A 57,671-nucleotide genomic window follows, 5' to 3' on the forward strand; every position below is an offset into this window, starting at 1 on the left:
TATGGTAGGGTGTTCCAGAAGGACAGTCGGATCAATTGAAACGGACGGCAGTTTTTGATCGATCTTTGTCAGCACTTGCGCCAGAAAGATAGAATCCATTCCGTATTCCTGAAAAGGCACATCGATATCCATATGCGTTTCATTGATACTCAGCTCTTTTGCCAAAAGCGACCTCAGCCAAGATTGAATATCAATCCGGTTATGTTCCCGTTTTTTTGTTTCAGGAGGTTTGGAAGCTGTTCTCATTCCTTTATGGGCGGCTGGCTTGGCATTTTCCAGCGCTTTGGCGTCCCAATCATGTTTCACTTGTGCCGGCAGCACGACAGCTCCGGGTCTTTTTCTTAAAATGTAATCAAGCATCTTGAGACCTTCCGCGTCAGAATGCCTCAGCAATCCCGTTTGCTGATATATCCCGCTTTTTGTATCCCTGCTCATGCCCGTCTCATCCCATGCCGGCCATTGTATGCTAATGATGCCGCTCTCATTGTTTTCTGCAAAATAGTCCATATAAGAATTAGCCATCGCATAATCGCTCTGACCCGCCGCAAGAATCGGGACGGCTGCCGAGACAGATGAAAACAGGACGAAAAATGCCGGCGCACCATCCTTTACACTCTCATACAGACTGTGAAGGCCGTCTGCTTTCGGGGCGAGCACCCGCGCAATACTGTCTTTGGATTTGCGGAGAAAAGCAGGGTTTTCACGGTCCGCAATTCCCGCGCAATGCAGAATGCCTCCGATAGGCCCGAGCGTTGAGGTTACCTCTTTTATAAGCCGTCCGACGGCCTGCTTATCCGTCAGATCAACTGCTGAGACGCACACTTTTACGCCTTGTGATTCCAGCTGCCGGATAAGCTGTATTTTTTCCGAAACGACAGGGTCTGTTTGCTCAAGATCCCACTCGGTTTTCGGCGGCAGCTCCTTTCTGCCTGTCAGAAGCAGTTTCTTCACACCGTATGCGGAAACGAAATGCTTGGCGCATAAAGCGCCGAGTCCGCGCGTTCCTCCGGTTATCACCAGGACGGCGTCTTTTGGAAACACAGTCCGGTCTGTTTGCACGGCTTCTGGTTCAATCTGATCAGTCTGCCGAAGAACATAGCTGAAGCGCTTGCCGTCCCTATAGCAAACAGCAGACTCCGTTAAGTCTGATTCAATTTCTTGTTTAATAAAAGCGGCTGTCTGCTCCAGCGGCCCTTCAGGATCAATATCGGCGTGACAGGTGAGAATATGGCTGTATTCATGCCGCAGCATGCGATAAAGCCCCGCTTTTTCAATACCATGCATAACGGCAGCCTTATTTTTGAAGGCTTCAAGCCCTTTTGTAAGATAAAGCATTTTCATGTTTTCTTGTCCGCGGCCGTATTCAATCAGCTGCTGCAGCGATGCCACCCAGCTGATGTCCTGCCGCTTTTGTCGGGAGCCGCAGCCGGTGAAGTCAATAAACCCGGAATAGATGGCCGCGTTCGGACCCTGTAAGAAAGAGATGAGCTGATTTTCCTGCACAATGTCAGCATCATTCAGCTGTTTTTTCACCTCGGCGGCAAGGTCTTTTGTATCTTCAGAGACGATGAGCGCTATTTTGTTGTTGAACGGCTCGGATGAAGACACTGCCTCGCACGGTTCCCATGTTTTTTGCAATAATACTGTTTTTTGATTCGAAAGCGGCAACTGCTCCCGTTTCGGCACCCAATAGCGGTCGGCTCTGAACGGATAGGAGGGCAGGCTGATGCGGCGCGGCTTCCTGTCCGTATACAGCTGCTCCCAATCCGTGTCAAATCCGTTTGCCCAGAGCCGCAGCACTTTCCTGTATTTCTTTTTCTCAAGCCAGGCGCTGACGAGGTCAGCAGCGTCTTTATCGTCTGAGAACATGGAGATCGTGTTATTCTCGCGTTTTTTACGGCCGCTGATGATATCTTCGCTGTTTTTTCCCATCAGAAACGCGTTCAGTTTTTCAGTCAGTTCCTCTGCGGAGCCTGCAATGATTCCCAGCCTCGCTTCCATCGCATCCCGTCCGGTCTGCAGTGTGTATGCGGCATCTGCAAGATCGATATGGCGGGATGATCCGTTTTTGATAAAGTCGCGAAGGAGACGCGCTCTTTCTTTCAGCCGCTCTTCATTTTTAGCCGACAAAACAAAAAGAGATGACGCTTTCTCACGGGCTTCCTGCTGTTCCGTCTCACTTCTGCCCATGTATTCTTCAATAACGATATGCGCATTGACACCTCCGAAACCGAATGAGCTTACACCCGCCCGGCGGGGCAGGACCCGGCCGTTTTCATCACGCAGCGCTTCCCACTCCTTTGTTTCTGTCACAATGTAAAACGGGCTGTCCTTCAATTTGATATGGGGATTGATGTTCTCGCAATGCAGACTTTTGGCGAGCGTCCGATGTTTCAGCTGCATCAATACTTTGATAACGCCCGCAATACCTGCTGCGAGCTCCAAATGTCCGATATTTGTCTTCACTGAGCCTATCCCGCAATATCCGCCCGGCGCCCCGTCTGTTTGGAAAGCTTTTTTCAATGCATTGATCTCAATCGGATCTCCGAGTGCCGTTCCGGTTCCGTGCGCTTCTATATAAGTGATCGTTGAAGGGTGAATACCGGCTTTTTGATAAGCGCTTTTCAGCACATCCGTCTGAGCCTGCGGATTCGGCGCGGTAAGTGACGCTGAGCGTCCGCCGTGATTTTCCGCTGTACCGCGGATGAGGCCGTAGATGTGATCCCTGTCATGCTCTGCCTCTGAAAGCTTTTTCAAGACAATCATGCCGGCACCCTCTCCTCTGACATAACCGTCAGCCTGATCGGAAAATGTTTTGCAGCGCCCGTCTTCACTGAGCATGCCTGCTTTTTGAAAACCGATATGCCCTTCAGGCGTGACGATCGTGTTGACGCCCCCTGCGACCGCCATATCACAATCTCCCGTTTCAATGGCTTTTACCGCGCGGTGAATGGCGACTAAAGAGCTTGAACAAGCGGTTTCTACCGGCTCGCTCGGCCCGTGGATATCAAGAAAATAACTCATCCGGTTCGGCCCGACGGACGGCACGATTCCGGTCATCGTATACCCCTCGACAGGAAGACCCGCCTTATTGATTAAAGTTTGATATCCGCTTCCCAGTGTGCCGGTGAAAATGCCGGTTTTTGTTCCGGCAATCCGTTTTGCTGAGTACCCCGCGTCTTCAATGGCTTTCCACACATACATCATTAATAGACGCTGCTGAGGATCCATCATTTCAGCTTCTTTCGGAGATATCCCGAAAAACAGCGGGTCAAACCCGGCGATTCCATCTATGAAACCGCCCCATTTAATTGACGTTTTATTTGCATCCGCTGCCGGATCGCCGTAATATTCGCGCCAATCCCAGCGATCTCGTGGAATTTCTGTGATGCAATGCTCTCCTTTTTGTAAACGTGTCCAGAATTCATCTATGTCTTTCGCTTGCGGAAAAATACCGCTGATTCCGATAATGGCTATCGGTTCGGTTTTTTCTTCTGATTTTCCTTTTACGGATACGGGCGTTTCCCGCTTGACATGAACGGCCGCCGGAGCTTCAGCTTTTCTTATTCCGGCTTTTGGAGCGGTTTTTAAACGCTCTCTTTCTAAGCCGCTGAATGCTTCTTTCCATTCAGATATCAAATGGCCGCTCAGTTTGCGCAATGTCGGAAATTCAAAGAAGATAGTCGGGCTGAGCTCAAGCTGATAAGACCGATTTAATAGATTTGTAAATTCAGTGAAAATGATCGAATCAAATCCGTATTCCGTCAGTTCGCTGTCAGCCTCGATATCTTTCATGCTTACCTTTAAAAGATCTGATACATGCCGCTTTAGTTTCTCTTGAACCTGATCTTTCAGATCTCTTGCATCTGCCACTGCCGGAGCTTTTCCGGCGGCGCTTTGTTCTTCGCCCAGATCGAAAATATGGCTGCGAATCCGTTTTTCGTCGCCTTCTGCCACCATGACCTGGTGTTCTCCGGAGGCAAAAGCGGCGTACAGCGCTTGGATGCCTGAGGCCGATCGCATGGCTTTCATTCCGGTCTGTTCATACATCAGCCGTTCGGTCTCTTTGTCCACGCGCATACCGCCTTCTTCCCAAAGCGGCCAGTTGACAGACAGGGTCTGCCCGCTCCGCTTGTTGTCCCGCACGAGACGGTTCCGGCGGGCTGCATAAACATCCATAAATGCGTTGGCTGCCGCATAACCGGCCTGCCCCGGATTTCCCATGCCTCCCGCCAAGGAAGAAAACAGAATGAAAAAGTCCAGCCGCGCATCTTTCGCTGCTTCATCAAGATTGATAAGCCCTTTCACTTTCGGCGCCATGACGGTCTTCCGTTCGTTTTCTGTCTGGTTCAGAATGTAATTGTCAGCGATTACGCCGGCGCCGTGAATGATCCCGTCGAGTGTTCCGTGCTCCTCCTGTATGCCGCGGACGAGGGCGATGACCGCCGCCCTGTCTGTCACGTCAACCGGTTGATACAATACGCGGGCACCCGACGCTTCCAAGCGCCGTAAGCGGGCGGAGCGGTCTTCATCAAGCGCTTCCGCCCTTCCCGTTAATACGAGGACGGCGTTTTTGACGCGGGAGGCTATTTCTTCAGCGAAAATCAGTCCGATGCCGCCCGCTCCCCCTGTGAGGAGGTAGACCCCTTCGTCTTTCCACGGAACGGCGCCCTTTTGAGGCGCCGGCAGAGGACGCCAGTTTCTGACGAGACGTTTGCCGTCTTCATAACGGATTTCCGCTTGTTCAGGATGCGCCCGGTTTTCTTTCAGCTTGGCAAGAAGCGCCGAGGCTGACTCGTCCGGATCGGCTTGGATGACTTGGCCGTACAGCTTCGGATGTTCAAGGTGAGCCGTTTTCAGAAAAGCGGCCAGCCCCGCCAATACATTGTCTTCCCCCCTGTCGGGGACAAGAAGCTGGATCAGCGTTTTTTTCTTCTGTTTTTCTTTGATAAGACGCGTGACGATCGCTGACAGCTCCGCCGCGCAGGCATCATAACGGTCTTCAATCGGACCTTCGCCGTCAGCCGCACATACGGCGCCGCTTATGTCCTCAGCGTTCATTCCGCCATACAGCGTCACGTATCTGAAAGACTCTTCTTGTCCGCCGCCTTCATCCGGCGGTGATTCCTGCCACTTTGGCTGAAGCAAGAGCGGTTTTTCCTCCGTTTCCTCTTCCAGAAAACGGGCGGTGAGCCCCGTCAATCGGACACATACCGCGCCGTTTTCATCACACAGCTCAATATGATAGGCGCCGGCCGCTGAGGAAAGCACCGCCCACATCGTCTCCCGGCACGCAGAAAACACCTGCATATCCTGGAGGGCAAACGGCAGAAACGGCCGTCCGGACGCGGAACCGTCTGAGAGCACGAGACCGATAGAAGCCTGAAGGGCGGCGTCCAGCATGCTCGGATGCAGGATGAACGGCTCCTTTTCTTCGCGGGCGGACGGCGGAAGAGTGAGCTTTGCGAGCACTTCTCCGCTTCCGGCATAGACGGCGTCAAGCGCCTGATGAGACGGTCCGTAGGTGATGCCGAGGCTGTCGAACGCTTCATAGCACTCAGCCTTTGACAAGTGACGGCCGCCGCAGCGCGCCTGAACCGCTTCTACATCGAGAACAGGAGCACGCTCCGTCTCTTCGAGCACGGCCTTTCCCTGGAAAAAGACAAGCGGGTCTTCTCCTTCGGCATACGCTTCAAAAGCGATGTCTCCGTTTTCTTCCGGCTGAAGCTTTACATGAAGCGTCACTCCTTCAGAAAGCGCCGTCACCGGACGGAGCCAAACGATCTGTTTGAGCCGGACACCCGTTTTCCCGCCGGGCAAGTCTTCGGCGGCAAGTGTAACGGCGGCCCGGGTCATTTCTAAAGCAGCCGCGCCCGGAAGCACCGGTTTTCCATTGACGATGTGATCGGCAAAAAACGGTTCGTGTCCTGAAAAAACAGAAGTAAAGCGCTGGGCGGTAAAGGTCGATGTATTCGCATGGAGCAGCGGGTGAACCTTTTCACGTTCAGCTGAATTCCGGCTTCCAATCTCTCTCTGTAGACGATCGGACGCCCAATACGTCTGCCTGGCAAATGGGTAGCCCGGCAGATTGCCGATTCGCGGCAAAGGTCCGCCATAAAGCAAGTCCCCTTCGATTTCATAACCTTGACAATAAAAATCTGCCAGCACGCATAACAGCTCCTGATATTTTCTATGGTCAGAATATGAGGCGCTGCACTTGCCGAGCACTTCTATTATGTGCTCCTGAATATGCTGACGCCCTGCAAAGTGCTGCGGTACTTTTCCCGAAAACACATAAGGATGATGTTCATTAAGCTTTGCCTGCTTCCATACATACACTGCGTCATCAGCATCTTGCACCACGATGGCGGCGCGATGGTTAAAGTGATGCCTTCCTTTTAACAACGTATAGCTGAGCTGGGCCAGATCATTTTCTTTCAGTCCGCCATTTTCCGCCCAAGTGATCATATCTTCGATTTTTTCCTGAAGGGCCTCCTCTGTTTTTGCAGACAAAGTAAGTAAATATGCAGGGGCATCACGATGAGGTGAAACGCTGCGCTTATAGCTTTCCATAACGACATGGGCGTTTGTTCCGCTCATCCCGAATGCGCTGACTGCCCCCATTCGGTTTTTACCCGGCAGAGAAGGCCACGGTTTACCCGTTTTATTCACATAAAAAGGACTCTTCTCCCAGTTGATATAGCGGTTTTCCCCGCTGCAATGCAGACTGGCGGGAATCATTTCACGGGAGAACGCCTGTAAAAGACTGATCAAACTGACAATGCCTGACGCGGCAAACGTGTGGCCGATATTGGTTTTAATTGATGTGAGCGCGCAAAAAGCTTCTTCGTTTGTATAGGCAGAAAATGCGTCATAAAGCGCGTTAATTTCCACCGGATCACCGAGTTTTGTACCTGTGCCGTGTGTGACGATATATTCGATATCTTCAGGGTTGATACGGCCCCGGTCATAAACGGAAGTAAGCAGCCGGGTCTGCGCGACGCCGCTCGGAGCGGTAATTCCGTTTGTTTTCCCATCATAATTGATGCCGCTCGCCCGAATCACCCCGTAAATCGGATCACCATCTTTTTCCGCCTCTCTCAGCGGCTTCAGAACAACCGCCGCGGCCGCTTCCCCCGGAACCATGCCGTCAGCCCTTTTATCAAACGCGAAGCATTTCCCGTTTTCCGACAGCATTCCGGCTTTATCTATCGTTTCAAAAAAGTCCGGGGTATTCATGATATTCACCCCGGCCGCAACAGCTGTTGTGCACTCTTTATTCTGCAGGCTTAATACCGCCTGATGGACAGAAACGAGCCCCGAAGAACATGCTGTATTTATCGCCATCACAGGACCGGATAAATTCAAGTGATAAGCCAGCCGCGCCGCCAAAATACCGTTATGATGAGACGTGACATTGCCTTTGTCCCGTGTTAAAAGGTGATAATCTCCTTCTTCCGCCCCCACAAACATACCGATCGTCTGCTGCTTGATGTGACTGGCGCCGTAGCCGGCGTCCTCAAGGGCCCTCCACGCTTCCTGAAGAAGCAGCCGCTGTTTCGGATCCATCGTTTCAGCTTCCCTCGGCGATATTTCAAAAAATAAAGGGTCGAATTCGGCCGCCCCCGGTACAGCGCCGAGTTTCCACTTTGAACTTGTGAAGCCTTTTTTTGCGACCGGTGCGACAACGTCCTTTTCCTGAAACAGAATATCCCACAGCTCGTCCGCCGTGCGCGCCTGAGGAAATCGGCCGCTCATGCCGATAATGGCAATGGAATCAGCTGCCTGACTGCCCTCGGTTCCGGCGTTCAGCTTATTTCTTCCCCTCTGCTTCTTTCGCTTTTCCGTTCCTGCCTTTTCAAAGACAGATTGATCTGCGGATTCAGGTTTCTTTTCTTCATAGACATGCCCCATGACGGACTGGTGTTCCGTCAGAAAATAGCGGACGACCTTCTCCAGTGTAGAATGTCCGAAAAACAGGGCCGGTGTCACTTCAATTCCGTAATGGGCGGACAAAGAAGAGGCGAATTCCGCCAAACTGATAGAATCAAAGCCGAAATCAGCCAGATTGTCAGCGTCCGTCAGTCTGTTCTTGTCTATTTTCAAAAGCCCCGCCGCCAGTTCTTTCACATCCCAGCTTACGCATTCTTCCAGTGTAAAGCCTTTCATTTCACTCCGCCTTCCTGAAAACGGGACGTTCCTGTTTACAGAACCCGAAATCGGCCGTTCGCCTTGATCTATCTGCAGGAAGCGTTTGGCCCTCGACGGAAAACCGGCCAGGACGAGATACTGGCTGGACGGCTGGACTAACAATGTTTCAAAAGCTTCGAGTCCTTCCTCAGTGTATAAATAACGCTGTCCGCTTGATTTTAAATACATATCGGTGCTTTCCGCCGTGCCGACATGCATCCCCCCTTCTTTCCAAAGCGGCCAATTGATTGCAAGTGACTTGCCGCTTCTGAGTCCGAGGCTCACAAGTTTATCCCGGTGACGGACAAAAGCCATTTGGAAGCGGTTCCCCATCGCGTAGTCACAAGAACCGAAGTCTCCTAAAATCGCTGAAGAAGAAGAGAAACAACAGAAGAAGTCAAGCGGCTCCCGTGACAGAACCTGATCTAACACCGCGGTGCCGTCCGCTTTTGGCGATAAGACTTGCTGAAAGGTTTGCAGATCTTTCTCCAGAATGCTTTCAGTGCCTTGAAGACCTGCAGCGTGAATGACACCGTGAATCGGCCCGCATCCTTTCTCTTTCACTTCTTGCAAACCTTTCTCCATCTGGGCCTGATCTGCGGCATCCGCCTGCACGTAAAACACCTTGGCGCCTGATTCTTCCAATCTCTTTATCTTGTTCAGCACCGGGCCGTCTGCCTCTGATCTCCCCGTCAAAATGAGCGTAACCGGTCCTTTTTCAGCAAAATATCCGGCAAATAACAAGCCTAATCCCCCGCATCCGCCGGTAATCAAGTACGTTTTTCCGCTCTTTATCACACGCTTCTCAACAGGGGCGATATCCGTCTGCTTCATTTCCATGACGTGGCGGATTTCCCCACTGTACATGACACTGCGGAACGACTCGCTGTGAAGTTCTTCACATACGTTATGGATCAGCTTTTCAAACGGTCCTTTTTGTCCAAAATAAACCGCGGCCGTATCCGTCTCCGGCAAGATCAGTTTCAGCGACCGTTCCAGCCCGATCCATGACTCGGCGTAACTGATATCGGTATCGCTCCCGCACTGAGCGGAAAGAAGGATCCGCCTCGGTTTAGAACGCAAAGAAGCAGCTGCGCGGATCACATGATACAGAATGGAATAGTCTTTCACGGCCTTTTCATCTTCAAGCGGCCATCCATATAAAACGGCATCCGCTTTGCCTGCAGCCGTTTCAATATGCCGAAACGTTTCTTGATATGCTTGTCCGTCAGTGATTTTAATTTGATAATGCGTGTTTGAAAGCTTTTGAGTTTCCTCACCCTGTGAAATAAAAAACACGCCGGCTCCCGGATAAAGGGATTGTAAAGACTGATAAGCATGCTTTCTGGCAGCTTCTCCCGTAAGAAAACAGATAACCGTTTTCAGCTCTTCATGAATGGATTTCTTCAGAGGCTGCGGCTTCCACATTTCTTCAAATATCATCATCTCGGATTGTTCCTCTTGCCCGTGATCCTGCTGAGACGGCTGTCTCATTCTTATCCCTTTGATTTCTGCGCAGACAGTGCCGGTTTCGTCACAAAATTGAATGTCACAGCCGGTTTGATTCTTTTTATTAATATACATCCACATGCCGGATGAGCACGGACGCATGACGCGCAGTTCTTCAACCGCTTCAGGCACGATATGGACTGACGGCTCCGTTTTTGCCAGGACATGAAAAGCTGCGTCCAGAAATTCCGGCGGCAGATGATATCCCGGATTACGGCCGCTTTCATCTGTGAGAGCAAGCTTCGCCCAAACCGCACTTTCTCCCGCATAAAGCTTTTCAACGGTGCGGAACTCCTTACTGATCGTTACACCTGATGTGCCTGGTGTTTCATAATCGAATGACAGCGGGCGGCAGTCTTTTTGTAAGGAGGCAATATCAAGCACGCGGGATGGCTGTATGTTCCCTTGTCCGATGATTCCATAATGATGCAGCTTCTCTTCGTCACTGTATATTTCATAATGGATGCCTTCCTCGTCTTCAGACAGAAGGGAGAGATTGACGCCCGCACCGTGATGTCCGCCGGTAATCGGGTCAGTCCATGCCGCCGTTCGGATCCATATCTCTTTTTCTTCAGAGCTGTCTGCCGCATGATGAAAAGCCGCAAGCGCCATTTCTAAATAAACGGCTGCCGACAGAACCCGCTCCCCGCTCACATCCTGGAAAACGTGTTCCCGGCCTGTAAAAGATGTATGATAGCTTTGCTCCGCCAAGGTTGACGTATTTTCATGCAGGAAAGGATGCACATATTCAGTTGTTCCTGTTTGTGGTTCTTCCCGCTTCATCCAGTAGCTTTCTTTTGCAAATGGATAAGACGGCAGACTGATACGATGCGGCAGCGCGCCTTTATATAAAGATGCCCAATCGACGGGCGTCCCGTGAACCCAGGCATTCAAAAGACTGTCAAATTGACGTTTTTCCATCCAATCACTGATAGTGCCTTCCGTCTCCGTGACAGCACTATCACTCCGGCCCGTAAACACCCCGCTTACGGAACCAGCATTATTCAGAAAAGCAATCAGCTTCTGTTCCAATTCAGAAACAGAGTCCGCTGTCATCGCCAGCCGTTCTTCCATCGGGACCCTGCCGACTTGAAGGGTAAATGCCGCGTCAAGCAGATTCGCATCTGTAATTGTTCCGTGTCCGGCGGCATCCGACAGCAACAGAGCCCGCTCGCGCAAGCGGTCTTTATCTTTTGCCGATAAAACAAAAAGCGCCGGACGGCCGGTGTCTGCCGAAGTCATTTCAGCCGGTTCATACTCTTCTATCAGCAGGTGGGCATTTGCACCGCCCGCTCCGAAAGAAGATGTACCCGCCATTCTCGGATATTCTCGTGTTACTCCTTCAGATTCTATGACCGGCCGTCTCCATTCCGCTGTTTCCTGCTGCACGATAAAAGGAGAAGTTTCAAAATCAATTTCCGGGTTCAGCTGCTTTGAATGCAGCGACGGCACCAGATATCCGTGTTTCATCTGAAGAAGAATTTTGGTGACCGCAGCAATGCCCGCCGCACTTTCCAGGTGTCCGATATTGGATTTAACAGAACCGATGGAACAAAATTGCTTTGCATCCGTATAGCGGCGGAAAGCCTTGGTTAACCCTGCGATTTCAATCGGATCTCCCAAGGAAGTGCCGGTGCCGTGGGCTTCCAGATAGCTGATTGCTCTCGGGTCAATCCCTGCCCGCTCCATCGCGTCTGCGATCACTTCTCCTTGTGCTTTCGGATTCGGAACGGTGAACCCGTTCGTTTTGCCGCCGGCGTTCAGAGCGCTTCCTTTAATGACACCGTATATATGATCATGATCTTCAACAGCCTTTTTCAACGGCTTTAACACGATACAGCCGACGCCCTCTCCGTCAACAAACCCGTCAGCCTTATCACCGAACGCTTTGCACGCGTTTGACGGTGACAGCATTCTCATAGAAGAAAGTCCGATATAATGAACCGGATCTGTAATCAGGTTTACGCCGCCGGCAATCGCGCATTCAGATGCACCTGTTCTGATGCTTTCTGCGGCGAGATGAATGGCGGTTAAGGATGAGGAGCATGCGGTATCGACCGCGATGCTCGGACCGTGAAAATCAAACACATAGGATACGCGGTTCGGGATAAAGTGGTAGTGGGCCCCTGTCGGATAGTTGCCGTTCATAACACCCGCAAAGACACCAACCTTTTTACCGGCGCATAGTGAATCAGGGGTATATCCGGCATCCTCCAGGGCCGCATAAGCGGTTTCCAGAAACAGTCTCTCCTGCGGGTCCATGCGCTCCGCTTCTTTCGGGGAGATTTTAAAAAACAGCGGATCAAATTTATCAATATCTGTTAAAAAGCCGCCCCACTTTGTATACATCCGGCCTTCCTTACCTTTTGTCTCATCATAGTAGTCCCGCCAATCCCAGCGGTCTTTCGGAATTTCGGTGATTCCGTGTTCACCGGTCTTTAACCGTTCCCAGAACTCATTAACATTTTCAGCCCCGGGATACCGTCCGGCAAGACCGACAATTGCCACTTCAAGGTGTTTTGACGGCGGTTCGGAAGCGGGCGGCGCTTTTTCAGAAAAAGATGCCGCTTGGCGCTTCGTCAATCCGGCGCTTTTTTTACGGCTTTGCTTTTTCTGTAAAGTGTGCGGCGCCTTTTCGGCTTCTTTATTTGTCTTGAAAATCCCAGCCATATCTTCCTGTCTTGAGCTGACGAGATATTCCGCTAATCCGCCGATTGTCGGATACTCGAAGAACAATGTGCTGCTGATATCAGGTATGTCTTCCCGCACGCGGTTGGTCAGCTGTACGATTAAGATGGAATCGATTCCGTATTCTTCAAGGGGCGTATGGGCTTGAACGTCCTCAATCGGCATCTTTAAGATGGCGCTGACGATCTGTTTCAAATACTCTGTGCTTTTTTCAAGCAAAGAGCCGGATGATGCCGCTTCAGTATGACGGACTTCTTCAGAAAATCGCGCATGCAGTTCGCGCTCCTTCGTTTCAGCCAAGAATGCGGCAAGCTCTTCTATCGTCCGGTATTCAAAAAACAGCGTGCTGCTGATATCAGGGACGAGATCCCGCAGCTCATTCGTCAGCTGAACGATCAGAATAGAGTCAATGCCGTATTCATCCAGAGGAGCCAGCGGATTTATCTCTTCTGCCGGCATTTTTAATACTTTTGCCGCAGCCCTTATCAGAAAAGCCGCTGTCTTTTCCGAAAGCCCCTCTCCCGCTTGTTTGATGGGGAGCTGACGATCAGAGGATGTTTGCGGTACGTTTGATTGGCGCTTTTGCGCGGTGTAAGCTTCCCTGCTCTGCCTGATGACTCCGTTGCTTTTCGCCGTGATAATCTGCTGGGTGTGCAGACGTTCGTTTTCAGCCGGAAATTGAATGGAATGGAAACCTTCAGCTATTAAAACGGATTTCCATGTTTCCGGATAAAGACCGGGGCACCCCGGAATCCGCAGCGCCTCGTCTTCGTACAGCCACCAGCCCTCTAATAAGCCGAATGTAACATGTGTAAACGGCGTATGCCCGCCCAGTTCATTAACAAGCAGCAAACCGTCCTTTTTCAATACGGCTTTTGCCGTCCGTAAGGTTTTCCGGATATTTTTGGTGGCATGCAGCACGTTTGCAGCGATAGCGATATCGTAGGTTCTCAGATGTAATCCCTGGCCCGCCGCAGGCTGCTCCACATTAAACAGCTGATACGTCAAATACGGATTGTCCGCGCCGTATTCCTTTTCGGCATGCATTAAAAAAGCTTTTGACAAGTCGGTATAACAGTATTCCTGAATATGGTTTTGATAGGGGCGGAGCTTTTTAAACAGTGTACTGCTCGTTCCGCCGGTGCCCGCTCCGATCTCCAGCAGACGGATGTTTGCATCAGGATTGTTTTTCATTACATTTTCCACATACATACACGCTTCATTTGCCAGCACATCGTTGTAATAATCAGCGAGAATGTTATGCTTATAGATTCCTTCAACAAGCTCCATTGAAGAATCGGGAAACATCACGTCAGTGGCTTTTATTTTGCCTGTTAAAATGTCAGGCAAAGCTTGAATGACGGTATCCGCCAGCAGAACCTGCGCTTTCATATCCGGATCTTTCAGCCATTCGTTTTTCTTCTTATGCCACTCTTCCCAAACCGCGGCCGTTTCACCGCTTTTAAAATCGCTGTCTAAAAGACGGATGCTTTCTTCCAGCCAGCGTTCATATAAAGGCAGACAGGAAGCCGCCGGCGCTTCGCCGGTCAGACCCATTGAACGCAGCGTCACCCGCAGCACTTGCAGCAAAAGCCGATTCAATTCTTTCATTTGATTGCTTATTTCTGTTCTTAAGGATAACTGTGTACGGTCTTTTTGTTTGTCTCCCTTACCCAAAACCTTATCCTCCTAAGAAAATTAAATTTGCTCCGTCATTTTGACAGGCAATCAGATAGTCACAAATTCATGAGGGTTCATTCCCTCGATCGGAATCGGCTTGGTCAGCTTCATCAGCCCCATGCGGGAGATCGGCTGCGTCAGCAGAGTTTCCAGCGCCTGCATCCCTTCCGCCCGGCTGATCAGCCCGAGACCGATTGCACTCAGTCTGTCAAACTCTTCAGAAATGTGATTGTCAGCCCGCTCCCAATAACCCCAGTTCATCACTTTGACCCGGCATGACAGCCGTCCGGAAAGCTCATGGGCAAATGCGTCTTTAAATGCGCATCCCGCCGCATAATGGCTTTGATTCGGATTCTTAATATATGAAATAACCGAAGAGAAAAAGAGAATAAAGTCCAAAGACTCTTTCGCAAATACTTCGGCAATGTTGACGGAAATATCCACTTTCGCCGCAAGGCCGGCGTGAAACTGTGATTCTTCCATATCTTTTACGCTTTCATTCGCAAATACCATCGCTGAATGAACGACGCCGCTGATGGTGCCGTATGTGTTTTTAATCTGTTCATAGGCGCGCTGAAGCGATGGAAGATCAGAAGCATCTGCGGCTATATATTCGGGAGCCGGGCCTGATGGCCGGTACCGGTCTATTTTTTGGCGTATCCGGCTGTCCAGCGGCCGCCTCCCGATCCAGACGACTCGGGCTTTATACGTCGTCACTATATAATCTGTCCAAACCTCGCCGATGCCTCCCGCACCGCCGATGATGACATATACGCCTCCATAGCGGTAAGGAACACTTTCAGACGGCCCGCTTTGGACCGGAAGCAATTGAGGCCGGTACCATTCCTGATGTCTGCGCACCCATGCTTTACCCGTACGGTCGCGGGGCAGGCTGAATATGTCTTCTGCGGGAAAATCCCCCCCGTCTTCAAGATCGGCGAGACGGATGTGCCAGCTCGGATGTTCTTTAGCGAGAGACCCGACGAAACCGTGCACACTGGAATGAGCGGGACGCACCTCATCATATTGGGTAATAGGCTGTGCTTGGTGCGTAATCACCGTCATCCCGAGCTGCTCTTTTCCATACCCGAGACCGATAAGAGCTTTGGCCGCTCTGAAAATTTGCAGCACCCCGCTTTTTTGATCATGGCTGTCAGAATCAGCCGGCTGAGGGGCAAACCAGATCATATGCTGAATCTCACCGAGACGGCGGAGCCGATCAGATATCACTTCAACGGAAGCACTTTGGCCGATATCAAATCGCACAGCTTTAGGAAACAATCGTAAAACCGCGTCCGCCTGCCCGTCTGTACCGCCTATGATGACAGCTTTTGCTTCAGAAATGGGGAAGCCGGTTTGGTTGTCTATCGGTTCCGCGTCCCATACCTGCATCAGTTTGACGGCTCCGGTAAGGTTACCCGGGAGATCGTATTGCTTATTATCGGTAACGGCCGGTTCACTTTCGGCCATCCGGGCAGAAAATCCTTTTATCCTTACACACACATTGCCGCGTTCATCACATATATCAATGTCCATTCTTCGCACGGCCGGTGTTTCATGCGTCACAAACACGGCAGCCCACATGTTTGGCCTGCACGGATGAAAAACGGTCAGTTCATGCAATTCAAAAGGCATTAACGGCTGCTCCGGATAACCCGCTTGATCTTCATTCATAACGCCGATGGCCGCCTGAAAAGCGGAATCTATCAGACTCGGATGGAGCACAAACTGTTCGGCCTCATCAGAAACGGAAGCGGGGAGCACCAATTTAGCCAAGGCTTCTTTTTCCCCGCAATAAATATGATCAATTCCTTGATGTGAAGGTCCGTATACAATTTCCGCCTTTGCAAACGCCACGTAGCAGTCTTCTTTTGACAGCACTTTTTTGCGGCATCGCGCTTTCAGCTGTTCAATATGCAAAACCGGCGCCTCAGACAGCGGCTCAATCACAGCACTGCCTTCACAATAAATGTCTGAATCATTTTCACTGCTGTACACTTGAAATGAAACATTGCCGTTATCCTCCAAAGAAAGCCCTGTCGTCATACGCAGCGTCTCTTTTTTGTGAACGGCCTGGCGTATCCAGCTGATATACCGCAGCGAAATGCCGGTTTTAGCCGTGTATTCAGCGGCTAACGGCGCGGCAGCCAGTTCAGCCGCGGCTCTCGCCATTTCAAGATAAGCCGCCCCGGGGAGAACACGCTTGTTTCGGACGATATGATCGGCTAAGAAGAATTCATCTCCGTTCAGTATCGTACTGAATTTTTGTTCTAGCAAATCTGATGTATTGCGGTGAAGCAGCGGGTGAAGCCTGCTTTCTGTATTTACGGAAGTGACGGGATGATCGGGCTCCGGTATCCAATATCGTTCCTTTGCAAACGGATACGTCGGCAGACTCATCCTGCGCGGTTTCTCCTCCTGATACAGCCTCGTCCAGTCTATCTCAAATCCTTTTGACCACAGCTCCGCAAGTTTTTTGTAAGTGCCGCTGTCCATCCATTTTCGGATCAGCTCCTCCGTATCCTGATCATCATTCAGGAAACCCCTGATTTCCGTTCCGCTGTCAGACCGCCCTTGAAAGCAGCCGTCAATCTGCCGTTTTTGTTCTGTAAATTCAGTTAATTTCCTGATCAGGTCTGCTTGATCGTTCACTAAAAAAACAAGCCGCTCTTCCATTGCCAGCCGTCCCGTTTGCAGCGTATACGCCAGTGACCGCAGGGAAAAAGATTCACCAGACTGCTTATCTAAGCCCGGCTGGCCGAAAAGACCGGAAAGAATATTCTTATGTTTCTCATCGTTTGTCAGACATTCTGCTAAAGTCCGGACGGAAGTATGCTGTATGAGATCAGTCATGTCTATTGCCAGCCCGTATTGATCCGTCATCAGCTCAGAAAACTGTGTCAGCTGCATGACATCCAAGCCGAATTCCTTCCAATCCTGTTCATCATCTACCGAACCGGCCGCAACATGCAGAACTTCGGCCAGAACACCTCGCAACGCATTTTCCAGCTTATTTTGCATTGTATCTCTTTTGTCATGAAGCGGACCGCTTCCTTCAAGCGCTTTATCTTTGAGAAACATCAGCAGGCGGGCAGCGTATTCCTTCAGCCGCTCCGGATTTTTCGCTGACAGAGGCACGATATACGGTCTCTCTTGATCCTCCGTAATACCGGGGTTTTTAGGCCTGTACTCTTCTAAAATGAGATGAACGTTTGAACCCGTCGCCCCGAATGAACTGATGCCTGCGCGTCTCGGACAGGAATGTTTACGGCCGTTCTCTGTATACGCCGGCTTTTTCCATGACTCGGTTTTTTGCTGCACGTAAAATGGCGAGTCCTCTAAACGGAGATACGGATTAATCGTCTCTGAGTGCAAAGAAGGGACAAGCGTTTTGTGAAACAGCTGCAAAACCGTTTTATGAAGCCCGCTGATCCCGGCAGCTGATTCCGCATGTCCGATATTCGATTTAACGGAACCGATCGCACAAAATTGCCGATCCTCCGTAAACGTGCGGTAAGCTTTAACAAGACCTTGTATTTCAATCGGATCTCCTAAAGAAGTTCCGGTTCCGTGCGCTTCCACATAAGAAATCGTCCGGGGATCGATCCCCGTCTTTTCAAGACATTCAGCTATCATATCCCCCTGCGCCACGGGGCTCGGCACGGTAATCCCGCTGACGGTCCCCACGTGATTGACGGCGCTGCCTTTTATCACCGCATAAATATGATCCTTATCTTCTTCGGCTTTGTGGAGCGGCTTCAGCAGCACGGCTCCGATGCCGTCAGCTGAGACATAGCCTGTGCCTCCTTCGCCGAACGTGCGGCACAGCCCGTCACTCGAATGCATATCCATCAAGCCGTATGTGATATATTTTGTCGGGTGCAATGATAAATTGACGCCTCCGGCAAGAGCTGCTTCACATTCACCGCGTCTCAGACTTTCCGCCGCCATATGAACGGCCGTCAAAGATGACGAACACACCGTGTCAACCGCCATGCTCGGCCCGTGAAAATTGCAAAAATATGAAACCCGGTTTGCGATCGGCGCATAGTTCAAGGGATAAGGAAAGACCAGCCCTTTAGCAGCAGCTTCAGCGCCGGCGAGAGAATAATCCATATGCATCACCCCGGCAAACACACCGACGTTCATTCTCTTATTCGGCCCTTTCGGCTGAACGATTGTTTCCGGGGTGTAGCCCGCATCCTCAATCGTTTCCCAGCATGTTTCTAAAAACAATCGTTCTTGCGGATCTTTAGCTTCTGCCTCCCGCGGAGAAATCCGAAAAAATTTCGCATCAAAACAATCCGGATCGTCTATAAAACCGCCCCATTTGGAAATCGGCTTGCCGGACGGCGATCGCAAATGCTCATATGTCCTCGTATCCCAGCGGGAACGAGGCACTTCCGTTACGCTGTTTTCTCCATTTTTTAAATTTGTCCAAAATTCACGAAGATTTTTGGCGCCGGGGTACCGTCCCGCCATCCCGACGATCGCAATATCTCCATTCTGCGTTCCGGCTGACGCCGATTTTTTCACGCGGATTTGGGTCGTCCTCTTTTTTTCCCGGTGCAAAGGCTCAGCACTTGAATGCCCGCTTTGAGCATGGCCGAAACCGGCTCCGTAATGTTCGCACAAATATCCCGCCAATTCCGCGATTGTCGTGTATTCAAATAACAGTGTCGGCAGAAGCTGCGTTCCGATTTTTCGTTCAATTTCCTTTACCATGTCCAACAGCCCCGGAGAATCCAGCCCCATTTCATAGTAGCCGATATCAGGGTCAATCTCTTTCACAGGTTTGTTCAATCGGGCGGCAAGCAATTCTTTTAAATAAAGGATGCACTGTTCAGTAAGGCCGGCGGAAGCCTCCGCACGGCGGGGCTCAGAAGGCGCCGGTTCCGCTTGCGGAGCCGGGACGGCATTCCGCCCGTCAGGTTCTTTCTTTAGCCGTTTCTGATTGATCAGTTCCGGGTCCCTCACCAGTTTATTGGCGAAGTTTTTCAGTTCGCCGACTTTTCTGCCTTCCTCATTGAAAAACTCCATTGTCACGTAAACGAGATCTTTCTTACGGGTGACGGATTCTTTTTTTATCTTGGTGATACATGTTGTCTGCAGCAATTCGGTGCAATAAAACGATTCATAAAACAGCGGCAGAAATAATTGCCCCTCCTCCCTCGTCAAAGGAGCGAGATATACATTGGAGCCGATGCTGCTCGCATCTATCAATGCGGGATGAAACATCGCCTCTTCTGCATGTTCCAGCTGATCCTTTTGCACCGACAGATCAATATAAATCTCTTTTTCAGTTTGGTAGACGCTTCCGCAGCCTTTCATCATTCCTGAATGAACCAGTTCTTGATCCCTGCATTCCGCGTAAATGTCCTCAAGCGGTATTTCTGCCGCCGTTTGTTTTACGGCATCCATCCGGACGCTCTCTTGGAAGCCGGCGGGATTGACGGAATGCATTTGCGCCGCGGCATATACCTTTGTCTCTGCTGCTTCGTCACCTTGTTTTTGCCCTTTCACCTCTACCTTCCACTGCTCTTCGCCGTTCTCTGTACAGTCAACGGAAAGCAGGATTGTTTCTCCCTGTTCAGGAGCTAAAGGGTGAAAAATCGATAAGTGCCTGAGTTCAAGGCCGGCATGAAAAAAGCCGTTTTCTCTGAAAGTCTGATAGATCAGGTCAATATAAGCCAGACCCGGCAGCAGTTCCTTTCCATAGGCTTTATGATGTTTCAGAACGGGATGCTGATTGTTAATAAGAAGCTGCTCTTGCATATGAACTTCCTCCATATCGACATTCAATTTTCAGCGCAATCAGTAAGTCTTCATTTGTTTCCAAAACGTATTCGGACGGGACTTATGTGCGTTTTCATGCAGGCTTTCGGCTTTGTCCGGACGAATGGGCCGGCGTTTTAATTCCTGTCTCGGCAAAGGCTTTCTAACAGGGGTATACGCCTCTTGCTCCCAGGCTTCCACTATGACATGAGCATTCGTCCCTCCGTCAGCGAAGCTGCTGACAGCGGCAATCCGCGGTGAATCCGTCCATTCACGCAGAGCGTGCGAAAAATAAAACGGCGAGGCGGACAGATCGTAATGCGTCATCGGCTCTTTGCCCGAAAGGAAAGGCACACGCATTCGGCGCGAGAGCATAAGCACTGTTTTAATGAATCCGGCAATCCCTTCAGCGCATAACGGGTGTCCGATATTCGGCTTCATCGATCCCAATTCACAAGGCGCGCTGTTTTGCATACGGTAGACCGCTTCAATCGCCCTCAGTTCCAAAAGGTCGGTTACTTCAGAGCCTGAACCGTTTGCTTCAATGTAGCTGATATCCTCCGCTTTTCTGCCGCTTTTGGCAAGCGCCTTGGCCATCACTTCTTTCTGCGCCTGTATATTCGGTGTGGCAGGCCCCGCGGTTCTGCCGTCATTGTTTACGGAAATGCCTTTAATGACCGCATGAATCCGGTCACCGTCTTTTACAGCCTGGGCCGCTGTTTTTAAATACACCATTCCGACGCCTTCTCCCAATACGATGCCGCCGGTGCGGCGGTCAAAAATATGAAACGCAGGCTCTTCGCTTAGCAGTTTGCGGAGTTCGAACATCCGGTGGGTTTGACCGGATTCCAGCAGACTGACTCCCCCGACCACCGCTGAGTCGATTTCACCGCAAGAAAGCGCTTGTATCGCCATATTCATACCGACAAGCGCTGAAGAACAGGCCGTATCCAAAACGAGACTCGGCCCCTTCAAATCAAAGAACTGAGAAAGATTGGCCGCTAAGTAATTCGGACCGGCTGCGACTATCGGATTTTTTGCATGCTTCAGACGGTTTTCATCAGGCATACTGCCGCCGCGTCCTCCTAAATAGACACCGGCTGACCTGCCTTTCATTTCTTGTAACGAGTACCCGCTGTCTCTGAACAGATGAAGCGCCTCTTCTAATATAAGAAAGGACTGGATATCCATTGCCTTGATGTCTTCTTCGGGAATAAGGAAAAACTCCGGGTCAAAATGCGTTACATTTTGTAAAAGGCCCGCATAATCCGCCTTCTCCGTTTTCCAGCGCTCTTTCGGAACTCTTTGAATGGCTGACGTTCCTTCAGACAGCAGCTTCCAATAAGCTTCAATTGATTCAGCTCCCGGAAAACGGCAGGACATTCCGACAACAGCGATGTCTTGCGCCGCTGCAGCACCAGAAGGCTGAATAACAGCGGCTGCAGTTTGTTTGGGAACGTCCGGGATTACAGGCTGAACCGGTTTTGAAACGGCAGCTTTGATTTCGGGATATGCTGTTTCAAGCCATCCCGCCAGCGCAGCAACCGTAGGGTATTCATACAGCACCGCCGGGTCAAGGTCAGCTTTGATCCTCTTTCCGATCGCTCTGGACACTTGGGCAAGCATAATGGAATCGGCTCCGTAATCTTGAAACGGTGTATCAGATTCAAATCTTGACGGCTCCAGTCTTAATTCCCGGCAGCAAATGCCCGTCAGCCACTCCTCAACGCTTTCTGTATCGGCCTGTTCCTGCTGCTTTGTTTCAGTAAGGCCGGATGAAAGCAGCAGACGGTCAGGCTCCCATTTTTCCGGGTGAATGACGGCCGGCATAATAACAGATCCGCAATCGCCTGCCATGATGGCATCAAACAGGCTCAGCCCTTCTCTGTCAGTGATGCTCTTTAAACCGCTTTTCTGATAGGCCCGGCTTTTTGATTCGCCCATACCCGTTTCTTTCCAGCTCGGCCACTGGATGCTCAGCACCGGAAAACCTTTTGCGGCCGCAAAATAATCCATATAGGCGTTAGCCATGGCATAATCACTTTGTCCCGCTCCTAATTCCGGCATCACGCCGGACACTGAAGAAAACAGCGCAAAAAACCGAAGAGGCTCCTTGTGCAGCGCTTGATACAAAAGGTCCAGTCCGTCTGTTTTAGGCTCAAGCACGGGCATCATCTGTTCGCTTGTTTTGCGGATAAAGGCCGGATGATCGAGATCTACCGCTCCCGCTGCGTGTATCACGCCTCCTATCGGCCCCATTTGATCTTTCACACGGCTGACGGCCTGCTCATATTCAGGGCCGGAAGATACAGACAGCACTTCCGTTCGGATACCTTTTTGTTCGAGCTCTCTGATTCTTCTCACCTTATCGGAAAACAGGGAATTCCGTTTGATATGATCATCCCATTCCGCTTTCGGCGGCATTGTTTCTTTTCCGGTAAGCACGAGTTTCGTGACTCCGTAACGTTCGGCAAAATGCCGGGCGAATAAATATCCGAGTCCCCGGGTCCCTCCGGTGATCCAGAGCACATGGCCTTTCGGAAATGAAAATTCTTTTTCAGCTAAGCTGTTTGTTTCCTTTAACCGCGCGTGATAGCGCACACCGTTTCGGTAACACACTTCGATGTCTTCAGAATCGCGAAAAAACTCCTCTGCGATCTGGTTTGCCAGCTCAGGATCTTCGGCAGTCCGTTCTGCATCCATATGCCGCGAGCGGATATCCTTATACTCACTTTGGAGCATCCGGTACAATCCGGCCTTTTTTGCACCTGAGAGATTTATCGTTTCATTTGCAAAGGGTTCAAGCCCCTTTGTCACACAAAGCAGCTGAAGCTTTCGGCCGCGGTTTCTGTTGTCAATGAGAGACTGCAGACGATGAATCCAGCCGTCATCATGATTGATTTCCGTCCCGCATCCGGTCACATCAATCAGACCGCCAAATCGGGCCGCGTCTCCGGATATTTCCGGTGATGCAGCGTCAATGATTTCAGACTCGGGGAAATAACGGGACAGCTCAACGGCTAAATTTCCTGTCTGGTGATCAGCAGCTATTCCGATGACGCCCCGCACTTCCTTAGCCGGAACACTGCTGCTTTCTGCCCAGCTTTTCTGTAAAAAGCGGATTTCACGAAATGTTTCAGAATGTGTTTCAGCATCACGAACATTGTCCGGCGCTGCATCGTCCGGCCAATACCGATCCTTTATAAATGGATAACCGGGAAGGCTGATGCGATGCGGCAGGCTGCCGTTATAAAGCTCTGACCAATCAATCTTCAGCCCTTTTACCCAAAGTTCCAGAAGCTTCGCGAATTTTTTTCTTTTCATCCATTTACGGACGGCTTCCTGCATATCTTCATCCTTAAAAACGGCTAGAATGTCTTTATACTGTTTGCTTTTTCCCCTGAAGCAGCCGTCTGTCCCGCCGTCAATAAAACGCTGCAGTTTTTCCGCTAACTGCTCTGTCGACGTCACGATAAACGCAGCACGTTCTTCCATCGCTTCTCTTCCGGTTTGAAGGGTGTAAGCCGCATCCCGGAGGCTGCGGTCTGTGACGTCATTTTTTCTGATCGCTTGAAGAAGCTGCTGCGCCCGCTGCTTCAGGCTGGCCTCCTGTTTGGCGGATAATAAAATGACTGCGGGATCTTCATCTGTGAATGGCTCATAAATCTCCCTATCAGGTTCAATATATTCTTCTATCAATATGTGGGCATTTGCCCCGCCCGCGCCAAAAGAAGAGATTCCCGCGATTCTCGGAATCTCTTTTTGCGCTCCGTTTTCCTCAATGACCGGCTGTTTCCAGTCTGCCAATTCACGCTGCACCACAAACGGCGTCCGGTCGAATGCAATATTCGGATTCAATTTCCGGCAATGTAATGAGGGAGCCAGCTGTCGTTTTTGAAGCTGGAGCAGCAGTTTCGTTACACCGGCAATGCCTGCCGCGGCTTCCAAATGCCCGATATTGGATTTAACTGAGCTGATGGCGCAAAAACCTTTATCAGACGTTTTCGTTTGAAATGCGCGGGTCAAACCGTCAATCTCGATCGGATCTCCGAGTTCAGTACCCGTGCCGTGTGCTTCGATACAGCTGATCATCCGCGGATGTATTCCTGATTTTTCAAGCGCGCCGGAAATCACGTCAGCCTGGGCGCTCGGACTCGGCACTGTATACCCGTTTGTTCTGCCGCCGTGATTGATATGAGTGCCGCGAATCACCCCGTAAATATGGTCCTTATCAGCCATCGCTTTTGACAGCGGCTTTAACAGCACGGCCCCGACACCTTCACCGGGAACAAATCCGTCCCCGCCTTCACCGAAACTTTTGCACGTTCCGTCTTTTGAAAGCATTCGATAGGCGCTGAGCTCCGCATAAGCCGAAGGATGCGTATACACATTCACACCGCCGGCAATCGCCATGTCGCATTCGCCGCGAAGGATGTTTTCACACGCTTCGTGAATTGCAGTCAGCGAAGACGAGCACATCGTGTCGACCGGCATGCTCGGCCCTTTCAGATTAAGAAAATAGGAAACTCTGTTGGCCGCTGAACTGAACGACGTTTTCGGCTGCAGGGCGCCGCCGTTTTTCCAGTACATTCCGTACCCGTTTTTCGTAATGCCCGCAAAAACGCCGACCCGGCCGTTATACAGATTCTCAAGCTGTTCCTTCGTATAACCGGCATCCTCCAGCACCTGCCAGCACATTTCAATAAAGAGACGCTCCTGCGGGTCCATATTCAAAGCATCACGGGGTGAAATTTGAAAAAACAGCGGATCAAAGAAAGCGGCATCTTTCAGAAATCCGCCCCGCTTACTGTAACTTTTCCCTTCTTTCACGGCCGTTTCGGGATCAGGGTTGTAGTACTTGTCCTGTTCCCAGCGCTCTTCGGGAATTTCCGTCACACAGTCTTTTCCGGCCGCTAAGTTATTCCAGTACTCTTCAAGTGTTTCAGCTTGCGGATAACGTCCGCTGACTCCGATAATCGCAATCCCTTCTTTTGTCTGGTTCTCATTGGAAAAAGAAGGCCGTTTCTTTCGCTTGATAAGCGACGGAAGCACCGGAAAATCTTCATTTGCCAAAACCTGTTCTGATATGCCTGAACGGTGGTCATCATCATTTGTCCATTTTCGGCATTCATTCGGATAATCCGTGACAAAGTGAGCTGCCAGGGAGCCCAGTGTCTTATATTCGTAAAAAACCGTTTTGGAAAGGTCACCGAAAAGCAGAGACAATTCGCGGTTCAATTTCGTCACAGTAACTGAGTCGATTCCGTAGGTTTCCAGCGGCTCTTCAGTGTCTATGTTGGAAACAGCAATTTTTGCAGTCAGGCCAAAAAGCGTTTTGAGCTGAAGAAGCGTTTGTTCATACAAACGTTCACTGCGGTGTTCGGCATTGGTTTTTCCGTGAGCGCCCGTCTTGATGACAGGCTGCAGCTTCAACCCCGACAGGGAAGCCCATATTTTCCCTTCTTCGTCACATAAATCAATATAAAAGCTCCCCGCCTTCTCTTGTATCTCGGCCCATACCTTGTCAGGACAAGATTCATAAAACAAAAGCTCGTCCAATGAAACCGGGGCGAGCGTTTTATATTCTCTGCCGCCAAGCAGCGCGCATGCCTCTGTCACACTTTGCATCACACAGGGAGGGAGGCCGAATCGGGCGGATTCTTTTTGGTTTGTCAATGGAATTGATATGTCTGCCAGCATCCGTCCTGCTGAGGCGTAAATACGCTCAATTCCTTTCATGTGCTCACTGTATTGAACGGTATCGTTCTGAGTGATGGCTTCAATTTGCTGCTGATCCATCAGGAAGCCGCTGTTTTCCTTCAAGCGGCTGATATCCAGCATGCCGGGCGCAGCATCAACTGGCTGAATCGTCCCTTGGCTGTACACATCATGATGACTGAAATCGGCAGAAAATGGATTATAAATCTCAAACCTTTTAGCTTCACCCTCTGCGGGTATCAGCCTGATTTCGATATGGAACGGCTCAGCCTCAGTCAGAATGGGCTTTGACCACACGATATGCGTCAGCCGGACAGCCTCAGTCTCCTTTACTGTCAAAACAGCCGCAGCTCTCGCCATTTCCAAAAGAAGTTCTCCGGGCATAAGCTTTTTACGCTGTAAAGAAACATCAGCGAGAAAAAATTCCCGGCCGCTGAAAGCTGCCGAGAATCCCTGTCCCGTTTCATCGGAAATATGCTGCTGAGCAAGCGGATGGAGGGAAGCAGCTTGGCGAAGTCCCATCCGCATATCATAATCGCGCAAAATGCCGATCGCATCCTGTTTTGTCATTTTTTTATTTTTGACGTCAGAAAAAACCCGGTGCAGAAACTCTTTCATATGGTTTCCTCCATTACGCTAATCCCTGTAAAAACCGATCGTTCTTTTTACAGCGGTTTCTATGCTTATTTCGTTTTTCTCCAATTCATCAAGCAGGCGTTCATAAGTCTCAAGCGGGGACGTATCAATCTCATAAGTCTCCCGGTGCCTTATATGCTGCGCACTGTGCGGTATCCAGCAATGTGTTTTCGCAAAAGGATAGACGGGCAGGCTGACTTTTTTTGGCCTTTGGTCCGGATATAATTTATTCCAGTCGACATGTAAACCTTGCACCCATAATTTTGCAAGCATTGTATACTTTCCTGCTTCAATCCATTGATCTACGGTCCCGCTCATTTCTGCGTTGTCTGTCATCTCTGTAAACAGCTGTTTCATCGCTTTGTTCCGGCCTATAAAGAAATTCTGCCCCGTCTCCTTGCCGCTGAGGAAATCATTCAGCGCGTTCGTAAGCTCTTCTTTTGTTTCAGCAATAACGGCAAGGCGCTCTTCCATTTCATCCCGGCCAAGCTGAAGCGTATAAGCGATACCCGCAAGAGCTCCGTCAGCTGAATGTGTCTTTTCCAAATATCTGCGCAGCTGTTCCGCACGTTCCTTCAGCTGTTCCGCCGTCTTTGCCGAGAGAATGAATAAGGACGGCTGAAGTTCACCGGCCGTCCATTGTTTCTCTTCAACAGGAGAAACATATTCTTCGAGCACGACATGAGCATTGACACCGCCAAATCCGAACGAGCTGACACCCGCTCTCCGCGGCAGTTCATTTCCGCTATCATCAGTCGCCGCTTTCCATGGCTGAGTGTCGCGGACGAAGTAAAACGGGCTGCCGTCGAGGCTGATATACGGATTAACGGTTTCACAATGCAGACTTTTCACAAGCGTTTTGTGCTGCATCTGCAAAATAATTTTTAAAAGCCCGGCCATGCCGGCGGCAAGCTCTGTGTGGCCGATATTCGTTTTGACGGAACCGAGGCCGCAATGAGGCTGCTTGGGTGCCGTAACTCCGGCTTTCTGATAAAGCGCTGCAAAAGCCGCTTTGAGTCCGTTGATTTCTATCGGATCTCCGAGCGCCGTTCCCGTGCCGTGGGCTTCAATATAACTCACTGTACGGGGGTCGATGTTCGCTTGCTGATAAGCTTTTATCATGACTTCTGTCTGTGCTTTCGGATTCGGCGATGTAAGGGAAGCCGCCCTTCCGCCATGATTTTCCGCCGTTCCGCGAATAACGGCATAAATACGGTCGCCGTCACGTTCCGCATCGGATAATGTTTTCAAAACAATCATGCCGGCACCTTCAGCTCTGACATACCCGTCCGCTTGATCCGAAAATGTTTTGCAGCGCCCGTCTTCACTGAGCATTCCCGCTTTATTAAAGCTGATATGCATATCCGGCGACACAATAGCATTGACGCCTCCTGCAATCGCGATGCCGCAGTCTCCGGCCTGAATTGCCCTGACCGCACGGTGAACAGCGACCAATGAGCTTGAACAGGCGGTTTCAATCGGTTCGCTCGGCCCATGTATATTCAGAAAATAGCTCATACGGTTCGGACCGATTGACGGAACCGTACCGGCGGCGGAAGAACCCTCAATCTCTATATGGAACTTTGAAGCTTCCTGAGCGTAACCGCTGTTTGTCGTGCCTGCAAAAATGCCTGTATTTGTACCTGACAGGCTTTTGGCAGAGCAGCCGGCATCTTCAATCGCTTTCCATACATGCATCATTAAAAGTCTTTGCTGAGGATCCATCATTTCGGCTTCATGCGGAGAAATACCGAAAAATAAAGGATCAAATTGAGCGGTTTCATCAATGAAGCCGCCCCACTTTACATTGCTCGCATTTTTATCTTTCTGCGGGTCTCCGTAATACTGTCTCCAGTCCCAGCGCTCCGGCGGTATTTCAGAAATGCAGTCCTTTTCTCCGGCTAAATTCTCCCAAAACATTTCCGGATTTTCAGCCATTGGAAATGCACAGCTGATTCCGATTATCGCCACGGGCTCAGGTGCAGCTGCGGTTTTTGTTTTAGGAAGGCGGGACGGAATCAAGAATGGCTCCGTCTTCATTTTTTTACGCACAACCGGTTTCTCCGTTTCTGTTTCTGCCTGTGAGCCGAATGTATCCGGATGTTCCGTCAGCAAGTATTGGGCAAAACGAAAAACTGTCGGATATTCAAAAAACACGGCCGGTGTCAGTTCAAGCCCATACATTTTATTTAGTTCATTTGCAAACTGCGTGAATGAAACCGAATCAAAGCCATAATCTCTCATCTCTGATTCAGCATCTATCTCGTCTTCTTTCACCTTCAGAATGCCTGATATCATATGTTTGAGTTCCGCTTGTACTTTATTCGGCATATGGACGGGCGTCTTCCTTGACACATGAATGCGATTGGACGGTTCCGGCGTTTCAGGCATCAGGTTTTTTCGAATCCGTTTTTCGTCGCCTTCTGCCACCATGACCTGGTGTTCTCCGGAGGCAAAAGCGGCGTAAAGCGCTTGGATGCCTGACGCCGATCGCATGGCTCTCATTCCGGTCTGTTCGTACATCAGCCGTTCGGTCTCTTTGTCCACACGCATACCGCCTTCTTCCCAAAGCGGCCAGTTGACAGACAGAGTCTGCCCGCTCCGCCTGTTGTCCCGCACGAGACGGTTCCGGCGGGCTGCATAAACGTCCATAAATGCGTTGGCTGCCGCATAACCGGCCTGCCCCGGATTTCCCATACCTCCCGCCAAGGAAGAAAACAGGATGAAAAAGTCCAGCCGCACATCTTTCGCTGCTTCATCAAGATTGATAAGCCCTTTCACCTTCGGCGCCATGACGGTCTTCCGTTCGTTTTCTGTCTGGTTCAGAATGTAGTTGTCAGCGATCACGCCTGCGCCGTGAATGATCCCGTCGAGTGTTCCGTGCACCTCCTGTATGCCGCGGACGAGGGCGATGACCGCCGCCCTGTCTGTCACGTCAACCGGTTGATACAATACGCGGGCACCCGACGCTTCCAAGCGCCGTAAGCGGGCGGAGCGGTCTTCATCAAGCGCTTCCGCCCTTCCCGTTAATACGAGGACGGCGTTTTTGACGCGGGAGGCTATTTCTTCAGCGAAAATCAGGCCGATGCCGCCCGCTCCCCCGGTGAGGAGGTAGACCCCTTCGTCTTTCCACGGAACGGCGCCGCTTTGAGGCGCCGGCAGATGACGCCAGTTTCTGACGAGACGTTTGCCGTCTTCATAACGGATTTCCGCTTGTTCAGGATGCGCCCGGTTTTCTTTCAGTTTGGCAAGAAGCGCCGAGGCTGACTCGTCCGGATCGGCTTGGATGACTTGGCCGTACAGCTTCGGATGTTCAAGGTGAGCCGTTTTCAGAAAAGCGGCCAGCCCCGCCAATACATTGTCTTCCCCCCTGTCGGGGACAAGAAGCTGGATCAGCGTTTTTTTCTTCTGTTTTTCTTTGATAAGACGCGTGACGATCGCTGACAGCTCCGCCGCGCAGGCGTCATAACGGTCTTCAATCGGACCTTCGCCGTCAGCCGCACATACGGCGCCGCTTATGTCCTCAGCGTTCATTCCGCCATACAGTGTCACGTATCTGAAAGACTCTTCTTGTCCGCTGCCTTCATCCGGCGGTGATTCCTGCCACTTTGGCTGAAGCAAGAGCGGTTTTTCCTCCGTTTCCTCTTCCAGAAAACGGGCGGTGAGCCCCGTCAATCGGACACATACCGCACCGTTTTCATCACACAGCTCAATATGATAGGCGCCGTCCGCTGAGGAAAGCACCGCCCACATCGTCTCCCGGCACGCAGAAAACACCTGCATATCCTGGAGGGCAAACGGCAGAAACGGCCGTCCGGACGCGGAACCGTCTGAGAGCACGAGACCGATAGAAGCCTGAAGGGCGGCGTCCAGCATGCTCGGATGCAGGATGAACGGCTCCTTTTCTTCGCGGGCGGACGGCGGAAGAGTGAGCTTTGCGAGCACTTCTCCGCTTCCGGCATAGACGGCGTCAAGCGCCTGATGAGACGGTCCGTAGGTGATGCCGAGGCTGTCGAACGCTTCATAGCACTCAGCCTTTGACAAGTGACGGCCGCCGCAGCGCGCCTGAACCGCTTCTACATCGAGAACAGGAGCACGCTCCGTCTCTTCGAGCACGGCCTTTCCCTGGAAAAAGACAAGCGGGTCTTCTCCTTCGGCATACGCTTCAAAAGCGATGTCTCCGTTTTCTTCCGGCTGAAGCTTTACATGAAGCGTCACTCCTTCAGAAAGCGCCGTCACCGGACGGAGCCAAACGATCTGTTTGAGCCTTACACCCGTTTTCCCGCCCGGCAAGTCTTCGGCGGCAAATGTAACGGCGGCCCGGGCCATTTCTAAAGCAGCCGCGCCCGGAAGCACCGGTTTTCCATTGACGATGTGATCGGCAAAAAACGGTTCATGTCCTGAAAAAACAGAAGTAAAACGCTGGGCGGTAAAGGTCGATGTATTCGCGTGGAGCAGCGGGTGAAGTCTGGCTGCTTTCTCACTTTTCGCTGAGCCTGTTTTGTCAAGTGACACATCAGCTTTTGTGACCCAATATCGGTCTTTGGCAAAAGGGTAGGCCGGGAGACTGATGCGGCCCGGGTTGCACTGATAAAGAGCTGACCAATCGACGTCAAGTCCTTTAACCCAAAGGTCAAGCAGCTTTCCGTATTTCCCTTTTCTCAGCCAGGCATTTATGGTAAGCGCCATATCTTCATCAGAAGTGAGCGAAGCCGCCAATGAATGATGTTTGGCTGTCCTGCCCCGCCAGATATGAGCATGTTCGATATTATGATCGTTTGAGAAACTCATAAGCTTCATTTTCAGTTCTTCTATCGACTCGGCCGTAAATGCAAGCCGCTCAGCCATCGGTTCTCTTCCCGCCTGAAGCGTGTAAGCGATCTTGGCCAAATCCCCGTCAGAACGTTTTTTTCTTATGACATCATCCAGAAGCTGGCGGGCGCGCTCTGATAATTGCTGCTCATTTCGCGCTGATAAAATGATAACAGCCGGTTTTTGCGGAGAAACAGACGCGTTTTCCATTGGTTTCAGGCTGTCAGACGGCACATATTCCTGAATGATGACATGTGCGTTTGAACCTCCTGCTCCAAACGAGGAAATGCCGGCAATTCTCGGATATTCCTTCATTTTACCCGTGATATTCAAGACAGGTCGTTTCCATTCCGTTTCTTTTTGCTGTACGAAAAACGGAGTGTGCTCAAACTCAATATTCGGATTCAATTCCGCCGCATGCAATGAAGGGGCAATCCTCTTATGTTTCAATTGCAGAAGCAGTTTGGTGATCCCCGCAATCCCGGCAGCGCTTTCTAAATGTCCGATATTTGATTTAATGGAACCGATGGAACAAAACTGCCGGTCTTCTGTTGTCAGGTGAAAAGCTTTCGTTAACCCGTCGATTTCAATCGGATCACCGAGCGCAGTGCCCGTTCCGTGGGCTTCCAAGTAACTGACCGTTCTCGGGTGAATGTCTGTCCGTTTCAACGTGTCTGCGATCAGATCAAACTGCGCTTTCGGATTTGGCACCATATAAGCGTTTGTCCTGCCTGCTGCGTTCAGCATGCTTCCTTTGATAACGCCGTAAATATGATCGCCGTCTTTCTCCGCTTGAGCAAGCGGCTTTAACACAATCGCCCCTACTCCTTCACCGTCAACAAAACCGTCCGCACTGTCTCCGAAAGATTTGCATTTATCACCGGGAGACAGCATTGAAAAAGCGGACAGCCGCTCATAGTGGGCCGGATCAACGATAAGATTGACTCCGCCGGCAATCGCTGTTTCACTCATTCCGCTCCGCAGGCTTTCTGCGGCGAGATGGACAGCTGTTAAAGAAGAAGAGCAGGCTGTATCCACAGCCATACTCGGCCCTTGGAAATTGAACAAAAACGATACTCTGTTTGCGATAGACCAGTCGCTGGGAACAGTCGGGTAATTGCTGTTCATCACACCGACAAAGACTCCGATTTTCCGGCTGTCACAAAGCGTGGCCGGGGTGTACCCCGCATCTTCAATGCTTGAATAAGCAGTCTGCAGAAACAACCTTTCCTGCGGATCCATCCTTTCAGCTTCCGCGGGAGATATACGGAAAAACAGCGGATCAAATGTATCAATGTCATCGAGAAAACCGCCCCATTTTGAATAAATGGACCCCCATTTTCCGCGTTCCTCGTTATAAAACGTTTTCCAGTCCCAGCGATCTTTCGGCACTTCAGTAATAGAATGCCTGCCGGCTTTTACATTTTCCCACAGCTCATCAACGTGATCGGCGCCCGGATACCGGCCTGACAGACCGATGACAGCGATATCCTGGATATAGGGATCTCCGTTCGTCCTTTCGCCTTCCTCGTTTTGAGGAATCTTGTTTTGTTTTACATTCAGGTTATCTATGTGATCAGACAGCTGTGCCTCACGCACACCCATCGCTTTCATAAATGCTCCCCGCTGAGAAAGAAGCAGGTAATCCGCGATTTCTTCTATCGTCTGATATTCAAAAAAGAGGGTGCTGGTCATTTGGTCAAACACGTTACGAAAGGCATTTGTGAGCCTGACGACCAGAATAGAATCCAAACCGTATGCGGTTAAGGAAACCGACGGATCCATTCTCCCGCTCGGAATCTTCAGCGTTTTTCCTATTAATTCCGTCAGATATGTGATGCCCCGTTCCCTTACGTTTGGAATCGGCGCGGCGCTTTCTGCGGGAGCCTGCACCCGTCCGGCGTTTTCGGGATGAGGCCGTCCATTCCCGAATTGCCGCTCGAGCGCTTCTTTACGGGAAGACAGAAAGTAATCAGCAAGCTCATCAATGGTTTGATATTCAAAAAATAAAGTGCTGCTGACAGAACCGAAGACGTCTTTTAACGCGTTGGTCAGTCTGACGACCAGTATGGAATCCAATCCGTATGCGGTTAAAGGTTCATGGGATAAAAGACGATGCGCCGGCACTATAAGCGCTTCACCGATGACCTTCTTCATCAGTTCAACGCTTTTTTCTCTCAGGCTGACATGCAAAGTATCATCCGAAAGACCTTCTGCGTCATACGGACGGCGCTCCGGCTTCTCTTCTGACGCCTGTGTGAGAGCAAGCCTGACCGTTCCGTCACTTTCAGCCGCTATAATCTGCTGGCCTAAGTCGTGTGCGGTTTCAGCCGGAAACAGGGGATGGACGAATCCTTCAAGCGAAAGCGCTTCCGCCCAGCCGGCCGGATCAACCCCCGGACAGCCCGGAATCCGTAAATCATGATCCTCATACAGCCACCAGCCTTCAAGAAGGCCAAACGTCACATGGTTGAATATGGTGCGGCTGTTGATCTCATTTATAAACAGCTGGCCGTTTTTTTGCAGCATTGCTTTCGCATGGCGCAGCGTAGAGCGGATATTTTTTGTCGCATGAAGCACATTGGTCGCGATCACTGCGTCATACGTGCCGATGTCCGGCGCTTCTGTTGATACCGGCTGCTCAGCGTTGAATATTTTATAAGTGACATAAGGATATTCCGGACCGAATATGTCTTCTGCATGTAAAAGAAATGCTTTAGAAATATCCGTGAAACAATATTCGGCAATATGCGCTTCATACGGTTTCAATTTTCTCATGACCGCAGCGCTCGTCCCGCCCGTTCCGGCTCCGATTTCTAAAATGCGGATTTTCGCCTGCGGGTCTTTTTCCAGACGTTCCTTCAAAACTGCAATCAATGTGTCAGCAAGCTTGTCATTGAAAAAATCAGAAATGATATTATTGCGGTAAATGCCTTCCACAAGACGGAAGGAGGAGTCAGGGAACATCACTTCCGTTGCCGGAAGCTTTCCGGTTAAAATGTCTGGAAGCACACGCAATGTCTCTTCTGCCAATCTGACATGCGCCCTCATGTCTTTCTGGCGCAGCCAAGTCTCTTTTTTCCGCTCCCATTCCTCCCACACCTGCCCTAGATCCGTTTTTTCCGGAGTAAGCGCTAATTTATTCAGGAGGACAAAGCTCTCTTTCAGCCATCTGCTGTATTGTTCCGTTATGCCGGCAGCCGATTGAAATAACGGCAAAGCCTGACCAAGCCCGGCTCCCATCTCATAAAGGGTTGATACAAGCATTTTTTCAATAAGGGACTCCATCTCTCTCATGCAGCTCATGACACTTGATGCTTTTAACCGCTCAGCTTCGTCATTCTGCGTGATGTTAACCGTTAATTGTCCGAGTGCGGAAGGAATCTTTTCCGGATAAACCGTTACTTGTTCTTTCAGATCGTCTTTCATAAAAACCGGATCTGTCGTTTTGATCAGCGCCAGCTGGTCATGAGGTCCGGAAAGCAGGGTTTCCAGCGTTTTCATCGCTTCGGGCGCCTCAATAGAAGCGATTCCGTCCCGCTCCATCCGTTTCCGGTATTGTTCTGAAGCGACAACGCCGACACTTCCCCAAAAGCCCCAATTGACAACTTTTACGGCATACGGCGCTTTCTGTGAGATCCGCTTAGCAAAAGCGTCTTTAAACGTGCACCCGGCGGCATAATTGCTCTGTCCCGGCGCTTTTTGAAACGACATCATCGAAGAGAAAAACAGCAAGAAATCCAGGGGTTCCCCTTCAGCTACCCGGGCAATCTGCAAGCTCACATCAGTTTTTGCAGAAAGTGAAGCGCGGAACTGATCCTCTTCCATATTGGCAAAACTTCGGTCTGATAACACGATGGCGGAATGGATGATTCCGCGGACCTTTCCATTTTCCTTTACAATGGTGTCATACGCCCGTTTGAGAGAGTCATAATCGGCAGCATCCGCGCTGAAATATTGCGGTGCGGGGCCTAAAGCCGCAAGTCTTTTCAGCTTTCTTTCAATCTGTGTATCTTTTTTCCGCCTCCCGATCCAGACAATTTTCGCCTGATAGGTCTGAATCATATATTCAGTCCATACTTCTCCTATTCCGCCTGCTCCGCCGATAATCACATAAACCCCGCCGTGCCGGTATAATGAAGGCTCATCTGCATGAGGCCGGCAGACGGCCAATTGCTGGCGGTGCCACTGACCTGCACGAAAGACCCACGGATTTCCCTCGGGATCCGCCGGTAAAGAGAAGACATCGGGAAGATGCCGGTCTCCCCTTTGAGATTCCAAATCAAGAAGCCGGATGCTCCAATTGCTGTATTCTTTTGCGAGCGACCCCGCTAATCCGTGTATGCTTGCATGACTCGGATTGACCTCATCATGTTCATGAATCGGCTGTGCTTGAAACGTGCAGATTGTCAATGATAGTTGTTCCGTGTCAAAATTCAGAAGCAGAAGCGCTTTTACCAGCCGGAAAAGCTGCATGACCCCGTGCTCCTGTCCGTCGGCCATATCCGCATCATAAACGGATGGAATGGGATGATCCGGCGCCGCCCATATCATGTGTTGAAAAGAACCTTGCGCTTTCAGTGTTTCAGCCATTTGTTCCGCGCTGTCCAAAGAAGTGATGTCCGGAAAACGGACATCGGAATACATCTCTTTCAAAGCCTGCTGAAAATCCGGCCCGGCCCCGATGACGATTATTTTTTCTTCACGCATGAAAGACATGCCGGTTTCCGGAATGGTGACGGTGTTCCAAACCGGTGTCATAAGCAATTCCGTTTCACGGCTTGTCTTCGGCGTGACGCCGGCTTTTTGGTTAAACCCGGCGCTTTCCTGCACCTCTTTTATGATAAAATCTTTCACTGCCGCCAACAGCACGCCGCGCTCATCACAAATATGCAGATCAAATTGGTGAACGGAGGCCGCTTTTACCTCCGCATGCACAAATACGGTTTTCGCTAACGGTTCAAGCAGCTGTATTTCTCCGAAGGAAAACGGTACGATAAGCGCAGGCTCTTTTTGAAATTGCAGCACATGCGCCATTGCAGTTTGAACAGCGCCATCCATTAAGGACGGATGTAGGATGTACTGTTTAAAATCGGCTTCCAAGTGTGACGGGAGCATTAATTTGGCCAGTGCTTTCCTTTCTGTATAAGAGAATTCGCGGATGACCTGAAAACTGTCCTTTTGCACGATTCCCGCCTCAGAGAACGAGTGATAGATATCTTTCGGCTCCGTTCTCTGCGCAAATGGCGCCGGGAGCTGAAAGACCGGGGCCTCAAAAGATGCTCCTTTTTCTTTACAAATCACTTCTCCTTGCGAAAAGAGGGTGCCGTCCGCTCCTTTTTCTTTAATGACATAGCTTATACGCTCTTTTTCTGCTTCAAACTCTATCATGACGGATGTTGGGTCTGTCCCTGTCACAATCGGCTCCATGTACCACACACTTTGAAGAGAGACGACCGGGCGTTCTCCCCACAATCCCGCGCCGTATGCCGCCATTTCCAGATGACAGACTCCGGGAAGCACATATTTTTCGTTCACTAAATGATCTTTAAAGAAATATTCATCCTTGGAAAATATCTTTTGAAACGTCCCTTTCCGGGCGGATGAAATATTCTCATCAAGCAGAGGATGCAGCGCTTCACGCCTTTTGATATTTTGGGGCTTTTTTGTATACCGCTTTTTTTGATCGGTCAGCCAGGACGTTTCCTTTAAAAACGGATACGTAGGAAGCGGAACTTTCTGATACGGCGTTTCCGGCTTTTTGCAACCTTGAAGGCCTTTCACCCACAGCGCGGCAAATTTCTCAGGATCTGAAACGGATTGGCCTGAAACGTCCGGACGCCCGGGTGACGCTTTTCCGAAGTACATATACCTGCCGTCGCTGTGACCGCTTACAAATCCGTCCAATCGCCGTTTCAGCTCAGAAAGGGATGATGCAATGACAGCAAGCCGGAAGGAGAAAGGCTCTCTGCCTGACAATAAGGTGGCAGCGATATTTTCCAGACTGTATCCGCCGGCAGAAGGCAGGTTTTCCAATCGGTCAAGAAAAGAGCTTAATTTCCCGGCATATTCTTTCAGCTGCTGTTCGGAATGTGCGCTTAATACGACGGCATGCGGTTTTTGCTCAGTATTCCCATCCGCTTGCCGTTCTGGCTGATAAGCACCTACGATCAGATGGGCATTAGAGCCTCCTGCGCCGAATGAACTGATTGCGGCGATTCTCGGTTTATCTCCTTCAGCCGGCCACGGCCGGTTGTTTCGGACGACATAAAATGGCGAATCAGAAAAAGAAATCTTGCGGTTCAGTTCCTCGGAGTGCAGACTGGCGGGAAGCGTTTCATGTTTCATGCTTAAAAGCACCTTGATTAAACCGGCGATCCCTGCAGCCGCTTCCAAATGTCCGATATTGGATTTCACCGAGCCGATTCCGCAGTAGTTTTTCTCATCGGTCTGTTTATCAAATGCCATAGACAGGCCGCGTATCTCAATCGGATCGCCGAGCGCCGTGCCGGTTCCGTGAGCTTCAATGTAGCTGATATCCGCCGGACTTACCGCGGCTCTGTTTAGAGCGGATAAAATCAGGTCCCGGTGCGCTTCCGGATTCGGCACCGTATACCCGGTCGTTTTGCCGCCGTGATTAGTGGCTGACCCCTTAATGACACCGTAGATGTGGTCTTTGTCCGCAATCGCTTTTTTCAATGGTTTTAACAAAACGGCTCCCGCGCCTTCGCCGGGCACGTAACCGTCTCCGCCTTCACCGAAACTGCGGCATTTTCCTTCAGAAGACAGAAAATGTGATTGGCTTAAAAACATGTATTTTTGCGGATGTAAGCTGAGGTTGACGCCTCCGGCAAGCGCCATTTCACAGTCGCCCGACATAATGGCCTGACAAGCCTGATGGACGGCGACAAGCGATGAAGAACACGCCGTATCAACAGCGATGCTCGGGCCATGGAGATCAAGGAAATAAGAAACCCGGTTCGGAATGCTCCAATATAAGGAGCCGGGGCCTTTGTACTGATCTTTGAGGAAACCTTCTTCGTGTGCAATTAATGAATATTCATTCCAGGTCACTCCGGCGAATACACCGATTTGATCCGTCGGCCTGGCCGCCGGGTTCCCGTAACCGGCATCCTCCATCGCTTCCCAGCAGCACGTGACATACAATTTTTGCTGGGGGTCCATTAAATCAGCTTCCCACGGGGAAACAGAAAAAAACAGCGGGTCAAATTGATCCGGATGATCAATAAAACCTCCCCATTTACTGTATGACGCGTATTCTGCCGTTTTCTCTTCCGAGTAATAAGAGCTGTCCCATCTGTCCTCTGGGATTTCAGAGACACAATCTTTATTTTCCATTAAATTGTTCCAAAAATCATGCTGGTTTTCCGCTTTCGGAAACATCCCGCTCATTCCGATAACCGCAATATCAGAGCTCCCGTCCGTTGCCGGTTCAGGCACCTTTTCAGCCGCCTGTACGGGAAGCAATTCTTCTTCCTGCGGGCTTCCCGTATCAGGCTCCGTTTCTTTGAATTCAAGAACGCTTTCGGGATTTCGTTTCTGCGCACTTAAAAACTCACTCAATTTCTCAATGTTCGGATATTCAAACAGCAGCGTTTCAGAAAGGCCGGTAAATTCTTTATGCAATATGGTCATGATTTCTTCACTGATGAGAGACGTCACGCCAAGAGTAAAAAAAGCGGTTTTATCTTCCGCTTCGGTCACCTCGGCACCCAGCTTTTCCGCTATTACCGTTCTTAAAAATTCGTTAATACATTTCATGAGGATACCATCCCTTGTACAAAAGAATTTTTCTGTGCTTTAACAAGTTAATCCGCCGTCTATTGCCATTGTCTGTCCGGTCATAAAGGACGATTCAGGAGAAAGCAGGAAACGAACGAGTCCGGTCATATCGTCTGTTTCGCCTAAACGCCCCATCGGCGTCCTTCTGATAATCTGCGATTTTTGTTTTTCCGGCATATTTTTCGTCATATCGGTGTCCACAAAACCGGGCGCAAGTGAATTGACACGGATTCCTTTAGACCCGAGCTCCCTGGCCAGGCTTCGCGTCAAGCCGTCAAGAGCCGCTTTGGATGCGCTGTAAACTGAAGTGCCTTTAAATCCTCTTGAGCCGATAATGGAGCTTATGTTAACGATTGATCCGGAATTTTGTTTCAGCATGACACGGGATACGTTTCGGGTCAGCTTGATGACTGAGCCGATATTCAGATTGAGGATGCGGTCAATGTCTTCATCATTGGTCAGGGGCAGCAGCTGATCAAGGTTCAAACCGGCGTTATTGACCAAGCCGTCTATTCTGGAAAACTTGCGGTATACTTGAAGAACAAACTGTTTCATGGCGGCATCATCCGCCGCATCCGCCGCTTCCCAATAAAAGCGGCCGCGGTACTTTTCACTCTCTCTCAATGTGTTAATAAAATCAGATTCACTGCGGCTGAAAGCGGCTACTTTGTAATCCTCATCCAAAAGCGTCTGTACAATCGCTTTTCCCAGCCCCCGGCTTCCTCCGCTGACGACCGCTACTTTTCCGTTATTCATATTTGCCTCCTGTTTTACACGTTTCTTATTTTTTTAAATCGGTCATTAGACAGTTTCCGATCTGTAACAGAGATGATCTGCGGTATCTTATATGGCTGCAGCTTCTGTTTGCAATGAGCTACGGCCCGCTTTCTGAAAGATTTGATATCTTCCTCTTTTTCAAGCACGGCCTCTGCTGCGACAATCTCGCCCGTAATCGGATTTTTTCTTCCCGTTATGAGAACATCCCGGACATTCGGTATCTCCAGAAAGACGCTTTCCACCTCTGCCGGAAACACTTTCTCTCCGCCCACATTAATGATTTCACTCTTTCTTCCAAGGATTCTTATATATTCGCCGTCTGTTTCCACCTGGTCACCGGTGTCATACCAGCCGTCTTCATCGAAAGGTGACGGTGCGTTTAAATAGCCGAGCATCGCCGACTCAGAACGGACCCAAAGCGTGCCTCCGGTAATTTTGGTCTCTGTTCCGGCACCGCCCACTTTCATCCAAGTGGATTGGCTGTCTTTTGATTTCGTTGAGAATATACCCAGTTCAGTTAATCCATATGTTTGTTTCAGCCGTACATCCGGAAACAGCCGGTGAATGCCGCGCAGCGTTGATTGGGGCATCGGTTCTGTGCCGTAAGTGATCAGCCGGAGTGAAGAGAGGTTATAGCCGGCATCCGCCTTGGACATCAGCAGCATGTTTAAAAAGGTCGGGGTGGCGGGGAGCACTTGGACAGCATGCTTGTCGACCGCCTGATAAACGGACTCCGGCGTTCTGCTGTCTGATGTGACGATGGTCCCCCCGTTAAACAGAATCGCAAACAGCGTATTAATGCCGCCGATATGATCCAATTTCAGAAAAATGAGCGTACGCAGCGGTTTTCTCTTCGCCGTTTTATATTTTTCAAGCAGCCGGCCGGCGCTTAACACGGATGCTTTGCTTTTGCCGGAAGTTCCCGATGTGAAAATAATAATGCCTGACTCCCCTCTCTCGCGCAGGTCATCAAGCAGAGGGTGAGAGGCGCTTTCAGAACCTCCGCGAAGCGTCCAGCTGTCATTTTCATTTATTTCAATGATTTGATTCACTTTCGCGTCTTCAAACATATCGAGATGCTTTTCCCTTGATTCATTGCTTAGAGGGACAACGATATTTCGGTTTAACAAAAGCGCCATCAGCAAAAAAATAGCGTTCGGGGAATAATCCCCGATAAGCGCCACACATTCTCCTTCACGTATTCCGTTTTGTTCAAGTTCTTTCTGAAAAAAGCTAATTCGTGCCAGCAAATCATCATACGTAAAAGTCTGCCCTTTAAAAATGAGAAACTCACTGTCTTGCGTTTCCCTAAGCTTATCAGTCACCCAGCTGATATCTCCCCCGCTTTCTGTTTTCATGATTGAGCACTGTCCATATATTTTTGATAAATATCACAAATGCTGCCGACGGTTGTAATGCTTGAAATTGTTTCTCCTTGGGAAAAAGGATCTACTCCGGTTTCCATCTCCATCTGTGCGACTAATTGAGCGATATCCAGTGATGAGAAGCCCAGATCCTCTATGACTCTCACATCATCTCCCGCTTCGACGGCCCGATATGACTGCTGTTCTTGAATGTCCTGAATGATTTGAGCGATGATCTGCTTCATTTCCTTGGTTTGTTCCATTTGCTTTCAGCTCCATTCTTCATTTTATAAACTTCTGATGACCCGCTTATAATCCGGAATATGATCTTGTGAAGAGGTCGGCACCGCCAGCAGCTTGTCCACCTTGGAAATGGCCAGCAATGTATGATTTCTTTTCATATAGACTTCAATCTGATAGCTGATTTTCGCCACTGAGATCATACCGAGGGACTCACCGTGAAAGTCGGGATCGCATTCTTCAATGTGTCCCGTCATATAAATATCAAGCTCTTCATCTGCAAAACAATTTCCGTAATAATACGTCTCTCTTTCAAGCAAAAATAAATGCCGCGCGATTGAAACCGGAAAACCCGGCTTCGACCGGCGCGTCATCCATTCAAATTCCGCCGTATCCATTATCTTGCTGAATTTCGCAAACACCATGGCATGCCCGGGCGCAGCATCCTGATCAATAGGAACCCGATATGAAACGGGGTCTGCTGTTTTGAGATTGCCCGGCTTCATACCGAAGGCGTCCGTTCTGATTTTCTTTGACCGCATCAGCGCGTAAGGCGGCTTGGCTAGCTTAGAAAGTTCCGCAATGCATTCAGCCTTAGGCGCTGAGACTTTGCGCGTCGAACCTTCTGTTTGTGTGACGTCGACGACAATTAAACTATTGGCTTTCATAGAAGGAAACCGTCCCCGGTCCCACTCGCTTTTATCAGAGCTGACCGCTCCTTTCGGCCCGAACAAATAATCAGATTCTAATATGGTTTCTCCAAACCGGGAGATATCGACTCCGACGGAAACCTCGTCCCATAATCGGTACTGATCAAGAGGCTGATCTGAAGGAACTTTGAGATGTGTCATAAAATAAGCCGGATACAAAATCAGCCCTTGGTGATCGGCCATCTGATCAGGCCGGAATCCCGTTCCGTCCGTTAAATGGTGACTGTGTGCGTTGCCGAATAACAGCAGCAGTGCGTACTCATTCAAATTCCCTAACCCGACATGGCTCATCGTTAATTCATGATTTTCAATCAGCATGGTCTGTCCTCCGCAGAAAAAATGTAATGGCTGGTCATACTCAGCCTGTAATCGATACCAGCCTTTGCGCAAGAAGGCCGGCTGTTTCTTCCATGAGCTGTTTGCCGATCAGATCGACATGCCTGTTTCTCCAATTTTCAAGCGGGGTTCCTTTCACCCATTGATTAAACGCGCCGAGCGCAGGGCCGCAATGAATTTGGTAATCTATTTTACTTTCGCTTTTTCCTTCCAGAGCGAGCCTTGTCGTATGAGAAAAATACCATTTAAATACCATCGCCATTTTGTGTTTCGGATTCTGTTCGGCTTTGGCGATCTGCTCAGGAGATTTATCACGTTTCAACTGCTCATACACTTCTTCAAAACCGCACTGGAAATACTTTTCTTCAATTAATATTTTCGTTTTTTCATCTATTTCATCTAAAGAATTGTATTGTCTGTACAAGTCAAAGAGTTTATTGGCTCTTGCCGGGAAAAACAGGCCTTTTTTCAGCACCTGCACCCTTGCTCCCGCTTCAAACATATCTCCTGCGGGAGCGTATGACGTATCCTGCACGTTCGCTTCCTGAAGCAGATCTTTCACTGAATCACTTGTCCCGGCTTCGACCGTGCATTGATTAATAGAACCGGTTCCGATAAATTCGGCGCCGAGCAGAAACGCGGCAGCAGCCGCTTCCGGAGTGCCGATGCCGCCCGCTGCGCCGATTCTTACTTTTTTCGCATAACCGTGCTTCTCCATCATGCGGTCTCTGAGTCTGATCATGGCAGGCATTAATGTATACGGAATCCCTTGGTCGGTATGCCCTCCTGAATCCGCTTCAACGCAAATGTCATCAGCCATCGGAATTTCTTTTGCAAGCGCCGCTTCCCCGGCTGTCAGCCGATTGTCAGACACAAGTCTTTCCAGCACATGAGCCGGAGCCGGATTCAGAAAGGCCTCAGCGACTTCAGGCCGGGATACTTTCGCGATGATTCTGTTTTGAACTGACACCGACCCGTCATGATTCCTGCTTAGTCCCCTTGCCCTGTATATAACAAGAGCGGGGGTTATGCCCATAAATGCCGATGCTTCAATAAGATGAATGCCGTTTTTCAAATATAAATCTATCATTCTGACTTCCTTGTCAGGTGACATCATATGATGAAGAAGATTCATTCCGAATGTTTCCCCTTGCCGCAGTGCAGACCGGATGGTTCCGATGGCCTGTCCGATCCGTTCGATACTCAATCCGCCCGTTCCGAAAAAGCCCAGCATTCCCGCTTTTGCCGCTTTAATGACCATCTGTTCCGAAGCAATTCCCCTGTACATGGAGCCCGTCATGTAAGCATATTGGATGTTATAATCTTTTTTAAAATCTTCGTTCCCTAATCTCATTCCCGCCGTTTTTTGCGGATCAGCTGCCGATGCTTTAACATCAGCAGTATCAGACTCTTCTTTCGGCATAGGTAATGGGACGGCATCTTTTTTAATCTGACGCGTCAGTTTTGTCAGCACTTCCCCGGGCCCGACTTCTGCAATTTCATTATTTTCAAGTCCCATCAGACGGCGTATCGTGTCCGTCCACTTTACCTGATTGGTCATTTGCAAAGTCAGATTTGTTTTGATTTCATCATTCTTATAAGGTGCGGCATGAAGATTTGAGATCACCGGAAAACGAAGAGGCAAAAACGCCGTTTCTTCTAAATAATCCGCGAACTCTTTTTCAGCATCTTTCATATAGCGGGAATGGAAGGCGCCGCTCACATTTAAAGGAAGGTACATTCTCACGCCGGCTTTTTCAAAGACGGGGCCCGCTTTTTCAATGTCTTGTTTCGTTCCGGCGATCACAATTTGCGAAGGTGAATTGTGATTAGCGATATCAATGCCGGTCAGATGATAATCGGATAGAACCTCTTTTACTTGTTCAGCCGTAAACCCCAAAACCGCTGCCATGCCTCCGGGAGCTGCCTTGCTCATGAGCTCCCCTCTTTTTTTTACAAGCTGCAAACCGGTCTCAAAATCAAAGCAGCCGGCCGCAAATAACGCATTATATTCTCCTAAACTGTGCCCTGCGGCGTAATCAGGCTCTCTGCCGGACTCTTTCATTTTCTTTAAATAACTGAGTGCACTCACCGTATATAACGCCGGCTGGGTAAATTGCGTTTTCCCCAGCTGGTGATTCGGATCCTCCAGACACAATTCTTCTATAGAGTAGCCTAATATGTCATCAGCCTGACGTGTCAGATCTTGAAATTCATCAAACAGTCCGGCTCCCATTCCTTTAAATTGAGAACCCTGCCCCGGGAACACAAACGTAAGCATCTTATCCTCATCCTTTCCGCATCGCCAATTTTGTACATCACATGTGGATCTCCATACAAAAACGTCTCTTATTTCATATATTGACTGGTGTAAACACCGGCATAAAAATAAAAACACAAACGCGTTTGCGATTCAGCAAAGGTTTAAAAATCGCAAACGCATTGTGTTTTCCTTTTCTAACATAATTTATATAAAGACATCTTGCTTGTTTACTGAATGTTTCGCATGACAAGCTGCAGTGCCAATATGCCCGAAAACAGCCATGACGGCACACTTCTCCCTTATCATGTATATGTAGATATATACACTACAATCATTTTTATAATCCCTATTTCCTCTTCAACGTGCCGAAACAGCGATTGAAATTTAATAGGTGCTTTACATCAATTTAATAAATTTAACAAATAGTTGCTATTTAAAGAGAATAATATCAATTTATAGATAATAATGTCAAGGATTTATTTCGTTATTTTCTGACATTTATTCCACAGTTTTATGTTCGGTGGACAGTCGGCATAATTGTTTCGGGATAAATGTCAGATAATTCCCTGAACCCTTTTCATGTCAAAGAAAATTTCATCGCTTCTCTGTCAATTGGGTCTATACTTATTTTTCATTTTCATATATTATGTAAAAAAAAGACGAATTAGAAAAATTTTTAATCACTTTAAATACTATCCATTAAATACTTTCTTTGTATAATAATTTCTTATTATTCTAAGGAGGACCCAGTCATGAAATGGTACGCACTTTTTGTAGAGTCCGGAAAAGAAGAAACAGTTCAAAAATTTCTGCGTCTGCAGTTTGATGAGCAGGCTCTCTACTCAATCATACCCAAGAAAAAAGTCACAGAACGAAAAGCCGGAATCAAATACGAGGCACTCAAAAAGATGTTTCCGGGATATGTGCTGTTTAAAACGAAGATGACAGAGCGGACATTTCATAAAATCAAAGAACTCCCCATTTCATGCAGAATCGTGAATAACGGCGCATATTATTCCAAAGAGCGTAAAACCTATTTCACGACAATTAAGGATGAAGAAATCCTCCCTATCATTAGGCTGATCGGAGAAGGAGACACTGTAGATTATTCAAAAGTCTATATTGAAAATTCAAAAGTAACCGTTGCCTCAGGGCCTCTTAAAGGAATGGAAGGCATTATTAAAAAGATCGATAAAAGAAAAAGACGCGCCAAAATCTGCCTGTCTTTTATGGGACTGGACAAAATGGTCAACGTCGGAATTGAAGTGCTCTCCAAACCCTAGCATTTCAAAAAAAGCATCAACAGCATGTGCCGTTGATGCCCTTTTTATATACAAACGAAAGCCCGACACCGAAATAACCCCGCTCACCACCGTCACGGTCAAACTTTTTGACATAGTTGACCTGAAGCCGGGCTGCGCCCATGAGGCAAAATCACATTTAGGGGAAGATACATTTTAATCAAGAGCGGTGAATTGACGGTTGAGCTTGATGACGAAAAGCATGTGCTGACTTCGGGCGATGCCGCACAGTTATTTTAATTCCTCGGATGAACCGGTGACATATTTTATGCTGGTCTACTATGCTGAACCGGCTTAAACGGTTCATCAGGCTTCTTCAGACAGAAGCCTGACGGACCGCAACCCATTCTTGTATGCATTGAATCAGTTTCTGGACAGAAGGTGTCTGCGTCTCCTTTGCATGAGCTGTCAAAATGCCGAGCTGCCTGGAGACATACCGGTCAAACCGTTTGATGAGCACATCACAATCATTCACCAAAAGCTGCGGCAAGATGCTGATCCCCAGATTGTTCCGCACCATTGCAATAATCGCTTCATCCCCTCTGATTTGATAAGCGACCCGCGGCGTAATCTTTTCTTCCTTCAGCACTTTCAGCACATCAAAATGTGTCTCCGGATAAGGCACGATACATTTGACGGACTCCATGACATGTAACGGAACCGTTTCACATTGCGCCAATTCATGCTGCGGGCTCATCACCGCTACAATCGGATCCTCGGCCAACGGGTAAAAATGCCACTTCTCGCTGTGGGATGTCCCGATCGCCGCATCAATCCGGTCATCTTTCAGCCATTCTTCCAGTTCAGTAGAATTTCCTTCAAACAAATGCACCTTAATGGAAGGATACAGCTCATTAAATTCCCTCAAAATTTTCGGCAGCCATTTTACCGCCACGCTCGTAACAGTGCCGAGCCGGACTTCCCCTCTTTCTAACCCATTAATATTATCAACGGTTTGAGACAGTTTTTCATAGTTTTTTTGAATTTCCTTCATAATATGTAACACTTTCAAGCCATTTGCGGTGGGCCTCACTCCATGCCGCTGTCTGATCAAAAGCGGAAAACCGTACTCTTCCTCTAATTTACTGATCATTTGGCTGATGTTCGGCTGTGTGTAATTCAATATGGCAGCGGCTTGGGTCAGGCTGCCGCTTTCAACCGTTTTAATAAAGGCTAAATGCTTCTTTAAATCCAACCGGCTTCATCTCCCAGATATCATTCTTTATTATCCAATGCATTAGTTATATTTAGTTTACTTATACATCAATCAAAAATAAAATGGCAATGTTTCCATCATTATACTTGATCACAAACAGAAGGTGAGCGTTTCAGCATGAGTTTTCTCATTCAATTTTTTATCGGCGGCACCGTTATGGTGGCCGCCGCGTATTTAAGCAAGTCGAAATACTTATTTTTATCAGGCGTTGTCACATTGCTGCCGATCATGACGTTACTGAATATTCATATGCAGCTGAAAAATATGAGCCCCAACGATTTCAGAGCCGCTCAAAAAAACGGAATATTCGGTGCCTTCGGCGCAGTGATCTTCATCAGCAGTATTTTCATCCTGACAAACTGGTTCAAAGGAGGCCACGCAGTCATCGGTGCGTTTCTCATCTATATTTGCTATATGATCGGCTGTAAATGCCTATTATGAAGATACGGCCCCGATGTGTATAAAAAAATGCCCGTCCAGAACAATAAGAACGATGTGTTCGGTTGTGAGCAGTTTATATGACTGAATGATCATGAGTTGTTATAATCAATGTCTAAAAACATTCCGGGAGGCGAAATAAATGGCGAGAAAATTATTCACACCATGGACCGTTAAAGATGTAACGATCAAAAACCGTATTGTTATGGCACCGATGTGCATGTATTCCTCACATGAGAAGGACGGAAAACTGCAGCCTTTTCATATGGCGCACTACATATCGCGTGCAATCGGACAGGTCGGCCTGATTATCGTGGAAGCGACAGCCGTTAATCCGCAGGGGCGCATTTCCGATCAGGATTTGGGCATTTGGAGCGATGATCATATCGAAGGTTTTGCCAAACTGACGGAACAAGTGAAAGCGCAAGGATCTAAAATCGGCATTCAGCTTGCGCACGCCGGACGTAAAGCTGAGCTTGAGGGAGACATTTACGCTCCGTCAGCCATTCCGTTCGATGAGCAGTCCAAAACACCGGCTGAAATGACGACAGAACAAATTAAAGAAACCATTCAGGAATTCAAACAGGCAGCGGCGCGCGCGAAAGAAGCCGGCTTTGACATTATTGAACTTCATGCGGCACACGGCTACTTAATGCACGAATTTCTGTCCCCTCTGTCCAATCACCGTACAGACGAATACGGAGGCTCACATGAAAATCGCTACCGCTTCTTAGGCGAGACCATTGAAGCCGTCAAGGAAGTCTGGGACGGCCCGTTATTTGTCCGTATTTCTGCATCGGATTATACAGACAAAGGGCTGGACATTGCGGATCATATCGGTTTTGCGAAGTGGATGAAAGAACAGGGAGTCGACCTCATTGATTGCAGCTCAGGCGCACTCGTTCAAGCTGATATTAACGTCTTCCCCGGCTACCAAGTGAGCTTTGCGGAGAAAATCCGTGAACAGGCCGAAATCGCAACAGGCGCCGTCGGTTTGATAACGACGGGAACAATGGCCGAAGAAATTCTGCAAAACAACCGCGCTGACCTTATTTTTGTCGCGAGAGAACTTCTGCGCGATCCGCATTTTGCAAGGAGTGCAGCGAAGCAGCTGAATACTGAAATACCGTCACCGGTTCAATACGACAGAGCATGGTGATGAAGTGACAGCCGGAGTTTTTCGATCCGGCTGTCTCTTTTTTTATTTTTTGAGAAACGATTGCCGAAGCTTCTCCGTCTTCCCTATAGAACCAATTAGAGGGGATGACTCCAATGAAAGCAGCATGGATGGAAAGGACATATCTGATTGACGGGTGTCCGTTTTATACGAAACACCGTAAAGGCGCCGGCGAAGTGACGATCGTCTTTGAAGCCGGTTACGGCACTTCTTCTGAAACATGGACATCATTACTCGCTGACATAGATGAAGAATTTGGGGTTTTCACATATGACAGAGCCGGAATCGGCAAAAGCGGACAAAGCCGAAACAAGAGAACGGCGGACCACATGGTACAGGAATTAAACACTCTTCTTCTGAAGGCCGGCGTCAAGCCTCCTTATCTTGTCGTCTCGCATTCATACGGCGCGATTATCAGCAGACTTTGGGCGAGCCGGAACCGCCGGGATATTCTCGGGATGGTGATGCTTGATCCGGTTTCTGAGGATCAGGAGACGAAAGTGCTTCCGCTTCTTCCCGAAGAAATGAAAGCCGCCTATTTGAAACAATTCATATTGGAAGGATCACACGCGGAATTTTTGACGAGCCTTCGTCAGATCAAGCATCAGCAGATTCATTTCGGCGATATGCCGCTGTTGATTTTATCATCGGGAGAGCGGGATGAGCGCTTAAAGCACGCTCATGAACAATGGGTGAAACTGCACAGAAGCATGCTTGATGTCTCTTATCAAAGCGGATGGATTCAGGCCAAAAACAGTTCTCATGCCATTCACCACGATGAACCGCACATCGTCCACCTTGCCATTTATGATGTTTGGTGCGCGGTGCGCCAGCAAATGAATGCTCCTGCCTATCAGGCGGTAAACTGATAAAACAAAAGCCATTGTGCAACGACACAATGGCTTTTGTTATCGTGATCTATTTTGTCTCACGATGCAAAGTATACTTTTTCAACCGGGGTGAATACTTTTTCATTTCTAACCGGTCCGGATTCGTCCGTTTGTTCTTCGTCGTAATATAATTTCTGTCCCCTGTCTCTGTACAGGCCAATGTAACATTCACACGCATCATTTTCACCCCTTATACAAATCGTAATTATTACGCTTTATTATATCTCATCAGAAAAAAATGTCAAGCGTCCATTTTTTAAGACCGCTCCACAGTGACCTCCATGAAGTCAAATGCGATCTTACTGTTTTCAAACACCGCTTTCGCCTCATGTTCGAGACGCTCTATCGGCGATTCACCCTGATACCTTGCGCTGATATGAGTTAAGATCAGCTGTTTGGCGCCTGCTTTTTTTGCCGTTTGCGCAGCCTGTTCTGTCGTCGCGTGATAATAATTATGTGCGAGCTTTGCATCTTCCTTGGCAAACGTCGCTTCATGAACAAGCACATCCGCATTGCGCGCCAGCTCCGTTACCCGCTCTGATGCCCTCGTATCCCCGGAAAAAGCGACGATTCTCCCTTTTTTCGGCGGTTCCAAAAAATCCTTCCCGTTGATTATTCTGCCATCGTCAAGTGTGACCGTTTCGCCTTTTTTGATTTTCTGATAGACGGGTCCGGGCGGGATATTCATTTCTTTCAATCTGCCGGCCTGCAATGCGCCGGGAATATCCTTTTCCTGAACCCGGTAGCCGAACGCTTCCACGCCGTGAATGACGGATGCTGCGGTAACAATGAATTGCTCATCTTCAAAAACCGTCCCCTCTTCGATTTCATGTACAGTAAGAGGATACGTCAGATGAGTCGCCGTCACGTTCAGGCTTGTTTCGATAAAGGCTTTAATGCCTTTTGGCCCGTAAATCGTCAGCTCTTCTTCACCGCCCTGAAATGAACGGCTCCCCAACAGACCCGGAAGACCGTAAACATGGTCGCCGTGAAGGTGGGTGATGAAAATCTTTTCAATTTTCCTCGGTTTGATTGTTGTATGTAATATCTGATGCTGAGTGGCTTCTCCGCAATCAAACAGCCATACGGAACGCCTTTCTTCAAGAAGCTTCAGCGCGACGGACGTTACATTTCTCGTCTTTGCCGGCATGCCGGCCCCCGTCCCTAAAAATAATAATTCCACAATGCTTCCTCCTAGATCTTTGTACTACTAAGGATACAGGATCAGGCTGAAAATGTGAATTCACCCGGGCCTTCTCCGGCCTGATTAATTTTTTTCCGCAAACCGCAAAAAACAGGCTGAAATGTTTGCTTTCAACGAATTTTAGATTTAAAATGAAGGAAATATGCGGGGTTTTAAACCATGCTTCAGATAAAGTGAGGTACTCTAAGTGAAAACAAACGACAAACCAAAAGCAGTAATTGTAATATTTGGTGCCACAGGGGATTTGGCAAAACGAAAACTTTACCCATCCATTCACCGTTTATATAAAAATGGTCAAATTGGTGAAGAGTTTGCAGTTGTAGGTGTTGGAAGAAGACCTTGGTCAAACGAGGACCTCCGGGAAACCGTTAAAACGTCTGTTTCTTCTGCCGGGCAAAAAGACATAGACGATTTCACATCTCATTTTTATTACCATCCGTTTGATGTAACGAATCCGGGTTCCTATCAGGAGCTGAATGTCCTGCTTGATCAGCTTGAACATACATATGAAATCCCGAACAACAGAATGTTTTACTTGGCGATGGCTCCTGAGTTTTTCGGCACGATCGCAAAATCACTTAAAAACGAAGGTGTCACAGCGACAAATGGCTGGTCCCGTCTCGTCATTGAAAAACCGTTCGGCCATGACCTGCCGAGTGCGAAAGAGCTTAACAAAGAAATACGCGAAGCTTTCACGGAAGATCAAATTTACCGGATCGACCATTACTTAGGCAAACAAATGGTTCAAAATATCGAAGTCATCCGGTTTGCGAATGCGCTGTTTGAGCCGCTGTGGAATAACCGCTACATCTCAAACATCCAGATTACGTCAAGTGAGGATCTCGGCGTTGAGGATCGTGCGAGATATTATGAGAAATCAGGCGCACTCCGTGATATGGTTCAAAACCATATTTTACAAATGGTCGCTCTCTTGGCGATGGAACCGCCGATTAAACTGAACACGGAAGAAATCCGCAGCGAAAAAGTGAAGGTGCTGAGAGCTCTCCGCCCTGTCGCCCCAAACGAAGTGAGCGACTACTTCGTCCGCGGACAATACCAAGCGGGAACGATTGACGGAAACTCCGTACCAAGCTATACAGATGAGCATAATGTAGCACCGGATTCCAATACGGAAACATTCGTGTCCGGAAAGCTGTTGATCGATAACTTCCGCTGGGCCGGCGTTCCGTTTTATATCCGCACAGGGAAACGGATGAAAGAAAAATCAACGAAAATCGTCGTTCAATTTAAAGACATTCCGATGAACCTTTATTACGGCAATGAAACGAATGTAAATCCGAACCTGCTTGTCATCCATATTCAGCCGGATGAAGGCATTACACTATATCTGAATGCTAAAAAATTAGGCGGAGCCGCTCATGCTCAGCCGATTAAGCTGGACTACTGCAGCAACTGCAGTGATGAAATGAACACACCGGAAGCCTATGAAAAATTAATCCATGACTGTCTGCTCGGTGATGCGACAAACTTTGCCCATTGGGACGAAGTGGCGCTTTCATGGAATTTCGTCGATGCGATTTCCGAAACGTGGGCAGCCGACAAAACCCTTTCTCCGAATTATGAAGCCGGGTCAATGGGACCGAAAGCTTCGGACGATCTTCTTGAAAAAGACGGTCTCCACTGGTGGAATATATAAGAAAATATCAAAAACCGCGGCGCCGTTCATGACGGCCCGCGGTTTTTAATATCAGAAAAGCCCCCGCAATAACTGCGGGGGCTTCTTCATTACTTCATCCATTCAGTATGGAAAATACCTTCTTTATCTGTGCGTTCATACGTATGCGCGCCGAAGTAATCACGCTGCGCTTGGATCAAGTTTGCAGGAAGCACTGCCGTACGGTAGCTGTCGTAATACGCAAGTGCGCTTGAGAACGAAGGTACCGGCACGCCTTGGGCTACGGCAAGTGAAATCACTTGGCGAAGGGCGCCTTGGTAGCTTTCTGCAATGTTTTTGAAGTAGCTGTCTAACAGCAGGTTGTCAAGCTCCGGTTCACGGTCATATGCGTCTTTGATCTTTTGCAGGAACGCCGCGCGGATGATACAGCCGCCGCGGAAGATCATCGCGATTTCACCGTATTTCAGATCCCAGTTATATTCTTCAGACGCGGCTTTCATTTGGGCGAAGCCTTGTGCGTAAGAACAGATTTTACTCATGAAGAGCGCTTTTCTGACCGCTTCAATCAGCTCTTCTTTATTTTCAGTGACCGGCTTAACGTCTGGTCCGGACAGTAGGCCGCTTGCTTTCACACGCTCTTCTTTCATTGCGGAAATGAAACGCGCAAAAACAGATTCAGTGATAATCGGAAGCGGCACGCCTAAGTCAAGAGCGCTTTGGCTTGTCCATTTACCCGTTCCTTTTTGGCCTGCTTTATCAAGGATGACATCAACAAGCGGTTTGCCCGTTTCTTCATCTTTTTTAGTGAAAATGTCAGCCGTGATTTCGATCAGATAGCTGTCAAGCTCTCCTTTGTTCCACTCAGCGAATACTTCGTGAAGCTCTTCGGCAGACAATCCGAGCACCTGTTTCAGAATGAAATATGACTCAGAGATCAGCTGCATGTCACCGTATTCAATACCGTTGTGCACCATTTTTACATAGTGCCCCGCTCCGTCCGGGCCGATGTATGTCGTACAAGCTTCTCCGTCCACTTTAGCAGAAATGGCTTCTAAAATCGGTTTTACGAGTTCGTGCGCTTCCTTTTGGCCGCCCGGCATAATAGAAGGCCCTTTCAGCGCTCCCTCTTCACCGCCTGATACACCCGTTCCGATAAAGTGAATGCCGCTTTCGGCAAGCTCTTTGTTCCGGCGCTGTGTATCTTTATAGTATGTATTTCCGCCGTCAATCAAAATATCGTCTTTTTCCAGATGAGGAAGAAGAGATTGAATCGTCGCATCCGTTGCAGTTCCCGCTTTAACCATTAATAAAATTTTACGGGGTGTTTCAAGAGACTGGACAAACTCCTCAATGCTGTATGTACCGACAACATTTTTGCCTTTTGCCTCTTCTAAAAACTCTTCCGTTTTGCTGCTTGATCTGTTGTATACAGACACAGAAAATCCCCGGCTTTCGATGTTAAGAGCCAGATTTTTACCCATTACCGCAAGACCGATAACTCCGATTTGTTGTTTTGACATATTCTAACGTCCCTTCTTCAAACGTTTAACCATTTTAAAATTTAAATTAAAATAAAATGATATTTATACTAAAGAAATTATCATACATAACCCCTTTTTTCAAGTTATTCACCTTTTCTTTTCATCCTGGAAAAAGTCTCTGTTAAAGCTCGTTCCCCTTGTTTTGCTTTCTTCTTTTTTTATAACGGCGCCTTTTCTGATCAGGTTTTGGCCGTACTTTTCATTCAGCTCGTTCATCATCTGAAAAATCGGCTCATCCTTTGCGTCCTCCTTGAATGAAAACAGATCAAGCTGTTTATACGCCTGCTGTTTTTCAACCAGTTCCGTTCCGGTGATGCCGAGAAGCCTTACCGGGTTTTGGTTCCAGTGCTTGTCAAACAGTTCCATCGCCGCTTCCATGATGTCTTTTTTCTGATCAGCCGGATTGCTGAGGGTCATGCTTCTTGTGACTGTTTTCCAATCCGCATACCGAATCATGATGAACAGCCGGCAGGCCATGACCTCCTTACGCTGGAGCCGTTCGCTCACAGACAGCGCGAGCCGGTCAAACACGCCCGTTAATTCATCCCAGTCAGCCGAATCATGCGACAGGGTGGATGAGTTGCCGACGCTTTTAAATTCATAAATCCGCTCGGGATTGACTTCTGCAGGATGGATGCCGTTCGCTTTATCCTTCAGCCTCGGGCCGTTTATGCCGAGAAGCGTTTTCAGCGCATGTTCATCTCCTTTTGCCAAATCACCGATCGTTTTGATGCCGAGCGTTTTTATTTTTTCCGCAGTTTTCGTTCCTATACCGTGCATCTCTTCAATCGGAAGAGGCCATAATACGTCCGGCAGCTCTCTTTTTCTTAAAATGGTGATGCCGAGCGGTTTTTTCATGTCAGAAGCCATTTTAGCGAGAAATTTATTCGGGGCGATGCCGATGCTTGACGGAAGCAGAAGCTCTTTTTGCAGTCTCGCCTGAATGTCTTCGGCTGTCTCATACGCCCTGTGGCTGTGCGGTGTGTCCGTAATATCCATGTATCCTTCATCAATAGAAACAGGCTCGACTAAATCCGTATACTCCCTCAGAATGCTGAACATTTCTTTTGACGAACTCCGGTAGCGGTCAAAATTCGGAGGCACGACGATGAGTTCCGGACAGAGGCGTTTTGCCCGCCACACCGGCATGGTGGTCTTTACGCCCCGCGCTCTCGCTTCATAGCTGCAGGTGACGATGATTCCTTTCCGTTCCTTCACGTTTCCGGCAACGGCGATAGGTTTTCCTCTTAAAGACGGATCATACGCCATTTCTACGGAGGCATAAAAACTGTTCATATCGATATGAAATATAATTCTCCCTTTTCCGGCCACTCCCGGCGCCTCCTTTCCTTTCATAGACAACCTTATATATATGTAGTAAAATAAGAGCTGAATGGATGTGATAAAATGATTCTTGAGTCAATGAATGACTTTTTATTTTTAGTCGATTTTTTCACAATTATTCTTCCCGCTCTGACCGCGATCGGCATCGCTTTTCTTTTGCGTGAGCGCCGCGCAGGCGAGCATTGGAGAACGAAACGAATAGATGAACATCAAGCAGTCGTTCAGCTGAACCGAACAGACTTTCTTATTATTATATATCATCGCATTACAACTTGGATACGTAAAGTCATCCGCATGAATTCACCGGCGAATGATGATGAAGATGTCAGCTTCCTCCTTTTATAACGGCAAGTGAAGATAAAAAGGAGGAGACATAATTGTCTAAAACATATCAAAAATGGATCGCATTCGGATTGTTTTTTATCGTACTGTGCACAGGCCGCTCGGCTTTTGCGGCGACATCTCAGACTCAGACGGGAGGCCTCGGGAATATCGGTTTTTTCCACGATTACCTGATCGAGCCGTTTTCGGCACTTTTAAAAGGTGTGGCGGGCCTGTTCCACGGTGAGTACGGATTGTCGATTATTCTGGTGACGATTATCGTCCGGATCGTTGTATTGCCTTTGTTTGTGAACCAATTTAAGAAACAGCGGGTGTTCCAGGAAAAAATGGCTGTGATCAAACCGCAGGTCGACAGCATTCAGGCTAAAATGAAACAAACGAAAGATGCGGAGAAACAAAAAGAACTGCAAATGGAAATGATGAAGCTTTACCGTGAGCACAATCTGAATCCGATGGCAATGGGATGTCTTCCGATGCTGGTGCAATTCCCGATTTTGATCGGTTTTTATTACGCCATCCGCTCAACGCCGGAAATCGCTTCACACTCATTTCTGTGGTTCAGCTTAGGGCATTCTGATATTCTTGTATCACTGTGCGCGGGGGCCATGTATTTCTTACAGGCTTATATTTCCCAAAAATTAAACGAGAAATATTCACCGGCTGCTCAAAATCCGGCCGCGATGCAGTCAGCAAAAATCATGGTCTTTATTTTCCCTGTCATGATGACCGTTTTTTCACTTAACGTACCGGCTGCGCTGCCGCTTTACTGGTTTACAAGCGGACTGTTTTTGACAGTGCAGAATGTACTTTTACAGCAGACGCATCATAAAAAGAAACAAGCTGCGGCTCAGGCGGAGCCCGCCAAATCATAATACTGAAACCCTGCCCGAACTATCCGGCAGGGTTTTTTTCTTGTATCTGCAAGGCTTTAAACCAATTATCATGAAGAATGAAAAGCACCCAATCAACTGGGTGCTTCGTTTTTAGTTGGCCGCTGTTTCGATAATGGCAACGACCATTTCCGCCGTTTTGACGAGCTCTTCAATCGGCATTTTTTCATTTTTCGTATGGATTTGTTCATAGCCTACTGACAGGTTGACTGTCGGAATGCCGTGGCCGGCAATGACGTTTGCGTCACTTCCGCCGCCGCTTGTCTGAAGTTCGCTCGGCCGGCCGATTTTTGCCGCCGCTTTTTTCGCGACTTCCACAACCTGATCGCCGTCCTGATATTTGAAACCCGGATACATAACCGCGATGTCCACTTCCGCGCGGCCTCCCATCTCAGCTGCAGCAGATTCGAAAGCTTCTTTCATTTTCTGCACTTGCGCTTCCATTTTTTCAGGCACTAATGAACGCGCTTCAGCCAGAATATCAACCTGGTCGCAGACGATATTGGTTTGCGTGCCGCCTTCGAAACGTCCGATATTAGCCGTTGTTTCTTTATCAATACGGCCGAGCGGCATTTTAGAGATAGCTTTTGATGCGATTGTAATCGCGGAGATGCCTTTTTCCGGTTCTACCCCCGCATGAGCCGTTTTCCCGAAAATGGTTGCTCTCACTTTCGCTTGTGTCGGCGCGGCTACAATAATGTTGCCGACTTTTCCGTCTGAATCAAGCGCAAAACCGTATTTCGCGGTAATGTCTGAACGATCCATTGCTTTTGCCCCGACTAATCCCGATTCTTCTCCGGCCGTGATAATGAATTCAATGGTGCCGTGCTCGATGTTTTGTTCTTTCAGCACTTTAATGGCTTCAAACATTGCGGCAAGACCCGTCTTATCATCAGCGCCGAGAATCGTCGTGCCGTCGGATTTTACATAGCCGTCTTCCACAATCGGCTTAACGCCTTTGCCCGGGACAACCGTGTCCATATGCGATGTGAAATAAATCGTATCCGCATCTTTTGTGCCCTTTAACGTACAGATTAAGTTGCCGGCTCCATGCCCCGTCACTTCTTTTGTATCATCTTCTTTTACGCTCAATCCTAAATCAGTGAATTTTTGTTTAAGCACCTTGCTGATTTCCGCTTCATGTTTTGTCTCTGAATCAATTTGAACGAGTTCAAGAAATTCTTCAAGCAG

General features: G+C 49.0%; 22 protein-coding genes (2 of these 22 running past the window's edge). 7 read left to right on the forward strand and 15 right to left on the reverse strand.

What is annotated here, in order from left to right; translation table 11 throughout:
- The 9 genes in view from NYE62_RS12405 to fabD are tightly spaced (at most 51 nt apart) and all read right to left on the reverse strand, a layout consistent with a single transcriptional unit that may run on beyond the window.
- On the reverse strand, positions 1 to 14,064 hold the 5' portion of the coding sequence (locus NYE62_RS12405) for an SDR family NAD(P)-dependent oxidoreductase (protein ID WP_342496969.1). The gene continues 1,551 nt to the left of window position 1, outside the view; only the first 14,064 of its 15,615 coding nucleotides appear in the window; it begins with the start codon at positions 14,062 to 14,064; the stop codon falls past the left edge of the window.
- A gap of 51 nt (positions 14,065 to 14,115) precedes the next feature.
- Complete coding sequence (locus NYE62_RS12410; RefSeq protein ID WP_342496970.1) at positions 14,116 to 19,842, reverse strand: type I polyketide synthase; 5,727 nt, start codon at positions 19,840 to 19,842, stop codon at positions 14,116 to 14,118.
- A 39-nt stretch (positions 19,843 to 19,881) separates the two neighbouring features.
- Entirely contained in the window at positions 19,882 to 26,178 is a 6,297-nt protein-coding gene (locus NYE62_RS12415) for a type I polyketide synthase (RefSeq protein ID WP_342496971.1), read from the reverse strand.
- A gap of 18 nt (positions 26,179 to 26,196) precedes the next feature.
- Positions 26,197 to 38,790: an SDR family NAD(P)-dependent oxidoreductase gene (locus NYE62_RS12420; RefSeq protein ID WP_342496972.1), complete on the reverse strand. Its 12,594-nt coding sequence runs from the start codon at positions 38,788 to 38,790 to the stop codon at positions 26,197 to 26,199.
- A gap of 39 nt (positions 38,791 to 38,829) precedes the next feature.
- Entirely contained in the window at positions 38,830 to 39,567 is a 738-nt protein-coding gene (locus NYE62_RS12425; protein ID WP_007408405.1) for an SDR family oxidoreductase, read from the reverse strand.
- Between the two features lie 14 nt (positions 39,568 to 39,581).
- Entirely contained in the window at positions 39,582 to 40,946 is a 1,365-nt protein-coding gene (locus NYE62_RS12430; RefSeq protein ID WP_251257484.1) for a long-chain fatty acid--CoA ligase, read from the reverse strand.
- Positions 40,943 to 41,215, reverse strand: a complete 273-nt coding sequence (locus tag NYE62_RS12435) for an acyl carrier protein (protein WP_003153264.1) — start codon at positions 41,213 to 41,215, stop codon at positions 40,943 to 40,945. Before NYE62_RS12435 ends, NYE62_RS12430 begins: the two co-directional genes overlap by 4 nt.
- Positions 41,216 to 41,239: 24 nt before the next feature.
- Complete coding sequence (locus NYE62_RS12440; protein WP_144664009.1) at positions 41,240 to 42,220, reverse strand: LnmK family bifunctional acyltransferase/decarboxylase; 981 nt, start codon at positions 42,218 to 42,220, stop codon at positions 41,240 to 41,242.
- A 40-nt stretch (positions 42,221 to 42,260) separates the two neighbouring features.
- Complete coding sequence (gene fabD, locus NYE62_RS12445) at positions 42,261 to 44,519, reverse strand: ACP S-malonyltransferase (RefSeq protein ID WP_144664008.1); 2,259 nt, start codon at positions 44,517 to 44,519, stop codon at positions 42,261 to 42,263.
- Between the two features lie 734 nt (positions 44,520 to 45,253).
- Between fabD and loaP the strand changes: the two genes are divergently transcribed.
- On the forward strand, positions 45,254 to 45,784 hold the full coding sequence (gene loaP / locus NYE62_RS12450) for an antiterminator LoaP (RefSeq protein ID WP_007408401.1): 531 nt from the start codon (positions 45,254 to 45,256) through the stop codon (positions 45,782 to 45,784).
- A gap of 334 nt (positions 45,785 to 46,118) precedes the next feature.
- Here the strand turns inward: loaP and NYE62_RS12455 are convergent, their stop codons facing one another.
- Entirely contained in the window at positions 46,119 to 46,997 is an 879-nt protein-coding gene (locus NYE62_RS12455; protein ID WP_042635338.1) for a LysR family transcriptional regulator, read from the reverse strand.
- Between the two features lie 138 nt (positions 46,998 to 47,135).
- On the opposite strand from NYE62_RS12455, the gene NYE62_RS12460 reads away from it, so the two are divergent.
- From NYE62_RS12460 to NYE62_RS12470, 3 genes are all read left to right on the forward strand, one after another.
- On the forward strand, positions 47,136 to 47,459 hold the full coding sequence (locus NYE62_RS12460) for a GlpM family protein (RefSeq protein WP_342496973.1): 324 nt from the start codon (positions 47,136 to 47,138) through the stop codon (positions 47,457 to 47,459).
- 139 nt (positions 47,460 to 47,598) lie between these two features.
- Positions 47,599 to 48,615: an NADPH dehydrogenase NamA gene (gene namA / locus NYE62_RS12465; RefSeq protein WP_003153250.1), complete on the forward strand. Its 1,017-nt coding sequence runs from the start codon at positions 47,599 to 47,601 to the stop codon at positions 48,613 to 48,615.
- 113 nt (positions 48,616 to 48,728) lie between these two features.
- Positions 48,729 to 49,502, forward strand: a complete 774-nt coding sequence (locus NYE62_RS12470) for an alpha/beta hydrolase (protein ID WP_038459097.1) — start codon at positions 48,729 to 48,731, stop codon at positions 49,500 to 49,502.
- Between the two features lie 49 nt (positions 49,503 to 49,551).
- Here the strand turns inward: NYE62_RS12470 and rpmG are convergent, their stop codons facing one another.
- Complete coding sequence (gene rpmG / locus NYE62_RS12475) at positions 49,552 to 49,701, reverse strand: 50S ribosomal protein L33 (RefSeq protein ID WP_003153246.1); 150 nt, start codon at positions 49,699 to 49,701, stop codon at positions 49,552 to 49,554.
- A 78-nt stretch (positions 49,702 to 49,779) separates the two neighbouring features.
- A complete protein-coding gene (rnz, locus tag NYE62_RS12480; RefSeq protein ID WP_062623522.1) occupies positions 49,780 to 50,706 on the reverse strand; it encodes a ribonuclease Z in 927 nt (308 codons plus the stop codon).
- Positions 50,707 to 50,914: 208 nt separating this feature from the next.
- Here rnz and zwf point away from each other — a divergent pair, with 208 nt between their 5' ends.
- Positions 50,915 to 52,384 (forward strand): glucose-6-phosphate dehydrogenase, encoded by a 1,470-nt coding sequence (zwf, locus tag NYE62_RS12485; RefSeq protein ID WP_003153243.1) that lies wholly within the window; start codon positions 50,915 to 50,917, stop codon positions 52,382 to 52,384.
- An 89-nt stretch (positions 52,385 to 52,473) separates the two neighbouring features.
- Here zwf and gndA read toward each other — a convergent pair whose 3' ends face one another.
- Positions 52,474 to 53,883 (reverse strand): NADP-dependent phosphogluconate dehydrogenase, encoded by a 1,410-nt coding sequence (gndA, locus tag NYE62_RS12490; RefSeq protein ID WP_003153241.1) that lies wholly within the window; start codon positions 53,881 to 53,883, stop codon positions 52,474 to 52,476.
- Positions 53,884 to 53,991: 108 nt separating this feature from the next.
- Positions 53,992 to 55,236, reverse strand: coding sequence for a DNA polymerase IV (locus NYE62_RS12495; RefSeq protein ID WP_012117936.1), 1,245 nt, complete (start codon positions 55,234 to 55,236; stop codon positions 53,992 to 53,994).
- A gap of 75 nt (positions 55,237 to 55,311) precedes the next feature.
- Between NYE62_RS12495 and NYE62_RS12500 the strand changes: the two genes are divergently transcribed.
- Positions 55,312 to 55,593, forward strand: a complete 282-nt coding sequence (locus NYE62_RS12500) for a hypothetical protein (protein WP_003153239.1) — start codon at positions 55,312 to 55,314, stop codon at positions 55,591 to 55,593.
- Between the two features lie 32 nt (positions 55,594 to 55,625).
- The gene (locus NYE62_RS12505; RefSeq protein WP_007408393.1) at positions 55,626 to 56,462 is read left to right on the forward strand and encodes a membrane protein insertase YidC; all 837 of its coding nucleotides are present in this window, start codon (positions 55,626 to 55,628) and stop codon (positions 56,460 to 56,462) included.
- 111 nt (positions 56,463 to 56,573) lie between these two features.
- Here NYE62_RS12505 and NYE62_RS12510 read toward each other — a convergent pair whose 3' ends face one another.
- Positions 56,574 to 57,671: the 3' portion of a tripeptidase T gene (locus tag NYE62_RS12510; protein WP_003153237.1), read on the reverse strand. Its footprint extends 18 nt past the window's final position; 1,098 of the gene's 1,116 nt are visible here — the last part of the coding sequence; its start codon lies beyond the right edge, outside the window; the stop codon is at positions 56,574 to 56,576.

Origin of the sequence: Bacillus sp. FSL K6-2861, from assembly GCF_038630725.1 — a bacterium.
Classification (GTDB): Bacteria; Bacillota; Bacilli; order Bacillales; family Bacillaceae; genus Bacillus; species Bacillus velezensis.

Coding starts and splice junctions, on each gene's coding strand:
- NYE62_RS12440 (WP_144664009.1), bottom strand. CDS start 42,220: ATGCTGATTGAAAATCATGAATTAACGATGAGCCATGTCGGGTTAGGG.
- gndA (WP_003153241.1), bottom strand. CDS start 53,883: ATGTCAAAACAACAAATCGGAGTTATCGGTCTTGCGGTAATGGGTAAA.
- NYE62_RS12425 (WP_007408405.1), bottom strand. CDS start 39,567: ATGAATAACGGAAAAGTAGCGGTCGTCAGCGGAGGAAGCCGGGGGCTG.
- rpmG (WP_003153246.1), bottom strand. CDS start 49,701: ATGCGTGTGAATGTTACATTGGCCTGTACAGAGACAGGGGACAGAAAT.
- NYE62_RS12430 (WP_251257484.1), bottom strand. CDS start 40,946: ATGAAAACAGAAAGCGGGGGAGATATCAGCTGGGTGACTGATAAGCTT.
- NYE62_RS12410 (WP_342496970.1), bottom strand. CDS start 19,842: ATGCAAGAGCAGCTTCTTATTAACAATCAGCATCCCGTTCTGAAACAT.
- NYE62_RS12435 (WP_003153264.1), bottom strand. CDS start 41,215: ATGGAACAAACCAAGGAAATGAAGCAGATCATCGCTCAAATCATTCAG.
- NYE62_RS12415 (WP_342496971.1), bottom strand. CDS start 26,178: ATGAAAGAGTTTCTGCACCGGGTTTTTTCTGACGTCAAAAATAAAAAA.
- loaP (WP_007408401.1), top strand. CDS start 45,254: ATGAAATGGTACGCACTTTTTGTAGAGTCCGGAAAAGAAGAAACAGTT.
- namA (WP_003153250.1), top strand. CDS start 47,599: ATGGCGAGAAAATTATTCACACCATGGACCGTTAAAGATGTAACGATC.
- NYE62_RS12500 (WP_003153239.1), top strand. CDS start 55,312: ATGATTCTTGAGTCAATGAATGACTTTTTATTTTTAGTCGATTTTTTC.
- NYE62_RS12460 (WP_342496973.1), top strand. CDS start 47,136: ATGAGTTTTCTCATTCAATTTTTTATCGGCGGCACCGTTATGGTGGCC.
- NYE62_RS12420 (WP_342496972.1), bottom strand. CDS start 38,790: ATGAAATGTATTAACGAATTTTTAAGAACGGTAATAGCGGAAAAGCTG.
- NYE62_RS12470 (WP_038459097.1), top strand. CDS start 48,729: ATGAAAGCAGCATGGATGGAAAGGACATATCTGATTGACGGGTGTCCG.
- fabD (WP_144664008.1), bottom strand. CDS start 44,519: ATGCTTACGTTTGTGTTCCCGGGGCAGGGTTCTCAATTTAAAGGAATG.